Source organism: Streptomyces sp. SDr-06 (genome assembly GCF_003324565.1).
Lineage (GTDB): Bacteria > Actinomycetota > Actinomycetes > Streptomycetales > Streptomycetaceae > Streptomyces.
Genome location: NZ_QOLA01000011.1, coordinates 57,084 through 114,754 on the forward strand (window position 1 = coordinate 57,084; position 57,671 = coordinate 114,754).

A 57,671-nucleotide genomic window follows, 5' to 3' on the forward strand; every position below is an offset into this window, starting at 1 on the left:
GACCGCTACATCGACCTGCGCGCCATGGAAGCGACCCTCTGGCAGGCGGCCTGGCGCATCAGCACCGGCGCCCAGAGCGCCCTGCCCGTCGCCGCGGACGTGGCGGTCGCCAAGATCTGGGCCTCGGAAGGCGTGCGCCGCGTGGTCCAGACCGCCCAGCACCTGCACGGCGGCTTCGGCGCCGACACGGACTACGCGCTGCACCGCTACCACGCCTGGGCCAAACAGCTGGAACTCTCCCTCGGCCCGGCCGCCGCCCACGAGGAAGCCCTGGGCGACCTCCTCGCCGCCCACCCCCTCAGCCAGCCCGCGTAGGGGTGCGGCGGGGCTGGGGGCGCCGACGTACCGCCTTCCGAACGCTCGACGCGGGGGGATGCGACGTACCGCCTCGTGAACGCACGTCGCGGGGGGGCGCGACGCCCCGCCTCGCGAACGCTCGGCGCATGGGGCCCGTGCCGTGTGCGGGCTAGACGACCGTGCCCGGCGCGCCCTGGGCGTCGACGACCTTGCGTCCGGCGGCCTCCCACACCTGCATGCCGCCTTCGACGTTCACCGCGTCGATCCCCTGCTGCACCAGGTACTGGGTGACCTGCGCCGACCGGCCGCCGACCCGGCACATCACATACGCCCGACGCCCGTCCGCGACCGCCTCGGTCACCTCACCGAAGCGGGCCACGAACTCGCTCATCGGCACATGCAGCGCGCCTTCGGCATGCCCCGCCGCCCACTCGTCGTCCTCGCGGACATCGAGCACCAGGGCGTCGTCCGGCACCGCGGCGACGTCCACCGAGGGCAGCTGGGCGAAATTCATGGTCATGCCTTCTCTCGTACGAACCCGGCAGGTCCTCCGAACGCTACTGCACCAGCTTCGCGAGCTCCGCCTCACGACCGGCCACCTCGGTCAGCAGCTGCTCGGCGATCTCCTCAAGCAGCCGGTCCGGGTCGTCCGGCGCCATCCGCAGCATCGAACCGATCGCGCTGTCCTCCAGTTCCCGCGCCACCAGCGCCAGCAGCTCCTTGCGCCGGCTCAGCCACTCCAGACGCGCGTACAGCTCGTCGCTCTCGCTCGGCCGCACCTCCTCCGGCACCGGCCCCGCCGCCCACTCCTCGGCCAGCTCCCGCAGCGACGCCTCGTCGCCCCGCCCGTACGCCGCGTTGACCCGCGAGATGAACTCGTCCCGCCGCGCCCGCTCCGTCTCGTCCTGCGCCAGATCCGGGTGCGCCTTGCGCGCCAGCTCGCGGTACAGCCTGCGCACCTCCTCGCTCGGCCGGACCCGCTTCGGCGGCCGCACCGGCTGATCGGTGAGCATGGAGGCGGCCTCGGGGGAGAGGCCGTCGGAGTCCATCCAGTCGTGGAACAGCTCGTCGACCCCCGGCATGGGCATGACCGCCGCCCGCGCCTCCCGCGCCTTGCGCAGGTCCTCGGGATCACCGCTCTGTACGGCCCTGGCCTCCGCGATCTGCGCGTCCAGCTCATCGAGCCTGGCGTACATCGGGCCGAGTTTCTGATGGTGCAGCCGGGAGAAGTTCTCCACCTCGACCCGGAACGTCTCCACCGCGATCTCGAACTCGATCAGCGCCTGCTCGGCCACCCGAACCGCCCGATCGAGCCGCGCCTCGGGCCGCTCCTGCTCCGCCGTGCCCGGCGGGCCCCCCTGCCCGGCCTCAGCATCCGGCGCGGCACCCGTCCCGGCCTCCGCACTCAACGGCGTGCCCGGCTCGCCCCCCGAAGGCAGGGTGGTCAGCGGGTCCTCGTTCCGGGCAGTCGTACCGCCGGCAGCTTCGTCCGTCACCGGTCCAGCGTACGGGCGGGGCTGGGGGGCTGGGGGCCTCCCCTCCCCCCCAGCCCCCCACCCCCGCCCCACCCTCCCCCTCTACACCCCCAGCTCCGCCGCGATGCGGCCGTCGCGCACGGCGGCGGACAGGATCGCGTGGTCGGCCTCCATGCGGTCGGCGTACGTCACCGCGAAGGCGGCCACCGCCTCGTCGAGCTCTTCGTTCTTTCCGCAGTACCCGGCCATCAGGCGCGGGTCGACGCTGTGGGCATGGGCCCGGGCGAGCAGCGCGCCCGTCATGCGCCCGTAGTCGTCGAGCTGGCCGGGGGCGAGCGCGGCGGGGTCCACGCTGCCCTTGCGGTTCCTGAACTGCCGCACCTGGAACGGTCGTCCATCTACGGTCGTCCAGCCGAGCAGGATGTCGCTGACCACCTGCATCCGCTTCTGCCCGAGCACCACACGGCGTCCTTCGTGCCCGGGTTCTGGCGCCTTGAACCCGGCCTTGAGCAGGTGCGGCAGCAGCGCCGACGCTCTGGCCTCCTTGACCTGGAGCACGAGCGGCTCGCCCCGGTGGTCCAGGAGCAGCACCACGTACGACCGTGTTCCGACGCTTCCCGTGCCGACCACCCGGAAGGCCACGTCGTGGATCGCGTACCGGGCGAGCAGCGGCAGCCGGTCTTCGGACAGGGTGTGCAGGTACTGCTCCAGGGAGGCCGCCACGGCGGCGGCCTCGGCGTCGGTCACGCGGCGCAGCACCGGCAGCGCGTCGACGAAGCGTCGGCTGCCGTCCTCGCCCTGCTCGGTCGCCTTCGCGGCGAAGCGCGCGCTGGTGTTGTTGCGCGCCTTCTCCGAGACCCGCTCCAGGGTGCCGAGAAGATCGTGGGCGTCGGCGTGGGAGACGAGTGCTTCGTCGGCTATCGCGTTCCAGGCGTCGAGGACCGGCAGTTTCGCCAGCAGGCGCATGGTGCGGCGGTAGGCGCCGACCGCGTCGAACGCCGCTGCCCGGCAGGTGTGTTCGTCGGCGCCCGCCTCCCGTCCGGCCAGGACCAGCGAGGTGGCTAGCCGCTTCACGTCCCATTCCCAGGGTCCGGTGAGGGTCTCGTCGAAGTCGTTGAGGTCGATGACGAGGCTGCCGCGCGCGTCGCCGTACAGGCCGAAGTTGGCAGCGTGCGCGTCACCGCATATCTGCGCGGCGATGCCGGTGACGGGTGTGCCGACCAGGTCGTGTGCCATCAGTCCTGCGGACCCGCGCAGGAACGCGAAGGGGCCGGCGGCCATGCGGCCCACCCGTATCGGGGCGAGCTCGGGTACGCGGCCGATGTTGGATTCCTCCACCGCGCGGACGGCGTCCGGGCGGTCGGCGGTGAGCACCAGGGAGTCGTGCGAGGCGCGCGGGAGCCGGGCGCGCAGCGCCTTTCCCTGGGCCTTGGGTGACCCCGGGGCCCGGTTGGGTCCCGTTCCCGCTGTGTGCGGGCGGACGGCGAATCCGGGGACGTGGGGGATCCGTCCCCGCCCGTCCTCCGCTCCGGTCCGCTGTGCCGGAACCACCGTGTCGACCTCGCCCATGGCGTGCCGCCTCCCCCGTCTCGTGCGACGTCCTCGTCCAGCGCTCTCGTACGACGTCAAGAGCTCAACTGCCCCTGACGGTACAGGCGCTGGCGGAAAGCCGTCTCCCCCTGTGGATAACTCTGCGGCGGCTCTGAATCAGCAGGCCGGAACGGCTGCTGGGGGTGGGCGGTGTTTCACGTGAAACACCGCCGGCCGCCACCGGGACGGCGCGGACGGGCTCGCCCGCCACACCGGCCGGGCGTCCCTACAACCCCGCGTCCCGCGCCAGCAGTGCCGCCTGGACCCGGTTCTCGCAGTCCAGCTTCGCCAGGATTCTGCTGACGTAGGTCTTCACGGTGGCCTCGCTCATGTGGAGCCGCTTTCCGGCGTCCGCGTTCGAGAGTCCTTCGCCGAGCAGCGCCAGGACGTCCCGCTCGCGTTCGGACAGCACGCCGACCCGGCGCCGGGCTTCTTCGGCGCGGGCCGCGGCACGGCCCGTCGCGAGCTGGTCGACGACGTGCCGGGTGGCCGCGGGCGAGAGGTAGGCGTCACCGGCCGCGGCGGCGCGTACGGCACGGATCAGTTCGGCGGGTGCGGTGTCCTTGAGCAGGAATCCGGCGCCGCCGTGCTCCAGGGCGCGCAGGACGTTCTCCCGCTCCCCGAACGTCGTGAGGATGATCACTCGCGCGCCCGGTACGGTCCGGCGCAGCTCGGCCAGGGCGCTCAGCCCGTCCATCTCAGGCATCTGGATGTCGAGCAGCACGACGTCCACGGCGTGGGAGCGGGCGAGTTCGACGGCTTCGCGGCCGTTGGTGGCCTCCGCGACGACGTCGATTGCCGTGTCCGAGGTGAGGATCATGCGGATCCCGGCCCGGATGAGGGGTTCGTCGTCGGCGATCACGACCCTGATGCGTGGTCCCGTCACACCCAAGTCCTGTCCCGATCCTGTCCTGTGTGCCGTCGCACGGCCCCGGAGCGGGCCGGGGGCCCGCCGGTGTCGCCGCTAGCGCGCCACTTCGTACGACTTCTTCTCGATCAGCTTGCCGTCCTTGAAGCAGAACCGGAACACCGGCTCGGTCTCCAGGCTGTCGCCGGTCTCGGAGGACATCAGGACCAGGCACTGGGAGGCCTCTGGTGCGGCGGGGCCCTTTCCGGCGAGTCCGGAGGTCAGCACGGTGTCGCCGCTCGGCAGCGCGTCGCGGACCTCCGCCTCGGACGCTCCGACCTTGATCCTTTCGTACTGCGACGGGTCGATCATGCCCTTCTCGGCCGATCCGGCGAGGAAGAACAGTCCGACTCCGGCCGCGATGGCGAGCAGCACCAGCGCCCCCACGGCGATTCCGCATCCCAGCGCGACGCCCCCGGCCCTGTTCCTGCCGCTCATGCCCAGCTCCTTCTCCGCGATGTTCCAGTCCATGACCGGACCACCGTCGCCGAGGGGCGGGGCGGGTGACTGCTGCCGGAAGTCGTCGGGGGCGTCGACGAACGTCGCGGCTTCGGCGGCCCCGTACGGCAGGACGCCCGCCACCCGGAAGCCGCCGTCGTCGGTGGGGCCGGTGTGCACCATGCCGCCGACGAGCCGGGCCCGCTCGTGCAGTCCGGTGAGGCCCTGGCCTCCGCTGACCACTTCACCGGCTTGGTCCGCGGCAGTGCGGTCGACGACGCCGTTGACGACCTCGACGACGAACGAGTCGGGTTCGTAGCGCAGTTCCACGGTGATCGGGGCGCCCGGTGCGTGCTTGTAGGCGTTGGTCAGGGCTTCCTGGACGATCCGGTACGCCGCGTGATCGGCGGCGGCGGCCAGCGGCCGGGGTTCGCCGCCGGCCCGCAGTTCCACGGTGTTCCCGGCGGCCCGTGCGGCGGTCACGAGTTCCTGGATCCCGGCGGTGCCCCGGGCGGCGGGCTGGGCCGCGTCGGGCGCCCCGGGGGCTTCCACGCCGTCCCGCAGGATGCCGACGACCTCGCGCAGTTCGTGCATGGCGGCGACGGAGGCCTGTCGCAGCACGCCGACGGCCTCGCGCTGGCGACCGGTCAGTTCGGGGTCGACCTCCAGGGCGCCGGTGTGCACGGAGATGAGGGCGAGCTGGTGGCCGAGGCTGTCGTGCATGTCCTGGGCGATGCGCTGGCGCTCGCGCAGGCGGGCCTGGCCCGCGACCATGGCGCGTTCGCGGAGCAGCTGGGCGTTGTGTTCCTGCATGGCGCGCAGCAGGGTGCGCCGCTGCGACCAGTACCGGCTGGTGAGGCCGGGTACGACGGCTACGGCGAGGAAGAACAGGGTGCTGAAGACGCCCATGAGGACGGGCTGTGCGATGGGCCACAGCGTGATGACGCCGAGCACCTGGTAGATGACGAAGGCGGCCGTGAAGGCGGCCAGGGCCCGTCCCGCGCCGAGGATGTGGCGCCCCGCCGACCAGGCGGCGACCATCAGGAGCGGGGCGGCCTCGCCCGCCGTCATGGCCAGGGCCGCGGCGCCGAGCAGCACGCTCGCGGGCAGGGAGCGGCGCAGCAGGGACAGGGCGACGACGGCGACGGTGACGGCCGCGGCGCGCAGGGGCCCGCCGACGAGCAGCCCCGTGCCGCCCGTCATGAGGGCCAGGACGAACGCGAGCGCGGCCTCGCCGCCGACGCGGCGCCGCGACCAGGGTTCGGGCCCCTTCAGCAGGCGCCATCCGCTGCGGGCCCTCGATGACACATCCACGCCCGCACCCTAGGCAGTGCTCCCCCGGCCGGGCGGCTCTCTTTCGTCGTGCCTCGCCGCGACAAAAGTCGTGCGGCCCCCTGCCGGGTGCGCGGGCAGGGGTTTGCGCGGCGCGGGACGCGACATATGACACAGGGGAGGAGAACGCCCGGGAGAGCAGCTGGGGAAGGGACACGGCGTGGAGCAGCGCAGACGTGACGCGGGGCGTGCGGGTCCGTGCTGCGCGGGGAGTGTGGACCTACGAAGGAAGCCCCGCAGATCCGGGGATCTGCGGGGCTTCCGACTTGTGCGCGAGGGGGGATTTGAACCCCCACGTCCCGAAGGACACTGGCACCTGAAGCCAGCGCGTCTGCCGTTCCGCCACTCGCGCAAGAGTGGTGTGCTGGGCTCTCTCACTTTTCGGTGCGATTGCCTGGCGACGTCGAGAAGATTAGCACGCTGCGCAGGGTGGATTCACATCCGTTGTTTGGGGCGACCCTGGTGGGGAGGAGCAGATCAGGAAAGAGGCAACCCCCGGCGCCGTTACCCGCTCCTCCTGAGTGCACCCAGGGTGCGGGACACTGTCGGGATGCCACCTCTACGATCCGTACGAGAGGTGCGTGTGAGAGGTGACACTCGTCCACAGGGCACAGAAGGGGAACCAGCCGATTTCCCGACGCGTGGATACGATCAGTAAGCAGTACCAAGAGAGCGACCCAGAGCAGAACCGGCAGCAACACCAGGACGGCAACGACGGAGGAGGTGCCCCATGGGAGTCCTGAAGCGTTTCGAGCAGCGTCTCGAAGGCCTGGTCAACGGCACCTTCGCGAAGGTCTTCAAGTCCGAGGTCCAGCCGGTCGAGATCGCCGGCGCGCTCCAGCGTGAGTGCGACAACAACGCATCGATCTGGAACAGGGACCGCACGGTCGTCCCCAATGACTTCATCGTCGAGCTGAGCGCCCCGGACTTCGAGCGGCTCAGCCCGTACTCGGGCCAGCTCGGCGACGAGCTCTCCGGCCTGGTGCGCGACTACGCGAAGCAGCAGCGCTACACCTTCATGGGCCCGATCAAGGTGCACCTGGAGAAGGCCGAGGACCTCGACACCGGTCTGTACCGGGTGCGCAGCCGCACGCTCGCGTCCAGCACCGACCAGCAGGGCCAGGGACCCCAGGGCCCCGGCCCCGGTGCTCCGCAGCGCCCGGCACCCGCGGCCCCCCAGGGCGGCCGCGGTGGCTACGGCTATCCGCCGGCCGCGGCTCCGCCCATGCCCGCAGCGCCGCCTCCGGGCCGCCCCAACGGTTCGCCCGCCGACCGCCGTCCGGCGCCGGGGCCGATGCCGGGCGGGCACGGCCAGGTGCGACGCTGGATCGAGATCAATGGCACCCGCCACCAGATCTCCCGCCCGACGCTGGTCCTTGGCCGCAGCACCGATGCGGACGTGAGGATCGACGATCCCGGCGTTTCGCGCAGGCACTGTGAGATCCGGACCGGAACGCCCCCGACGATCCAGGATCTCGGGTCCACCAACGGGATCGTGGTGGACGGGCAGCACACCACCCGCGCTACGCTCCGCGACGGCTCGCGGATCGTCGTGGGCAGCACCACCATCGTTTACCGGCAAGCCGAAGGGTGAAGCGGGGGCAATGTCAGAGCTGACCCTCACGGTCATGCGGTTGGGTTTCCTCGCCGTACTGTGGCTGTTCGTCATCGTGGCCGTTCAGGTCATTCGCAGCGACCTGTTCGGCACGCGCGTCACCCAGCGCGGTTCGCGCCGGGGCAATGACGCGAACCGGCAGCAGCAGACCGGCCGCCAGGCCGCGGCCGCGGCCGCGCCGCCGCCCCAGCGCGGCCAGCAGCAGAGCGGCGGCGGGCGGCAGCGCCGCGGCGCCCCGACCAAGCTGGTCGTGTCCGAGGGCACCCTCACCGGCACCACGGTCGCGCTGCAGGGCCAGACCATCACGCTGGGCCGGGCGCACGATTCGACGATCGTCCTGGACGACGACTACGCGTCGAGCCGCCATGCCAGGATCTACCCGGACCGGGACGGCAATTGGATCGTCGAGGATCTCGGGTCCACCAACGGCACCTATCTGGACCGGACCCGGCTCACCACCCCGACCCCGATTCCGCTGGGCGCGCCGATCCGCATCGGCAAGACCGTCATCGAGCTGCGGAAGTAGTACGACAATGAGCGAGCGGAGCGAGCGAGCCGCGGCGGTCCTCAGGGACCGGGACGGGCTCCCGACCGGAGGGTGGGCAGTGTGGCTCGACATGACCGGCTGTACCCCGAGCCGACAGGCGAGGTGCGCATGAGTCTCTCCCTGCGTTTCGCCGCCGGATCGCACAAGGGCATGATCCGCGAGGGGAACGAGGACTCCGGTTACGCCGGTCCCCGTCTCCTCGCCATCGCCGACGGCATGGGCGGTCAGGCCGCCGGTGAGGTCGCCTCGTCCGAGGTGATCTCCACGCTGGTCACGCTCGACGACGACGTACCCGGCTCGGACATCCTCACCTCGCTGGGCACCGCCGTGCAGCGGGCCAACGACCAGCTGCGCATGATGGTCGAGGAGGACCCCCAGCTGGAGGGGATGGGCACCACGCTCACCGCTCTGCTGTGGACGGGTCAGCGCCTGGGCCTGGTGCATGTCGGCGACTCGCGCGCCTATCTGCTGCGCGACGGCGTCCTCACCCAGATCACCCAGGACCACACGTGGGTGCAGCGGCTGGTCGACGAGGGCCGCATCACCGAGGAAGAGGCCACCACCCACCCGCAGCGCTCGCTCCTGATGCGGGCGCTGGGCAGCGGTGACCACGTCGAGCCGGATCTGTCGATCCGCGAAGTGCGGGCCGGCGACCGGTACTTGATCTGCTCCGACGGCCTGTCGGGGGTGGTCTCCCACCAGACGATGGAGGAGACCCTCGCCAGCTATCAGGGTCCGCAGGAGACCGTGCAGGAGCTGATCCAGCTCGCGCTGCGCGGCGGCGGCCCCGACAACATCACGGTGATCATCGCCGATGTGCTCGACGTCGACGCCGGGGACACCCTGGCGGGGCAGCTCAACGACACCCCGGTGATCGTCGGCGCGGTCGCCGAGAACCAGCTCCAGCTGAATGACGGCGGCGCCATGCAGACGCCGGCGGGCCGCGCCTCCGGGCTCGGCCGTCCCGCTCCCTCGCCCCCGGGAGGCGGCTTCGGCCCGCCCGGCAGCGGTGAGGACGGCGGTTACGGCAATCCTCCCGAGGGCACCTTCGGCTCGTACACGGACGAGGACTTCGTGAAGCCGCGCCGGCGCGGCCGCGGCCGGTGGATCCGCAGGTCGATCTACATCGTGCTGGCCCTGGCGGTCGTCGGCGGCGGTCTGTACGGCGGCTACCGCTGGACGCAGACGCAGTACTTCATCGGCACCAACAACGACGGCACGCCGCACGTGGCGCTGTACCGGGGCATCAGCCAGGACCTGGCGTGGGTGAAGCTCTCCAAGGTGGAGACCGACTACCCGAAGATCGAACTCAAGTACCTCCCGCAGTACCAGCGCAACCAGATCGATTCGACGATCGCCGCGAGCAGCCTCGACAAGGCGCAGGCCAAGATCCAGGAGTTCGCGACGCAGGCGTCCGCCTGCCAGAAGGAGGAGGAGCGTCGCGCCGCGGAGAGCAACAACTCCGTGAAGCCCGGCACGGGCGCCACCAGCGCCCCGTCCAACAAGACCACCACCACCGCATCTCCCACACCCGGCCCCAGCCTCTCGGAGGACGAGCAGAAGCTGGTCTCGCAGTGCGGTAAGCAGTAGGCAGCCGTAGGGGGCCTTTCCACACCATGAGCGTTGTCACCAACACGACCACCATTGGCGCGATCGAAGCACCGAGCCGCCGCAACACCGAGCTGGCCCTGCTGATCTTCGCCGTGGCCATCCCGGTGTTCGCGTACGCCAACGTGGGGCTTGCCATGACCGGCAAGCTTCCCTCCGGCATGCTCGGATACGGTCTGGGCCTGGGCCTGATGGCGGGTGTGGCGCACTTGGTGGTGCGTAAGTTCGCCAAGTACGCCGATCCCCTGCTGCTGCCACTCGCGACGCTGCTCAACGGGCTCGGCCTGGTGCTGATCTGGCGGCTGGACCAGTCGCCGCGGCTGATCCAGCGGGCGAAGAGCGCATGGGGCAAGTTCTCCCCCGACGCTCCTCACCAGCTGCTGTTCACCGCGATCGGGGTGGCGCTGTTCATCGGTGTACTGCTGCTGCTCAGGGACCACCGCATCCTGCAGCGCTACACGTACATCTCGATGGCGGTGGCACTGTTCCTGCTGGTCATCCCGATGTTCTTCCCGGCCGTCAACGGCGCGAAGATCTGGATCTCGATCCCCGGCCTGGGCACCATCCAGCCCGGCGAGTTCGCGAAGATCATCATCGCGATCTTCTTCTCCGGCTACCTGATGGTGAAGCGCGACGCGCTCGCACTGGCCAGCCGGCGCTTCATGGGTCTCTACCTGCCGCGCGGCCGCGACCTCGGGCCGATCCTGGTCATCTGGGCGCTGTCGATCCTGATCCTCGTCTTCGAGACCGACCTCGGCACCTCGCTGCTGTTCTTCGGCCTGTTCGTCGTCATGCTGTACGTCGCCACCGAGCGCACCAGCTGGATCGTGTTCGGTCTGCTGATGTCGGCGGTCGGCGCGGTCGGTGTGGCCTCGTTCGAGCGCCACGTCCAGTCGCGTGTGAACGCCTGGCTGGACCCGTTCGCCTGCTACACGTCCGACAAGAGCGGTGCCTGTGAGCAGATCGGCCAGGCCATCATGTCGTTCGGCTCCGGCGGCACGCTGGGCACCGGGCTCGGCCAGGGCAACTCCGACCTCATCGGCTTCGCCGCCAACGCCGACTTCATCCTCTCCACCGTCGGTGAGGAGCTGGGCCTGGCCGGAATGATGGCGCTGCTGCTCCTGTACGGCCTGATCGTGGAGCGCGGTGTGCGCACCGCGCTCGCCGCCCGCGACCCGTTCGGCAAGCTCCTCGCGATCGGCCTGTCCGGCGCCTTCGCGCTCCAGGTGTTCGTCGTCGCCGGCGGTGTGATGGGCCTCATCCCGCTGACCGGTATGACGATGCCGTTCCTCGCCCAGGGCGGTTCCTCCGTCATCGCCAACTGGGCCCTGATCGGGATCCTGATCCGGATCAGCGACACCGCGCGCCGTCCCGCACCGGCCCCCGCCCCGTCCCCCGACGCCGAGATGACCCAGGTGGTCCGACCGTGAACAAGCCCCTGCGCCGGATCGCGATCTTCTGCGGTCTGCTCATCCTGTCGCTGATGATCCGCGACAACTGGCTGCAGTACGTGCGGGCCGACGAGCTGAACACGAACGAGCACAACCGCCGCGTCCAGATCGAGCGCTTCGCCCATGAGCGCGGCAACATCATCACGGCCGACGGCCAGACGATCACCGGCTCGACGGAGACGACCGGCAACGACTTCAAGTACAAGCGGGTCTGGAAGGACGGCCCCATGTGGTCGCCGGTCACCGGGTACGACTCGCAGGCGTTCGGCGCCACCCAGCTGGAGAACCTGGAGGACGGCATCCTCTCCGGCACCGACAACCGGCTCTTCTTCGACCGGACCATGTCGATGTTCACCGGGGACAAGAAGAAGGGTGGCAATGTCATCACCACCCTGAACAGCAAGGCCCAGAAGGCCGCCTTCGAAGGGCTGGGCGACAAGAAGGGCGCCGTCGCCGCCATCGACCCGCGCACCGGTGCGATCCTGGCGCTCGCCTCCACGCCGTCCTACGACCCGTCCACGTTCGCGGGCAACAGCAAGAAGGACTCCGAGGCCTACAACGCCCTGCAGAAGAAGGCCGACCCGAACGACCCGATGCTGAACCGGGCCCTGCGCCAGACGTACCCGCCGGGCTCCACCTTCAAGGTGGTCACCGCCGCGGCCGCTCTGGAGAACGGCCTGTACTCAGGGATCGACGACCCGACGAAGTCGCCGGTGCCGTACATCCTGCCGGACACCGCCCACCAACCGCTGAACAACGAAGGCAACATCCCCTGTGAGAACGCCACGCTGAAGGTGGCGCTCCAGTACTCCTGCAACACCGTCTTCGGCAAGATCAGCGCCGACCTGGGCAACGACAAGATGAAGGCCGAGGCCGAGAAGTTCGGCTTCAACAAGGAAATCTTCAACCCGGTCCGCACGGACGCCAGCGTCTTCCCCAAGGACAACCGTCCGCAGAACGCCATGGCGGGCATCGGACAGGCCTCCAACCGCGCCACCCCGCTCCAGATGGCCATGGTCGCCGCCGCCGTCGCCAATGACGGCAAGCTGATGAAGCCGTACATGGTCGACCAGCTCCAGACTCCGAACGTGGATGTGCTCTCCAAGACCCAGCCGGAGCAGATGAGCCAGCCCATGTCGGCCGCCACGGCGCAGAAGGTCCAGAAGATGATGGAGTTCGTGGTCACCGACGGCACCGGCAAGGCGGGGCAGATCGACGGGGTCACCGTCGGCGGCAAGACCGGTACCGCCCAGCACGGCGTCGACAACAGCGGCAACCCCTACGCCTGGTTCATCTCCTACGCCAAGAGCGGCGACGGTTCGCCGGTCGCGGTCGCCGTGGTGATCGAAGGCTCCGACACGACCCGTGACGACATCGCGGGCGGCAAGCTGGCGGCCCCCATCGCGAAGAACGTGATGAAGGCGGTGCTCGACAGCAAGAAGTGACCCGGGCCGTTTCACGTGAAACATCGCTCGTTTCACGTGAAACATCACACGCGCCCTGTACCGGTCCGGTATCAGGTGGCGGTCGCGGGCTGATCGGCTTGCGGTGCCCGGTAGCGTATGCGCGAACAGCACACCGCCGGACCACCCATGGGTACGGTCGGGACAGACGGAGAGGGCTGGATTAGCTATGGAAGAGCCGCGTCGCCTCGGCGGCCGGTACGAGCTGGGCCAGGTGCTCGGCCGTGGTGGCATGGCGGAGGTCTACCTCGCGCACGACACCCGGCTCGGCCGCACCGTCGCCGTGAAGACGCTGCGGGCCGACCTCGCCCGCGACCCGTCCTTCCAGGCCCGGTTCCGCCGTGAGGCCCAGTCGGCCGCCTCGCTCAACCACCCGGCGATCGTCGCTGTCTACGACACCGGCGAGGACTACGTCGACAACGTCTCCATCCCGTACATCGTGATGGAGTACGTCGACGGGTCGACCCTGCGGGAGCTGCTGCACTCCGGGCGCAAGCTGCTGCCCGAGCGCACCCTGGAAATGACCATCGGCATCCTCCAGGCCCTCGAGTACTCGCACCGCAACGGAATCGTCCACCGCGACATCAAGCCGGCGAACGTCATGCTGACGCGCACCGGCCAGGTCAAGGTCATGGACTTCGGCATCGCCCGCGCCATGGGCGACTCCGGCATGACGATGACGCAGACCGCCGCCGTGATCGGCACCGCCCAGTACCTCTCCCCGGAGCAGGCCAAGGGCGAGCAGGTCGACGCGCGCAGCGACCTGTACTCGACGGGCTGCCTGCTGTACGAGCTGCTCACCGTGCGGCCCCCCTTCGTCGGGGACTCCCCGGTCGCCGTGGCCTACCAGCACGTGCGCGAGGAGCCCCAGCCTCCCTCGAACTTCGACGCCGAGATCACGCCCGAGATGGACGCCATCGTCCTCAAGGCACTGGTCAAGGACCCGGACTACCGCTACCAGTCGGCGGACGAGATGCGCGCCGACATCGAGGCCTACCTCGACGGCCAGCCCGTCGCCGCGACCGCCGCCCTGGGCGCGGTCGGCTACGGCAATGGGTACGACGGCTACAACAACGGCTACGGCAACGACCAGCCGACGACCGCGCTGCGCCAGGCCGACCCGGGTGCGGGCCAGACCTCCATGCTGCCCCCGGTCAATCCGGACGACGGTGGCTACGGCTACGACGACCGACCGGCCCGGCGCCGTCAGAAGAAGTCGCACACCTCGACGGTCCTGCTGATCCTGGCGGGCGTTCTGGTGCTGGTCGGCGCGATCCTGATCGGCAAGTCCGTCTTCAGCGGCGGCGCCGACAGCACCACGGTGGGCGTTCCCAACCTCGTGGGCAGCAGTCAGGGCGACGCGGAGAAGATGGCGACGAACGCCGGCGTCAAGATGGCCGTGTCCAAGAACGAGCCGTGCGCGGACCAGCCCAAGGGCAACATCTGCAGCCAGAGCCCGGCCAGCGGCAACATGAAGAAGGGCGAGACCGTCTCGGTCACCGTCTCCACGGGCGCCCCCAAGATCGAGGTTCCGGACGTCACGCAGAAGGACAAGGACAGCGCGACGCAGCTGCTCCAGAGCAAGGGCTTCCAGGTGAAGACCAAGGAGGCCGAGTCCAGCTCGACGCCGGGCACGGTCGACGCCCAGGACCCGCAGGGCGGTTCCCAGGCGGAGAAGAACTCGACGGTCACGCTCACGATCGCCAAGAAGCAGACGACCAAGCTGCCCGACGTGACGGGTTCGGACTACAACGCCGCGGTACAGCAGCTCAGCACTCTCGGCTTCACGAACGTGTCCCGTCAGGACGTCGACTCCGCCGACAAGCCGCTCAACCAGGTCGTCTCGATGACCCCGAGCGGCAACACCAACCAGTCCAAGGACGTCCAGATCGTCCTCAAGGTCTCCAAGGGCCAGCAGCAGACCCCGAACCCGCCGCCCGGCCAGGTGGCGATCCCGCAGGGTCTGATCGGCCAGACGGTCAAGAAGGCGGAGCAGGCACTGAACGACGCGGGCTTCAGCAACATCCAGTTCGCGCCGGGCAGTTCGGACGACGAGAAGGCGCGCGTCACGTTCGTCACCCCGGGTCCGGGCACCATGGCCGACCCGAACCAGCCGGTCACGCTGGCCACCATCGGCGGCGGCGGGGGCAACAACTTCCCGTTCGGCTGACGGGCCGGCGGGCCGCCGAGCCCGCCAGGCCCCCGCACAGCACCGAGCCCCGGCTCCCACACAGGGAGCCGGGGCTCAGTCGCGTACGGGCAACTGCGGCGATCAGCCGCGCAGTTCGGCCGGCGGGGTGCGCCTGGTGTCGACCTTCTCGGTGCGCACCAGCTCGCCCCACACGATGTAGCGGTACTTCGAGGTGTAGACCGGGGTGCAGGTCGTCAGGGTGATGTACTGGCCGGGCTTCTTGGCGCCGGACTCCTTCGGGACCGGCTGCAACACGTCGACGTTGTACTTCGACGTCTCGGTCAGCTCCGCGAACACCTTGTAGACGTACCAGGTGTCCTTGGTCTCGAAGACCACCGGATCGCCGGTCTTCACCTTGTCGATGTTGTGGAACTTGGCGCCGTGGCCGTCCCGGTGGGCGGCGAGCGTGAAGTTGCCGTTCTTGCCCGCGCCGGGCAGCGTCGCCTTGACCGGGTCCGTGTAGTAGCCGGCCACACCGCCGTTGAGGACGTCGGTGTCGGTGCCCTCCTTGACGAGCACCTCGCCGTTCTTCATCGAGGGCACGTGCAGGAAGCCGATGCCGCCCTTGGTGTCGAGCGCGCCGGGCCCGGTGGAGGCCGCCCAGTCCCGCCGCACGCTGTCGCCCTGTGCGGACGCCTCGCGGTCGGCCATGACGTTCGTCCACCACAGGGAATAGACGACGAACAGGCCGAGCACCAGGCCAGCGGTGATGAGGAGTTCGCCGAATACGCTGATGACGCCGGCGACGGCTCCGCGGCCGCGCCGGACCGGAGCAGGTCCGGGCGTGCCGGTCCGCTCCTCGTGGTCGGTTCCTGTAGCCACCGCACCCGCCCCTGCTGTCCGTTCGGTCATTCCACGAGCGCGTCGGGCTTGCCCTTGCTGCGCGGTCGGTCGTCGACCATCTTGCCCCACACGATCAGCCGGTAGGTACTCGTGAATTCAGGTGTGCACGTCGTCAGCGTCAGATAGCGGCCGGGCTTGGTGAATCCGGATCCGGCGGGGATCGGCTTGAGCACCGCGACGTTCGCGGGCGAGGTCTGCGGCAGCTCGCTGGTGATCTCGTACGTGTAGTACGCGTCCTGCGTCTCGACGACGACCTTGTCGCCCGCCTTCAGCCGGTTGATGTACCGGAAGGGCTCGCCGTGGGTGTTGCGGTGGGCGGCGACCGCGAAGTTACCGGTCGCGTCGGAGGGCATCGCCGTCTTCAGGGCGCCCTCGTCGTAGTGCCCGATCATGCCCTTGTCGAGGACCTTCGCCTTGCTGGTGCCCTGCGCGATCGGGGCGACGACGTCCAGCTTGGGGATGTGCATGATGGCGAAGCCCTGGCCCGGCGCGAACGTGCCCGGCTTGCGGCCGTCCGCCCAGTCCTGCGCGATCTTCTTGGCCGCGCTGCCCGCCTCCTGGTGGGCGCGGACGTTCGTCCACCACAGCTGGTACGTCACGAACAGGAGCATCACCACGCCCAGCGTGATGAACGCTTCGCCCAGGACCCGGCTGGCGATCACCGCGGCGCTGTCCTTGCGCGCCTTCGCGGCCCGCCGCGCCTCGGCCCGGGTCAGCGGCCGCCCCTCCACCGCGGGGGCCGGAGCCGCGCGCCGCTTGCCCTTGGCTGCCCTGCGCCGCTCGGCCCGCCCTCCGGTGGCCGGGGGGATCGTGGAGGTCGGCAGGGCCACGGTCTCGCTGCCCGTGCCAAAGGCCGGTCCAAGGGGCGGCTCCGGTATCGCCCCGCCGCCGTGCAGCGGACCGGCGAGCGGGATCGTCGGGCCGCCGGGCAGGGTCTCGGCGCCGGGTATCGGCTCCGGGCCGGGTATGCCGGGTGCGGCGGGCGGGATCGGGGCGACGGGCTGCCCGGTCGGCTCCTGCGCGGGGTACCAGGCCTGCTCATGGGTCGCGGGGCCCTGCGCGTACCACTCCTGAGGCGCCGTCATGGGCTCGGCCAACGCCTCGGATACGGGCTCCTGTGCGGGGGCTGAGGCGTCGGGTGCCAGGTTGTCGGCCCGGAACCAGGGCGACCCGTGCCCCCCGGGTGGCAGGGGGTCCGTCAGCGGGTCGTACTCGTGCTCCGGACGCACCGAGGTCACGCCGTGGCCTTGCCCACCACCGGCGCGAGCCCCGTCGACCGCTCGACGGCCCCCGCGTCCCCGCAGTCCACCAGCCAGTTGGCCAGCATGCGGTGGCCGTGCTCGGTCAGGACCGACTCGGGGTGGAACTGGACGCCCTCGACCGGCAGTTCACGGTGGCGCAGCCCCATGATGATGCCGTCCTCGGTGCGGGCGGTGACGTCGAGCTCGCCCGGCAGGGTCGCGGGCTCGGCGGCCAGCGAGTGGTAGCGGGTCGCCGTGAAAGGAGAGGGGAGCCCCGCGAAGACGCCTGTGCCCTGGTGCAGCACCGGCGACGTCTTGCCGTGCAGCAGTTCGGGGGCCCGGCCCACGACACCGCCGTACGCGACCATCATCGACTGCATACCGAGACAGACGCCGAAGACGGGGACGCCGGTTGCGGCGCAGTGGCGCACCATGTCGACGCAGACGCCCGCCTGTTCGGGGGCGCCGGGGCCGGGGGAGAGCAGGACGCCGTCGAAGCCGTCCTGGGCGTGGTCGAGGGACACCTCGTCGTTGCGGACGACCTCGCACTCGGCGCCCAGCTGGTACAGGTACTGGACCAGGTTGAAGACGAAGCTGTCGTAGTTGTCGACCACGAGGATGCGCGCGCTCACCGGCCTGCCGCCCCCATCCCCTGGTCCACGGTCACGTCGTTGAACGGGAGCAGCGGCTCCGCCCACGGGAAGACGTACTGGAAGAGGACGTAGACGATCACGAGGACCATCGCGAGCGAGATCAACGCCCGCAGCCACGCGTTGCCCGGCAGATGCCGCCAGATCCAGCCGTACATGCGGTCCCCGCTGTCCCTTCCGACGATCGTTACGGCACCAGACTAAGGGGCCCGGCTGTGGTGTGGGGTCAGCCGTCCAAAGCTGTGGGTCTGCCCTGGGCCACCGCCAGCGTGGAGTCGAGGTGCGCCCAGGCGATCAGCCGGTGGCTGCTGCCCCACTCCGGGTCGCAGGTGGTGAGGGTCAGATAGCGGCCCGGTGAGCGGAACGGCGACTTGGCGGGGACGGCGTCGATGACGCCGACGTCGCTCGGCACGGTCCGGTAGGGCCTGTTGTCGATGCGGTAGGTGTACCAGGTGGTGTCGTCGCGCAGGACGACCGCGTCGCCGGGCCGCAGTTCGGGGAAGTCCTTGAACGGGTCGCCGTAGGTGCGCCGGTGGCCGGCGACCGAGAAGTTGCCCTGCTGGCCCAGGCGCGCGGTGTTCGCGTAGTGGCCGAGGCCCTTCTGGAGGTCGGCGACGGCGGTGCCCTCCAGGACGGGTCGGTGCCAGTCCCGGCCGAGCCGGGGGATGTACATGACGGCGAAGGAGCGGCCTTCGGCGTACGCGGCGGGCGCGGGCGGTCCTGCGGCCCGCTGCGGGGCGGCCGGGCGGGGCGGCGGGTTCTGGGCCCACTGCTCCTGGAGGCCGGTGATCTGGTCGCTCGCCGCGTGGTCGGCCTGCACGCCGGTCCAGTACAGGAGGTATACGACGAACAGGACGATCAGGGTGCCGACGGTGAGGCAGAGTTCGCTGAAGGTCCTCACGACGATCCGCACGGACATCGGCGATGCCCCCTCTTGCGCCGCTACTGCACCGGTTTCGCGTAGTGGAGATCCACTGTGCCCGAGTACGCGGCGAGAGTCATCGTCTTGTGCTCGTCGACTTTCCAGCCGAGCCCGTAGGCCTTCACGTACAGCTGGTAGTTCTGGATCGCCTTGGAGGCGTTGAGCGCCCCGCGCAGCTTCCCGGTGTCCCCGACCGCCGTGATCTTGTACGGGGGCGAGTAGACGCGGCCCTGGAGGATCAGGGTGTTGCCGACGCAGCGGACGGCGCTGGTGGCGATCAGGCGCTGGTCCATGACCTGGATGCCCTGGGCGCCGCCCTGCCACAGCGCGTTGACCACGGCCTGCAGGTCCTGCTGGTGGATGACGAGGTCGTTGGCCTGCGGGGCGGGGTAGCCGGGGGCGGCGGTGGCGTTGGGCGGGGCGTCGTTGAGGGTGACGGTCAGCGCCCTGCCGGAGACGGGAGCGGTGCCCGAGGCGTCCTTGAGGCCGTTGAGGAGCTGGTCCTGGGCCTTGGTGGAGCCGTCGTCGCGCTGGGCGAGCGCGTCCACGTCGCTGCGTACGGCCGCGGTCGTGTCGCCGAGTTCCTTGTTCTTGCGGTCGCGCTGGCTGATGAGGTCCGACAGCTTCAGGAGGGAGGCGTCGGTGCGGATGTTGGTGCCCTTGGCCGTGTTGAAGCTGGTGACGAAGATGAGGCCGGCCAGCGCGAACACGGCGGCGGACAGCAGCCGCACGGGGCGGGCCCGCAGGCGGCGCCGGGGCGGTTCGGGGACCCCGTCGGGGGAGTCGGCAGAATTGCTCAACGTACCCTTATCTCCTTCGGCGCCACGGAAGCACTACGCTAACGGACGCTTGGGGGAGGCTTCCCCCGCAGCCCCGTCCCCCGGCGCCGCCACAGTTCCCTGCGCGGTCACGCAGCGCATCGACAGGAGAGTTCCTCGTGCCGAAGTCACGTATCCGCAAGAAGGCCGATTTCACGCCGCCGCCCGCCAAGCAGGCGACCGCCATCAAACTGGGCAGCCGCGGCTGGGTCGCCCCGGTGATGCTGGCGTTCTTCCTCATCGGGCTCGCCTGGATCGTCCTCTTCTATGTGACCGAGGGCGATATGCCGCTCAAGGCGCTCGGAAACTGGAACATCGTCGTCGGCTTCGGCTTCATCGCGGGCGGCTTCGGCGTGTCCACGCAGTGGAAGTAGCGCTCCGCACGGAGGGGTGAGGAGCGGCGAAAGCAAGCTCTGCCCCTAGTTATCCACAGCGCTATCCACGGGGAGTGGATAACTCAGACGATCTGTGGATAACTTCCGGGAAGTTGACGCCGGTGTGACTGGTTCCGCCGGGCACCCCGTCCCATGCGCCCCTTGCCCCGCCTGGAAACCACCAGGTCAGGGGCGAGGGGCGCAGGCGTTCCCCACCCGGTGCACAAGACCGTGCACCCACTGTGGACAACTCTGGGGAAAGCTCGTACCCACCGTGGCCGGACCGGCCCCGTCAGGTGAGCTGGGCGGTACGGATCAGCACGAGGGCGACCGAGACGGCGAGCACCAGGACACAGCTGCCCCACTGCGCCAGGGCCCGACGCTGGGCGGGGGCGTGGACCATGCCGACGCCGACCAGGACACCCGCGGCCAGGCCGCCCACATGGGCCTGCCAGGCGATGCCCGACCACGTGAACGTGATGATCAGGTTGACCACGAGCAGCCCGATGACCGGCCGCATGTCGTACTTCATCCGCCGCATCAGCACCGCCATGGCGCCGAACAGGCCGAAGATCGCGCCGGACGCGCCGAGCGAGGGTTCGTTGGGTGCGGCCAGCAGATACGTCAGTGCGCCGCCCGCCAGACCCGACACGAAGTACAGCGCCAGATAGCGGGCCCGGCCCAGCGCCGCCTCCAAGGGCCCGCCGAGCCACCACAGGCTGAGCATGTTGAACGCGATGTGGGCATAGCCGCCGTGCAGGAACATCGAGGTCAGCAGGCGGTACCACTGCCCCTCGGCGACGCCCTGCACGCCGTCGAAGCCCTGCACCGGCCACCCGCCCAGCAGGTAGAACGCGCCGGTGAACCGGAACCCGACGACCTCCTGCACCAGGAACGCGGCCAGGTTGATCCCGATGAGGATCTTGGTGAGCAGCTGCGGGTCGCCGGCCGGCAGCGCCCCGCCCGCCACCGTCCGCGGCCGGTTGGCCGTCGGGGCGTGGCCGGTACCGGAGCCGGAGCGCACGCACTCGGGGCACTGGAAGCCGACGGACGCGCTGATCATGCAGCTGGGGCAGATCGGGCGCTCGCAGCGGGTGCAGCTGATGCCGGTCCCCACGCCGGGGTGCCGGTAGCAGCTGGGCAGGCTCGACTGCCGCGCCTCGTCCTGGTCCTGGTTCATCGGGCTCCCTCGTCCTCGTGCAGCAGCTCCGCCCCGCTCGTCATACGGACGAGCGGGGCGGAATGGTTCCCTGCGGAGCCGGAGTTCAGCCTTCGCGGCTCTCCACGACGACCGACTCGATGACTACGTCGTCGACCGGGCGGTCGGTGCGCGGGTTGGTCTTGGCGGCCGCGATGGCGTCCACGACCTTGCGGCCGGCGTCCGTCGAGACCTCGCCGAAGATGGTGTGCTTGCGGGTCAGCCACGCGGTGGGCGACACGGTGATGAAGAACTGCGAGCCGTTGGTGGCCGGACCGGCGTTGGCCATGGCCAGCAGGTACGGCTTGTCGAAGGCGAGCTCCGGGTGGAACTCGTCGGCGAACTCGTAGCCCGGGCCGCCGGTGCCGTTGCCCAGCGGGTCACCGCCCTGGATCATGAAACCGCTGATGACGCGGTGGAAGACGGTGCCGTCGTACAGCGGGGCGGTGGTCTTCTCGCCGGTGGCCGGGTTCGTCCACTCGCGCTCGCCCTTGGCGAGTTCCACGAAGTTCTTGACCGTCTTGGGTGCGTGGTTCGGCAGGAGCCGAATTTCGATGTCGCCCTGATTGGTCTTCAGGGTGGCGTAAAGCTGCTCGGCCACGATCTGCCTTCCTTGGTGGTCTGCACGGACGCCCCACGATCCTCGCACGGACCGCCCGCGAGGACGGGAAAGTGCCCGGTTACCGACAGATACCCGCTAAACGGTGCCGTACTGGCCGCAACCGTGGCATCGTCGTCGACGAGTTCCCTCCCGCACTGCGCCCTCATCCGCTTCAAAGACGCGATGCCCACCCGGATGCCTTTCCGCACATGCCGGGTACCCGCAGGACAGGCATGATTTCGAGATGGGTGGAAAGGCGACATACCGAACCGCCACCAAGGAGGAGGATCACGTGACCCGCATGGAGAGCGTGCGCGCCGCAACCGGAACGGCGAAGGAGAGCGTGCTGCACGCCGCGGAAGTGGTGGCGCCCTACGCCGACTCGGCCAGGCAGCAGGCCGCGCAGTATGCCCAGCACTATGCGCAGGAAGCGCGCGTACGCGTCGCGCCCAAGGTGTCGAAGGCCGCGGCCCAGGCCCGCACCCAGGCCCGCCAGCAGTACGACGCCCATGTCGCGCCGCGCGTCCCGTCGAGGATGGACGAGGTCGCCCACCAGGCGGCCGAGCGCTCGCGCCGGGCCGCCCGGCAGGCCGCCGACTACGCCGCCCCGCGCGTGGAGCAGGCGGTCGCCGCCGCCCAGCCCCTGCGCGAGGAGGCCGTGGCCCGTTCGGCGGCGGCCCTCGCGGCGCTGCGCGGCCAGGTGACGACGAAGGAGATCGAGAAGCTCGCGCGCAAGCACCGGCGCCGGGCCCGGGCGGCCCGCGCCGGCAAGGGCTTCCTGGTGGTCGGCATCCTCGCGGGCGGCGCCTTCGCCGCGTGGCGCTGGTGGGACAAGCAGGCCAACCCGGACTGGCTGGTCGAGCCCCCGGAGCCGACCGAGGTCGCGGACCGGCCCCCGCTCGCCTCGGTGGACGGCAGCTCCACCGACGTCCTGGACCCCGAGGTCCAGGCCAAGCAGGCCGCGGCGGAAGCGGCGGAACACGACGAGCGGAGCTGACCGGCCGGGGCCGCGACGAGCGGACCTGACGAGCGGCGGAACACGACGAGAAGCGCCCGGCGCCCTGCCTCCCAGGGTGCCGGGCGCTTCTCGTCGTGCGGGAGGGCCGCGGGCCGGACGCCCGCCAAGAGAACAAAAGAGGCTCCCTGACCATCGTTCTTGCAGGTCAGGGAGCCTCTTGCGATGTGGAGCCTAGGAGATTCGAACTCCTGACATCTGCCTTGCAAAGGCAGCGCTCTACCAACTGAGCTAAGGCCCCGGACGGGGTGTCGCGGGACCAGAGTACCGGGTGGAACCGGGGATCTCGCAAAAGGATTGGGACTCCCGGTGAACGACCACTCTCCGTAAGATGCTCGTCGAGGTTCGCACCCGTGAAGCGGCCTCAATGGGGAAGCGATGGGGAGACGCGCAATGGACGCAGCACAGCAGGAAGCGACCGCCAGAGCCAAGGAGCTTCAGCGGAGCTGGTACGGGGAGCCGTTGGGGGCGCTCTTTCGCCGGCTCATAGACGACCTCGGGCTCAACCAGGCCCGGCTCGCCGCTGTTCTGGGGCTCTCGGCGCCCATGCTGTCGCAGCTGATGAGCGGACAGCGGGCCAAGATCGGCAATCCGGCCGTGGTGCAGCGCGTCCAGGCGCTCCAGGACCTCGCGGGACAGGTCGCCGACGGCAGTGTGAGCGCCGTGGAGGCCACCGACCGGATGGAAGAGATCAAGAAGTCGCAGGGAGGCTCGGTGCTGACCAACACCGGGCAGACCACGTCCAGTTCGGGCGCGCCGACGGTGCGGCGCGTGGTGCGTGAGATCCAGTCGCTGCTGCGTTCCGTGGCGGCCGCGGGGGACATCATCGCCGCCGCCGACACCCTCGCCCCCGCCCACCCCGAACTGGCAGAGTTCCTCCGGGTGTACGGCGCCGGGCGCACCGCCGAGGCGGTCTCGCACTACGAGTCGCACCAGAGCTGACAACGGTCCGATCGATCCTGGGGAGCGTCGGGTGGGCGAGGTCTTCGCCGGTCGGTACGAGCTGGTCGATCCGGTCGGGCGGGGCGGGGCCGGAGCCGTCTGGCGCGCCTGGGACCGGCGCCGCCGCCGCTATGTGGCGGCGAAGGTGCTGCAGCAGAGCGACGCCCACACCCTCCTGCGGTTCGTCCGCGAGCAGGCCCTCAGGATCGACCACCCGCACGTCCTCGCGCCCGCCAGCTGGGCCGCCGACGACGACCAGGTCCTGTTCACCATGGACCTGGTGTGCGGCGGCTCGCTGGCCCATCTCATCGGCGACTACGGGCCGTTGCCGCATCGCTTCGTGTGCACGCTGCTCGACCAGCTCCTCGCCGGTCTCGCCGCCGTCCACGCGGAGGGCGTCGTCCACCGCGACATCAAACCGGCCAACATCCTGCTGGAGGCCACCGGAAGCGGCCGCCCGCATCTGCGCCTGTCGGACTTCGGCATCGCGATGCGCAAGGGCGAGCCGCGCCTCACCGAGACCAACTACGTGGTGGGGACGCCCGGTTACTTCGCCCCCGAGCAGATGATGGGCGCCGAACCCGACTTCGCCGCCGACCTGTTCGCCGTCGGCCTGGTCGCGCTGTACCTCCTGGAGGGCAGCAAGCCGGACGCTCGGGCCCTCGTCGAGCACTTCGCCGCCCACGGCACTCCCAGCACCCCTCAGGGCATTCCTGAGCCCCTCTGGCAGGTCCTCGCGGGATTGCTCCAGCCCCAGCCGCAGAACCGGTTCCGCACGGCCACCGGCGCGCGCAAGGCGCTGGCGTCGGCGGTGGAGCTGCTGCCCGAGCAGGACCCGGACGAGGAGCCCGTCGAGGTCTTCGACCAGATCGGCCCGCTGCCCCCCGGCTTCGCCGCAGACGGCCCCGAACGCCCCACGCCCACGCCGTCCCCCGCTGCGGAGAGGGAGGGCGGACCCGCGCCGGAGGCGTACGAGAACACGGGACGGTCCCTGGCCCAACAGAGCGGGCCGAACCACCCGTTGGCGCCCGGTACGGCGATGCCCGGCCGGGCGCCCTCCGGCCACGGGCCCGTCACGGGGCGCCTTCCCACGGCCCCGCCCCAGCCGCCCACCCCTCCCACGCAGGCACCGGCAGCCGCCTACCTGCCGCCGCAGTACGAGCGGACCCCGCCGACCCCCGCGACGACCCCGTACACGGCGCCGTACCCCTCTGCGCCCGGCGCTCCCCAAGTTCCCGTCCACGGGGCCCCGTTCGCGCCCCCTTCGCCCCGGCCGTCGCGACCGGGGCCGCCCGCCAAGGTCGCGGTGCCGGTGCTCCTGGTGGCCCTGGTGTGCTTCGCCGTCGGCATCTGGGCGCTGACCCAGGCCTGAGCCTCCGGCTACCAGGCGTTCGGCGGCCCGAAGCCCTGCGGCCCCGGGGCGGCGGCCGCCCGTCGACGCGCCACCAGCGTCCACACCCCGAGCCCGGCCACGAGCACCGTGCCCGTGCCGATCCCGAGGGCCGCGAGGAGTTTCATCGAGCTGTCGCCGGCAGAAGAGCCGCCCGCGCCGAAATCGGGCGCCCGGCCCGCGTACTCCGGACCGGACCGGGCCGCACCCCGCACGGTCAGCCCCAGCGTCAGGTCGTACGGCTCGTCCCCGAAGGTCTGGCCGACCTCGGGGCTGAGGGAGACGGCCAGGTAGTAGGGCCCGCTGACCCGCATCGCCGAGACCTCGTCGGTGGTCGAGTACCGGTTCTCATACGCGACCGGCGCGACGGGGTCGAGCGCGGCCTCTCTCTGCTTGCCCTCGTACGGCGCCGACGCCCCGGAGACGAACCCCCGGGCGGGGTTGTAGAGCTGGAGGGAGAGCGCGGTCCCGACGTAGCCGTCCTTTGCGGCCGGGAGACTGCCCAAACCTCCCCGGGCAAAGAGCTGCTGGCCCCAGTCGAGCGGCACCCGGTAGAAGAGGGTCTCGCCCGGCCGGATCGTGTCGCTCCACCGCCCGTCGGCCAGTGCGGGCGCGTCGTGGAAGCCGGTGCCGCCATGGGCACCGCGCGCGGTCCCGGTCGGCGGCGGGGGTGACGCGGAGGGCCAGCCGGAGGGCGCCGTGCTCGGCCCGGAGCCGTTCCGGGTCGGCTCGGTCGTATAGCGCAGGTCGAGACCCCAGTCCGAGCGCGTGGAGGTGGGATCGCTCTCGCGCTCGACCACCATGGAGTAGGTGCCGGGCTTCTGACAGGTCGACAGGCTTCTGCGCACACCCCGGTAGGCGTACGCGGCGATGGGGTGCGGGTACTGCGCCGAGCCGATCGAACGCCGCTGGGAGTCGCAGTCGTCGCCGTCCGCGTTCTGGAGCGACACCTTGAGGGAGTCGCCGTAGGCGAGCTTCGCGCCCGTCGGTCCGGGCAAAGCGACGGCCGAGGCGTAGGCGTCGTTCTCGCCGTCCAGAACCAGCCGGAAATAGAGCTTGCCCCCGGGCCTGATCACCGACCTATAGGCGGCGCCCGCCTTGAGGACCGGCCCGTCGGCGCTCGTCGCGCCGCCCGACACGTCCTGGACGCCCTCGGGAAACCGGTACGCGGGCGGCTGCCCGGCCGCCTGCACCGGCCCCGGCGCCGCCAGGAGCGCACCGAGTGCGGCCACGGCCGCCCCGATCCTTCGTACCCTCGCCCCGGACCCGCTCCGCCTCGGCCTCACGTCGCCCCGCCCCACCTTTGCCCTCGCAAGTCAGCTCTTCACTCACGTGAACTCAACTGTGCCCGGGACAGGCCCGGGGACAGCACGAAGCCCCGGCCACCACAGTGGCCGGGGCTTCGCAACCGGGTCTTTCGGTCTCACACACCCGAACCTGCGGGCACGGAGTCGGTCGCCTCCGTCCACAGATCCTGCTCGGCGCGATCCGCCTGGATCTGGCGGTACACGAGGAGCCCGCCGATGGCGGCCAGTGCGACCAGGAGAAGCTTCTTCACCGCGCGACCTCGTCTTTCCTTGACGTAAGGGACCTCTGCCGCCCGACTATACACACCGATCGATATCAATCGGTGATGCTCCATCCGTGTGTAGTTCATCGGAAGATCCGCCGATACGGTGCGTCGCTCCTCGCCATGAGCAGGCCCCCCGCACATCATCGGATACAACGCAATTCGGGCAAGCCAACAGCACGCACTGCTCACGGAAGAAGCGAGGACGTCATGGCAACCAGCAAGCTCACGACCTGGTGGACCGCACTCATCGGGGCGCTCGTCGCCCTCCTCGCCTTCCTCGGGCTGGCCGGCCCGGCGACCGCCGCCACGGCCTCCGTACCGCAGCACGACGCGACGTACAACCGGAGCGAACCGGCCACCTCCGTTGCACCGACCGTGCACTGGGCCCTGCCCGCCGCGTCCGCCCTGCCACCCACCATGAAGCAGCGCATCCGCGCCGAGGCCCACGGCTCCTCGCCCTCCTCCCGCCACCGCGCCGACACTCCTGACACGGCCGACAACCAGGCCGGCGGCGACAACACCGCCGACGAGCCCGAGGACCCGGACGGGGCCGACACCCCGTCTCCCTGACCCACCCCGCTCCGCCCGAGCTGCGAGCCCGGCAACTCCCCCGAGTTGCCGGGCTCTTCGGTGTCCCCGGCCGCCCGAACCCGGCCCTTCAGGGCGTTCAGGCGCGGGCCGGACGGAAGTGCGGGATCGCGACGACATCGGCGGGCAGGACGGCCGGGTAGGGGTGGCGCACCAGGTCGTGCGGTTCCCGCGCGCGAGCGGAAGCCGTCGGCCACCGCGTCCCGCTCGTCGACCCGCCGCGCGAGCACCTCGCTGACGACGCCCGGCAGCGCCACGTCACAGGGGCGGCGTGTTCATGCACGGCGCCCCGGGACCCCGCGAACGCCGAAGACCCCCGGGCTTTCGCCTCGGGGGTCTTCGTCACTGTGGGGCTAACAGGATTTGAACCTGTGGCCTCATCCTTATCAGGGATGCGCTCTAACCAACTGAGCTATAGCCCCGCCGCGCTTTTCGGGATGTCCCGCGCGCTGACCTCTGAAGATTAGCGCACGGGACGGCCAGTCCCAAAATCGATGGCCGAGCGGCCGTGAACTGCGGCTACTCGTCCTCGGCCAGCGTGAGCTCGATGCCGCCCACGAAACCGGCCGAGAGGTTGTAGATGAAGGCGCCGAGCGTCGCCAGCGCGGTGGCGAGCACCACGTCGATCACCGCGATGACCGAGGTGAAGAGCAGCACCCGCGGCAGCGACAGGAAGGACTGGAGGTCGAAGCCGTTGGACTCGTTGGAGCCGGTGGCCTCGCTGATCGTGCCGCCGACCGTGGAGAAGACGCCCATGGCGTCCATGACCATCCACAGCACCGCGGCCGCGACCACCGTGCAGATGCCGAGTGCGATGGACAGCAGGAAGCTGACCTTCATGACCGACCACGGGTCGGCCTTGGAGACCCGCAGCCGTGCCTTGCGCGTCCGGGGCGTCGTACGCGCCCCGGTGCGCGGCTTGCGCACGCCCTCGCCGCTGCGCTGCGGCGCGGGATAAGCCTGCGGCGGGTGATAGGGCTGCTGACCGCCGGGCGCCGTCTTCTCGCGCTCGCCGGGCAGTGCCCCGCCCTCGTACTCCGTGCGGGCCTGTGGCCCCCGGGTGTCCGTCACCGTTACCCCCTGGGAGTCCGCGGCAGGGCCACGGGCACCGTTCGCTCCGGAAGCGGCCGCTCCGGCGCCCGTGGCTCCACTCACGCTTTACTCCTCGTGCTCCCCGGCCGAGGGCTGGGCGCCCTCGGCAGCAGCCTCGGCAGTAGCGACCTCGGCGTCGTCGGCCCCGTCGACCTCTTCGGCCTCGCTGCCCGCCTCGGCGTTACGGGCGATACCGACCACGGCATCGCGCTTGCCCAGGTTGATCAGTTGGACGCCCATGGTGTCACGGCCCGTCTCCCTGACCTCGTTGACTCGCGTACGAATCACACCGCCGCCGAGCGTGATGGCGAGGATCTCGTCCGTCTCCTCGACCACCAGCGCGCCGACCAGCGAGCCCCGGTCCTCCACGATCTTGGCTGCCTTGATGCCGAGGCCGCCGCGACCCTGGACGCGGTACTCGTCGACGGGGGTGCGCTTCGCGTACCCGCCATCGGTTGCGGTGAACACGAACGTACCGGGCCGGACGACATTCATCGAGAGCAGTTCGTCTCCCTCGCGGAAACTCATGCCCTTGACACCGGAGGTGGCGCGGCCCATCGGACGCAGCGCGTCGTCGGTCGCCGTGAAGCGGATGGACTGGGCCTTCTTGCTGACGAGCAGCAGATCGTCCTCGGCCGACACCAGCTCCGCACCGATCAGTTCGTCGTCGCCGCCGTCCGCGGTCTCGCGCAGATTGATGGCGATGACACCACCCGAACGGGGCGAGTCGTAATCCTTCAGCGGCGTCTTCTTCACCAGACCGGCCTTGGTGGCCAGGATCAGATAGGGCGCCGCGTCGTAGTCGCGGATCGCGAGGATCTGGGCGATCTTCTCGTCCGGCTGGAACGCGAGCAGGTTGGCGACGTGCTGGCCGCGCGCGTCGCGCCCCGCGTCCGGCAGCTCGTACGCCTTGGCCCGGTAGACGCGGCCCTTGTTGGTGAAGAACAGCAGCCAGTGGTGCGTGGTGGAGACGAAGAAGTGGTCGACGATGTCGTCCTGCTTCAGCTTGGTGCCCCGTACGCCCTTGCCGCCGCGCTTCTGCGAGCGGTAGTCCTCGGTCTTCGTGCGCTTGACGTAGCCACCGTTGGTGATGGTGACGACGATGTCCTCTTCGGCGATCAGGTCCTCGATGGACATGTCGCCGTCGAACGGCACCAGGGCCGAGCGCCGGTCGTCGCCGAACTTGTCGACGATCGCCGCCAGTTCCTCGCTGACGATCATGCGCTGCTTCTCGGGCGAGGCGAGGATCGCGTTGTACTCGTTGATCTTCGCCTGGAGCTCGTCGTGCTCGGCGACGATCTTCTGGCGCTCCAGGGCGGCGAGCCGGCGCAGCTGCATCTCGAGGATGGCGTTGGCCTGGATCTCGTCGATGGAGAGCAGGCCCATCAGGCCCTCGCGCGCGACCTCGACCGTTTCACTGCGCCGGATCAGCGCGATGACCTCGTCGATCGCGTCGAGCGCCTTGAGCAGGCCGCGCAGGATGTGGGCCCGCTCCTCGGCCTTGCGCAGCCGGAACTTCGTCCGCCGGACGATGACCTCGATCTGGTGCGTCACCCAGTGGCGGATGAACGCGTCGATGGAGAGCGTGCGCGGCACGCCGTCGACCAGCGCCAGCATGTTGGCGCCGAAGTTGGTCTGCAGGTCGGTGTGCTTGTACAGGTTGTTCAGGACGACCTTGGCGACCGCGTCCCGCTTCAGGACGATCACCAGGCGCTGGCCGGTGCGCGAGGACGTCTCGTCCCGCACGTCCGCGATGCCGCCGACCTTGCCGTCCTTGACCAGGTCGGCGATCTTCTGCGCGAGGTTGTCCGGGTTGACCTGGTAGGGCAGCTCGGTGACCACCAGGCACTGGCGGTTCTGGATCTCCTCGACCGCGACGACCGCGCGCATCGTGATGGAGCCGCGCCCGGTGCGGTACGCCTCCTCGATGCCCTTGCGGCCCACGACCAGCGCGCCGGTCGGGAAGTCGGGGCCCTTGATGCGCTCGATCAGCGCGTCCAGGAGCTCCTCGTGCGAGGCCTCCGGGTTCGCCAGGTACCACTGGGCACCCTCGGCGACCTCGCGCAGGTTGTGCGGCGGGATGTTGGTGGCCATGCCGACCGCGATGCCGGCCGAGCCGTTGACCAGCAGGTTCGGGAAGCGCGCCGGGAGGACCGTCGGCTCCTGGTTGCGGCCGTCGTAGTTGTCCTGGAAGTCGACGGTCTCCTCGTCGATGTCCCGGACCATCTCCATGGCCAGCGGCATCAGCTTGCACTCGGTGTACCGCATCGCGGCGGCCGGGTCGTTGCCCGGCGAGCCGAAGTTGCCGTTCGAGTCGACGAGCGGCATGCGCATCGACCAGTGCTGGGCGAGGCGCACCAGGGCGTCGTAGATCGAGGAGTCGCCGTGCGGGTGGTACGTACCCATGACGTCACCGACGACGCGGGCGCACTTGTAGAAGCCCTTCTCGGGCCGGTACCCGCCGTCGTACATGGCGTACAGGACGCGGCGGTGGACGGGCTTCAGGCCGTCCCGCACGTCCGGCAGCGCACGCGAGACGATGACGGACATCGCGTAGTCAAGGTAGGAGCGCTGCATCTCCGTCTCGAGCCCGACGGGCTCGATGCGCAGGGCGGGCTCTTCCTCGGTGGGTTCAGTGGTCGCGGGAGTGTTCTCGTCGGCCATTGCTGGTTCTCAAGTCCTTTCGAAGCGGTCAGCGGGAGACCGACTCAGATGTCGAGGAAGCGGACGTCCTTGGCGTTGCGCTGGATGAACGAGCGCCGCGCCTCGACGTCCTCGCCCATCAGCACCGAGAACAGGTCGTCGGCCTGGGCCGCGTCGTCCAGCGTGACCTGGCCGAGCACGCGGTGGTCGACGTCCATGGTGGTGACGCGCAGTTCCTCGGCGTTCATCTCGCCCAGACCCTTGAAGCGCTGGATCGAGTCCTCGCGGATCCGCTTGCCGTTCTGCTTGCCGAGCTCCACGAGCGCGTCGCGCTCCCGGTCGGAGTACGCGTACTCGAAGTCGTCCCGGCCCCACTTGATCTTGTAGAGCGGCGGACGCGACAGGTACACGTGCCCGGCCTCGACCAGCGGCCGCATGAAGCGGAACAGGAAGGTCAGCAGCAGGGTGTTGATGTGCTGGCCGTCGACGTCGGCGTCCGCCATCAGGATGATCTTGTGATAGCGGAGCTTCTCGATGTCGAAGTCCTCGTGGACCCCGGTGCCGAACGCCGAGATCAGCGCCTGGACCTCGGTGTTCTGAAGGATCTTGTCGATCCGCGCCTTCTCGACGTTCAGGATCTTGCCTCGGATGGGCAGGATCGCCTGGTACATCGGGTTGCGGCCGGACTTCGCCGAACCACCGGCGGAGTCACCCTCGACGATGAAGATCTCGCACTTGGTGGGGTCGTTGGACTGGCAGTCCGAGAGCTTGCCGGGAAGCGACGCCGACTCGAGCAGCCCCTTGCGGCGGGTCAGGTCACGCGCCTTGCGGGCGGCGACGCGGGCCGTCTGCGCCTGGATGGACTTGCGGATGATGTCCGCGGCCTCGACGGGGTTGCGGTCGAACCAGTCGGTGAGGTGCTCGTGCACCACCTTCTGGACGAACGTCTTCGCCTCGGTGTTGCCCAGCTTGGTCTTGGTCTGGCCCTCGAACTGCGGCTCGCCCAGCTTGACGGAGATGATCGCCGTCAGACCCTCGCGGATGTCCTCGCCCGAGAGGTTGTCGTCCTTCTCGCGCAGCAGCTTCTTGTCCCGGGCGTACCGGTTGACCAGGCCCGTGAGCGCGGCGCGGAATCCCTCCTCATGCGTACCCCCCTCATGCGTGTGGATGGTGTTCGCAAAGGAGTAAACGCCCTCGCTGTACTGGGAGTTCCACTGCATCGCGATCTCGGCCGAGAGGAGTCGCTCCTTGTCCTCGGCCTCGATGTCGATCACGGTCGGGTGGATCAGGTCGCCCTTGCGCGAGTTGAGGTACTTCACGAAGTCGACGATGCCGCCCTCGTAGAAGTACTTCACCGTGAGCGGCTGCTGGTCCTCCGCCTCGTCCGCGTTGTCCGCGCCCGAGACCGCCTTCGCCGACGCGCGCTCGTCGGTGAGCGTCAGGGTCAGGCCCTTGTTGAGGAAGGCCATCTCCTGGAAGCGCCGCGACAGCGTCTCGAAGGAGTACTCGGTGGTCTCGAAGATGTCGCCGTCGGCCCAGAAGGTGACCGATGTGCCGGTCTCGTCGGTGGCCTCGTGCTGGGCGAGCGGCGCCGTCGGCACGCCCGCCTTGTAGTCCTGCGTCCAGCGGTGGCCGTCGGTCTTGACCTCGACGGCGACCTTCGTCGACAGGGCGTTCACCACGGAGACGCCCACACCGTGCAGACCACCGGAGACGGCGTACCCGCCCCCGCCGAACTTGCCGCCGGCGTGGAGCACGGTCAGCACGACCTCGACGGCCGGCTTCCCCTCGGAGGGGATGATGCCCACGGGGATGCCGCGTCCGTTGTCGACTACGCGCACGCCGCCGTCGGCCAGGATCGTCACGTCGATCGTGTCCGCGTGCCCGGCCAGCGCCTCGTCGACCGAGTTGTCGACGACCTCGTACACGAGGTGATGCAGACCACGCTCACCGGTCGAGCCGATGTACATGCCGGGTCGCTTGCGGACCGCGTCCAGACCTTCGAGGACGGTAATCGCGCTGGCGTCGTACGAGGCGGTGACCTCGCCGTTCTCGCCGACGGCAGTGGACGGGGTGTTCTCGTTGGGGTTGCCGGAATCGGCCACGAAGCGCCCTTTCTGGCACAGCACAGCCTTCCCCTGTACAGGCAGGAGCGGCTGCGTCGTTCAGCGATGGTCAGCGTCGGGCGTCGCCCCGGGGGGCAGGCGTCCGATCGCCTCTTTCGGTGGGTCCCGCGAGGACGGCGGGATTATTGACCAGTCTACCGGTAGCGCCGACATGAATGGGGGTTTGCCGGTACCTGAGTCCTCATGTGCCGCCCTGAGCGGGCGCCGACCGACTCCCCATATTCGGGGAGGGGCCCCAAGAGCCTCACACGGGCTTTCAGCGCTTCGGCCTGTCAACCTCCGACTACCGTGAGGGACGCCCCATGTCCCCCAGCAGGTTCCTGGCCCCTCCCGCACCCCGTTTCCGCACGTCACAGGGGGTGCGGCAGAGCAGCGTGGGAGAGGCGCGGGCGCCCTTGTCCGCACGAGGGGGAGGGCGCGACCGTCTGCCCGAGGAGGAGTGGCGGCGGGGCGCGGCCGCCCGCCGCACGCCGGGGCCGCGCCGGACAGGCTCAGCCGTAGGTGTCGCCGGGCCCGGTGCTCCCGGGCGCGCGCAGCCTGCCGTAGCGCTGCGGGGGGCCGCTCGGCCCGTAGACCTTGATCAGCCGGACCGTGCCGTGGCCCAGGTCCGCGTTGATGCGCGCCACCAGCTGGGGGGCGAGCAGCCGCAGCTGGGTCGCCCAGGACGTCGAGTCGCAGCGCACCACCAGGATTCCCTCGTCCGCGTCGTGCGGACCGGGCACCGTGTGGTTGGCGAGCTCCTCGCCGACGATCTCGGGCCAGCGGCCCAGCACCCCGGCCACCGCGGCCGGCGTCTCCCAGCCCTGCTCGTTGATCAGCCGGTTGATCGCCGCGCCCAGCGGCAGGGGGTCGCGGCCGTCCGCGCGGGCGCCGGAGCGCAGCCCGCCCCGCCGGGCCTGCTTCTTCTGCTGCGCGGCCTCGCCCCGCGCCTTGGCCTGCTCCTTGGCGAGCCGCAGCGCGACCCGCGCGAGGTCCGCCCCGGAGGACTCGGGCACCTTGGGCTGCTCGGCCGGCCCGGACGCCTCGCTCATACCCGCGCCACCTCGCCCGCCGCGACCTCGTACCGGGCGCCCGCGAGGATGCCCGGCACGTCGTCGTCCACGGCGGCGGTCACCAGGACCTGCTCGCCCGGAGCCACCAGTTCCGCGAGGCGCTCGCGCCGCTTGGCGTCCAGCTCGGCGAACACGTCGTCGAGCACGAGCACGGGCTCGTTGCCCTCGGCGCGCAGCAGGTCGTACGAGGCGATGCGCAGCGCGAGCGCGTACGACCAGGACTCGCCGTGGCTCGCGTATCCCTTGGCGGGGAGCTCGCCCAGGCGCAGCAGCAGGTCGTCGCGGTGCGGCCCCGCCAGCGTCACCCCGCGCTCGATCTCCTGCTTGCGGACGTCCGCGAAGGCCGCGATGAGCTGGCCGTACAGCTCCTCGCGGGTGTGTCCGGAGCCGGGCGCCGACGGCTTGTACTCAAGGGCCAACGGGCCGCCGCCCGGGGCGAGTTGCTCGTACGCCTTGTCCGCGAGCGGCTGGAGGGCGGCGATCAGGTCGAGGCGCTGGGCGAGCAGCTCGGCACCGGCCTGGGCCAGGTGCTGGTCCCACACGTCGAGCGTGGACAGGTCCATGCCGCGGCCGCCGTGCCGGCGCGCCATCGCGGCGGACTTCAGCAGGGTGTTGCGCTGCTTGAGGACCCGGTCGTAGTCGGACCGCACGGCCGCCATCCGGGGCGAGCGCGCGGTGATCAGCTCGTCGAGGAACCGGCGCCGCTCACCGGGGTCGCCCTTGACCAGCGCCAGATCCTCCGGCGCGAACAGGACGGTGCGCACGATCCCCAGCACGTCGCGGGGTCTGACCTGCGAGGACCTGTTGATCCGGGCCCGGTTGGCGCGGCCCGGGTTGAGCTCGAGCTCGATCAGCTGGGAGCGCTCGCCCTGGGTGACGGCGGCGCGGATGACGGCCCGCTCGGCGCCCATGCGCACCAGCGGAGCGTCCGAGGAGACGCGGTGGCTGCCGAGCGAGGCGAGGTAGCCGACCGCCTCGACGAGGTTGGTCTTGCCCTGCCCGTTCGCCCCCACGAAAGCGGTGACGCCCGGGTCGAGCGGGACCTCGACCCGGGCGTACGAGCGGAAGTCGGCCAGCGAGAGATGCGTGACGTGCATGGTGGCGCCGACCTCCCCCGGCTTGCCTACTGCTCTGTACGGCTACTTGGACTCGACCGCGTGGCCGCCGAACTGGTTGCGCAGCGCGGCGATCATCTTCATCTGCGGGGAGTCGTCCTGGCGGGACGCGAAGCGGGCGAACAGCGACGCGGTGATCGCGGGCAGCGGCACGGCGTTGTCGATGGCCGCCTCCACCGTCCACCGGCCCTCGCCGGAGTCCTGCGCGAAGCCCTTGAGCTTGTCGAGGTGCTCGTCGTCGTCCAGGGCGTTGACCGCGAGGTCGAGCAGCCAGGAACGGATGACCGTGCCCTCCTGCCAGCTGCGGAACACCTCGCGGACGTCGGTGACCGAGTCGACCTTCTCCAGCAGCTCCCAGCCCTCGGCGTAGGCCTGCATCATGGCGTACTCGATGCCGTTGTGGACCATCTTCGAGAAGTGGCCGGCGCCGACCTTGCCCGCGTGCACCGCGCCGAAGTCGCCCTCGGGCTTCAGCGCGTCGAAGACCGGCTGCACCTTCGCGATGTTCTCGGCGTCGCCGCCGTACATCAGGGCGTAGCCGTTCTCCAGGCCCCAGACACCGCCGGAGACGCCGCAGTCGACGAAGCCGATGCCCTTGATGCCCAGCTCGACGGCGTGCTTCTCGTCGTCGGTCCAGCGCGAGTTGCCGCCGTCCACGACGATGTCGCCGGGCGACAGGAGCTCGGCGAGCTCGTCGATCGTGGACTGCGTCGCGGCGCCGGCCGGAACCATCACCCACACCACGCGCGGGCCCTTGAGACTGTCCACAAGCTCCTTGAGGCTGTGGACATCGGCGACGTCCGGGTTGCGGTCGTAACCGATGACGGTGTGGCCTGCGCGGCGGATGCGCTCGCGCATGTTGCCGCCCATCTTGCCGAGGCCGACGAGACCGAGCTCCATCACAGAATCCTTTGACGTTGTGGCGTTCGTACCCGCGTCCGAGCCTACGCCGGGAGCCTGGTACACACCTGCGGGGTCAGCCGCTCAGACGTACGCCCCGGGAAGCCCCGGGGCGTACGGAATTCAGACCACTCAGCCGGACAGGCGCACCGGCATGATCAGGTACTTGTACGCGTCGTCCGCCTCGGCGTCCAGCGCGGGCTTGCCGCTCAGCAGGGCCGGCTTGGTCGAGGTGGTGAAGGCGAGCTGGGCGACCGGCGAGTCGATGGCGCTCAGGCCGTCGAGCAGGAAGGTCGGGTTGAAGGCGATCGAGATGTCGTCGCCCTCCAGGTTGGCGTCGACCCTTTCCACAGCCTGTGCGTCGTCGCTCGAACCGGCCTCCAGGATGAGGACGCCCTGCTCGAAGCTGAGCCGCACCGGGGTGTTGCGCTCGGCCACCAGAGACACACGCTTGACGGCCTCGACGAACGGGGCGGTCTCGATCACCGCGACCGAGTTGAACTCGGTGGGGAAAAGAGTGCGGTACTTCGGCAGGTCGCCCTCGAGGAGGCGTGTGGTCGTGCGACGGCCCGCGCCCTCGAAACCGATCAGGCCCTCACCCGCACCGGAGCCGGACAGCGCCAGGGTGACCGTGTCGCCGCTCGTGAGCGCCTTGGCGGTGTCCAGGAGCGTCTTGGCGGGCACCAGGGCGACGGCGGAGGCCTCCGGGTTCTCCGGCTTCCACAGGAACTCGCGGACCGCGAAGCGGTAGCGGTCGGTAGAGGCCAGCGTGACGGTGTCGCCCTCGATCTCGATGCGCACACCGGTCAGGACGGGCAGCGTGTCGTCACGGCCGGCCGCGATGGCCACCTGGGCGGCGGCGGAGGCGAAGACCTCACCGGGAACGGTGCCCGTGGCGGTCGGCATCTGCGGCAGCGCCGGGTACTCCTCCACCGGGAGGGTGTGGAGGGTGAAGCGGGAGGAGCCGCAGACCACGGTCGCCCGTACACCGTCTGTGGAAATCTCCACCGGCCGGTTGGGCAGGGCACGGCAGATGTCGGCGAGCAGGCGGCCGGAGACGAGCACCGTGCCGTCCTCGTCGATCTCGGCGTCCACCGAGACCCGTGCCGAGACCTCGTAGTCGAAGCTGGAGAAGCTGAGCGCGCCGTCCTCCGCCTTCAGAAGAAGGCCCGCGAGTACGGGCGCGGGCGGACGGGCCGGGAGGCTGCGGGCCACCCAGGCCACCGCCTCCGCGAGTACATCGCGCTCCACCCGGATCTTCACCGGAACCGCCTCCTGCTGTTGCTGGCTCGCCCTGCTGGCTTTCGTCGTCGGCTGTATCGCCGGGGACCAGTCTGACGTACGCCGCTGACAGTCGGTGCGCGTCGGGGTCAAGTCGCGTCGAGCGGCGTCGGGAGCTCCGGCGGCCAGTTGTGCACAGGCCCCACTTCCAAACGGATTCCGAGCTAACTCTGAGTGGGAGTAGTAGTAGGGCCTGTGGAAACCGTGGATAACCCTGTTTGCGCAGGTCACACCCGCTTTTTTGTCCACCGCCCCTGTGGGTGGAGCCGGTGGACAACTCACGGTTTCTGTGGACGCCCGAAAGTTCTGCACATCCAATGCACAGGACAGGGGTACTTCTCCCCAACGCTGTCCCCAGCTTTACCCAGGTTCCCCACAGGCCAACCCGTCCCCTTCGTGTGACGCCTTTCACTCGGTCCGGTGACCGCGGGTGTTTCGTTGCCGAACAGTGGACAGGGGTGTGGAGAAGCTGGGGACAACCGGCCCGGGCCTGTGGGCCGCCGGTGGACAACTGAACCCACAGGCTGTGGACAGAGAATTCGTCCACAAGCTGTGGAGCGGCGATGCCCACAAATCCACAGGGGCTTGACCTGGGGTGATGGAGTATCAGCCGCCGTGCCTGTGGAAGCAATCTGGACAACTTCGCAGTCCCCAGGGTGTGGACGGAAGAAAGCCCCCCGATCTGTGGAGAACCGCCTCTGACCAGCCGGTATTCGAACATCGGCGGCGCCGCCGGACTCGCACACACGCTTCCCTCGCCCTCGTACGCACGTATTCCGGAGCACCTCCGGGCCCCGCGGAGGCGTCCTGGAGGCGTCCCCGGCGCCCCGGAGCGGGGCCGTCCGGGCCGTGGAGAACGGCTCGGGAACGCCGAAGGGCGCCCGGGGGAAGAGTCCTCCCCGGGCGCCCTTCGGCGCGTCAGCGCGTGTGGCGTCAGCCGTTCTTGATGCGGTTGGTGAGCTCGGTGACCTGGTTGTAGATGGAACGCCGCTCCGCCATCAGCGCGCGGATCTTGCGGTCGGCATGCATCACGGTCGTGTGGTCGCGGCCGCCGAACTGCGCGCCGATCTTGGGCAGCGAGAGGTCGGTGAGCTCCCGGCACAGGTACATGGCGATCTGGCGGGCCGTCACCAGGACCCGGCTGCGCGAGGATCCGCAGAGGTCCTCCACCGTCAGGCCGAAGTAGTCGGCGGTCGCCGCCATGATGGCGCTCGCGGTGATCTCGGGCGCCGAGTCCTCGCCGCCGGGGATCAGGTCCTTGAGCACGATCTCGGTGAGCCCCAGGTCCACCGGCTGCCGGTTCAGCGAGGCGAACGCCGTCACCCGGATCAGCGCGCCCTCCAGCTCGCGGATGTTGCGGGAGATCCGGGACGCGATGAACTCGAGCACCTCCGGCGGGGCGTTGAGCTGCTCCTGCACCGCCTTCTTGCGCAGGATCGCGATGCGCGTCTCCAGCTCGGGCGGCTGCACATCGGTGGTCAGGCCCCACTCGAAGCGGTTCCGCAGCCGGTCCTCCAGGGTCATCAGCTGCTTGGGCGGCCGGTCCGAGGACAGCACGATCTGCTTGTTGGCGTTGTGGAGCGTGTTGAAGGTGTGGAAGAACTCCTCCTGCGTCGACTCCTTGCTCGCCAGGAACTGGATGTCGTCGACCAGGAGGATGTCGACATCGCGGTAGCGCTTGCGGAAGGTGTCGCCCTTGCCGTCGCGGATCGAGTTGATGAACTCGTTGGTGAACTCCTCGGAGCTCACGTACCGGACCCGGGTGCCGGGATACAGGCTGCGGGCGTAGTGCCCGATCGCGTGCAGCAGATGGGTCTTGCCGAGGCCCGACTCCCCATAGATGAAGAGGGGGTTGTACGCCTTCGCCGGCGCCTCGGCGACCGCGACGGCCGCGGCGTGCGCGAAGCGGTTCGACGAACCGATGACGAAGGTGTCGAAGAGGTACTTCGGGTTCAGGCGCGCGTGCGGCTCGCCGGGGCCGCCCTGCGCGGGCGCCCCGCCGGACGGCGAGGGCGCGAGGTGGCCGGAGCCGCCGCGCTGCGGGGGCTGCGCGTCCGGCAGCTCACGCCGCTCGGGCCGCTGCTGCTCGTAGGGCTGCGCCTTGGACTGGTCGTAGGAGGGGCGGCCCTGCTCGTACTGGCCCCGGTCCTGCTCGTACTGGCCGCGCTCGGGCAGCTGCGGGCGGTAGTCGTGCTGGGGCTGCTGCGGGCGGGCGCCGCCGTAGGGCTCGCGCCACTGCTCGCCGGAGGAGTCGCGGTCCTGGAAGCCGCCCAGGCGGGGCTGCTGCCAGAGCTCTTCCTGGGCGCGCGGCCAGGCGCCGGGCTCGGGGCGCTGCTGGTACTCGCCGGGGTAGGCGGGGCGCACGGTGGGCAGGCCGTCGTCGGCGGGTCGGCCGTAGGGGTCGTCCTGGTAGCGCGGCGGCTGCTGCGGTTGCTGGGAGGGCTGCTGCGGCGCGGGCGGGGCGGGCTCGCCCACCGAGTCGTCCACGGTGATCGCGATCCGGATGGTGCGGCCGCACTCCCGGCTGAGGGTCTCGCTGATCAACGGGGCGAGGCGGCCCTCAAGGACCCGCTTGCCCCACTCGTTCGGCACGGCGAGCAGCGCCGTGTCGGCCACCAGTGCGAGCGGCTGGCAGCGCTCGATCCACTGCTTGTCCTTGGGCTCGATGCCCTGCTGCCCCTCTCCGAGGAGATGCTCCAGCACTCGTGGCCACACTGCGGCAAGATCGGCAGGTACGTCAGCCACAGGGCACGCTCTCTCGCAGGTCCCACGAATGTGTGGTTCTCGGGACGGGGTGGGATGGCACAGACAGACACGGAAGGACAGATGGGGAAAAGATTCGGAGTTCCGTCACGGTAGTCGGGCCCACTGACGTGGTTCAAGTTGTTGTCCACAGCCTGTGCATACCGGCCCCCGGTGAGACGCCGGTTTGACCGGATGGCGTAGCCGCGCGTACCGTAACCAGGTCGAGTTGTCGATGGCTGCTGCCGCCTGCCTCCGATGGGCAAAGATCACGATCTGTGATCGTGAAGCGGTGCACACGGGCGTATACGCGAGCTACTCGTGGGCGCACGGTGACAGCCAGGCGATGTCCCGCCGCCAACGAATCATTTCTGGAGCCCCCGAGTGAGCAAGCGCACCTTCCAGCCGAACAACCGTCGCCGCGCCAAGACCCACGGCTTCCGCCTGCGGATGCGTACCCGTGCCGGCCGCGCGATTCTCGCGAACCGCCGTGGCAAGGGTCGCGCCAGCCTGTCCGCGTAACAGCTAACAGGTCATGACGTGCTGCCTACCGAGAATCGGCTGAGGCGGCGCGAGGACTTCGCGACCGCGGTACGACGAGGGCGCCGGGCCGGCCGCCCGCTCCTCGTCGTCCATCTACGCAGCGGTACAACGGACCCGCATGCGCCTGGGGAGAGCGCTCCCCCGACGCGTGCGGGTTTCGTTGTCAGCAAGGCCGTCGGCGTGGCTGTCGTCCGCAACCTGGTGAAGCGCAGGCTCCGCCATCTCATGCGCGAACGGCTGCCTCAGTTGCCCGCCGGTAGCCTGGTGGTCGTACGGGCATTGCCCGGTGCGGGCGATGCAGACCATGCACAGCTGGCCCGAGACCTGGACGCCGCCCTCGCGCGGCTGCTGGGAGGGGGCGCGCGATGAAGTACCCGCTGCTGGCCCTGATCAAGCTGTACCAGTGGACGATCAGCCCACTCCTCGGGCCCGTCTGCAGGTATTACCCGTCGTGTTCCCACTATGGATATACGGCGATCGACCGGCACGGTGCCGTCAAAGGCACAGCCCTGACCGCCTGGCGCATTCTGCGGTGCAACCCGTGGTCGCCCGGCGGCGTGGACTACGTACCGGAGCGCAAGCGACCTCGATGGCACGAGGCGCTGCGCGCTGCCTGGCGAGGTGACAAGGGCGGGCAGTCCGCCGCTGAGACCGAGACAAGCCCGGCCGCAGAGACCCCGCCCAATGCTCAAGGAGCCTGATTAGTGGACACGATTGCCAGTCTGTTCAGCTTCATCACCTGGCCTGTTTCCTGGGTCATCGTCCAGTTCCACAAGCTGTACGGCGCGATCTTCGGGCCGGACACGGGCTGGGCCTGGGGCCTTTCGATCGTGTCCCTCGTGGTGCTGATCCGTATCTGCCTGATCCCGCTCTTCGTGAAGCAGATCAAGTCGACGCGGAACATGCAGGCGCTCCAGCCGAAGATGAAGGCGATCCAGGAGCGCTACAAGAGCGACAAGCAGCGTCAGTCCGAAGAGATGATGAAGCTGTACAAGGAGACGGGCACCAACCCACTCTCCTCGTGCCTTCCGATCCTCGCTCAGTCGCCGTTCTTCTTCGCGCTGTACCACGTGCTCGCAGGCATCGCCAACGGCAAGACCATCGGCGTCATCAACCAGCCGCTGCTCGAGAGCGCCCAGAAGGCCCACATCTTCGGTGCCCCGCTGGCCGCGAAGTTCATGGACAGCGCCTCCAAGGTCGAGGGCCTCGGCGCCTCGCTGACCGACGTCCGGGTCATCACCGCGATCATGATCGTGCTGATGTCCGCCTCGCAGTTCTTCACTCAGCGCCAGCTGATGACGAAGAACGTGGACCTCACGGTCAAGACGCCGTTCATGCAGCAGCAGAAGATGCTGATGTACGTCTTCCCCGTCATGTTCGCCGTGATGGGCATCAACTTCCCCGTCGGTGTCCTCGTCTACTGGCTGACCACCAACGTGTGGACCATGGGCCAGCAGATGTACGTCATCAACCAGAACCCGACGCCGGGTTCCAAGGCGCAGGCGCACTACCTGGACCGCCTGGTCAAGAGCGTCACGCAGCACGGTGAGGTGCAGGGCAAGCGGCGCCGCGCCGTCGTCCAGGCGATCGTGGCCAAGGGCCCGGACCGCAACGACAACGAGCGCAAGTTCATCACCGGGCTCGCCAAGCAGGGCTTCGCGGCCCAGGCCGACGGCTCCGTGGTGAAGAGCGACGCCGCGGCCGCCGAGGCCGAGGGCACGGCTCCCAGGCGCCAGCAGCCCAAGCGGCAGACGAAGGCGCAGCGGCAGGCCGGTGCGGCCCAGCAGGATGACGCGGCCGCGAAGACCTCGCTGTCGAAGGACTCCGGGGACGCCGCGGACGAGGTGTCCGAGGACAAGAAGCCGGAACCGCAGGACGCGAAGCCCCAGCAGGACGCCAAGCCGAAGCAGGGCAAGCCCACCGCCGGCCAGGCACGAGCCAAGTCGGGTCAGCGCAAGGGTCAGCAGCGGCCCAAGCACCCGTCCAAGAAGTAAGAAGGAGTCCATCCGTGACGGAAGGCACCACCTCCCCGGCCGCTGAGGGCGTCGACACCCTCTCCCGCCTGGAGCAGGAAGGGGAGATCGCCGCCGATTACCTCGAGGGCCTGCTCGACATCGCCGACCTCGACGGCGACATCGACATGGACGTCGAGGCGGACCGGGCCGCGGTCTCGATCATCAGCGACAGCAACAGCCGCGATCTCCAGAAGCTCGTCGGCCGGGACGGCGAGGTGCTGGAGGCGCTCCAGGAGCTCACGCGCCTCGCCGTGCACCGCGAGACCGGTGACCGCAGCAGGCTCATGCTGGACATCGGCGGCTACCGGGCCAAGAAGCGCACGGAGCTCGCCGAGCTGGGTGCCAAGGCGGCCGACGAGGTGAAGAGCACCGGTGCTCCGGTGAAGCTGGACCCGATGACGCCGTTCGAGCGCAAGGTCGTGCACGACGCCGTCGCGGCCGCGGGCCTGCGCAGCGAGTCGGAGGGCGAGGAGCCGCAGCGCTTCGTCGTCGTGCTGCCCGCCTGAGCGGTCATCGCATACTCGGCCCCGTCTGTTCGCAGGCGGGGCCGATCTTTGTCAGCCTGATAGTCAGCCACAGTGCGGTAACGCGTAGGTAGGGAAGGACGGTCCCCGTGACGGAGGCAGAGGCAGCAGCGGAGCTTCCCCCGGCGCCGGAAGAGGCGCGGGCGGTTTTCGGCGAGTTCTTCCCGGAGGCCGTGCGGTATGCGGAGCTGCTCGCGGATGCGGGGGTCAAGCGAGGTCTGATCGGGCCGCGTGAGGTGCCGCGTCTGTGGGAGCGGCACCTGCTCAACTGCGCGGTGCTCTCCGAGGTCGTGCCCGAGGGCGTCACGGTCTGCGACGTCGGCTCGGGTGCCGGGCTGCCCGGTATTCCGCTGGCGCTGGTGCGCCCGGACCTGAAGATCACTCTGCTTGAGCCGCTGCTGCGGCGTACCAATTTCCTCCAGGAGGCCGTGGAGCTCCTGGGCCTCGACCATGTGACCGTGGTGCGTGGCCGGGCCGAGGAGATGCTGGGCAAGTTCGCGCCGGTCCACGTGGTGACGGCGCGCGCGGTGGCGCCGCTGGACCGCCTGGCCGGCTGGGGTGTTCCGCTGCTGCGTCCCTACGGAGAGATGCTGGCGCTCAAGGGCGACACGGCCGAGGAGGAGATCCTGGGCGCGCGCGCCGCGCTGAGCAAGCTCGGCGTGGTGGAGACGACGGTGCTGCACGTGGGCGAGGGCGTGGTGGACCCGCTCTCCACCGTCGTACGGGTCGAGGTGGGCGAGAGCCCCGGCGGTGTGCGCTTCGCCGCGAAGCGCGCCAAGGCCGCCAGGACGAGCCGCACCCGCCGTCGCCGCTGAGCCCGGGCCCCTCGCTGGGGCCTTCTGTGGACGAATGCTCCATAGAAGGCGGCATACGTACGCATTTCGGAGTGTCGTAACGGACTCCGGGGAGCACGGATGCATCGTGTTTCACGTGAAACGTCGCTCACTGCTGCATGGAATCATCAGCCGCGGCCGTGCGGCTTCCTCGCCGCGCGACCGCAGGCCCTTCGCGGGGGGCCCAGAGTCCCCCGTGGGGGCCACGGAGTTGTCCACAGAGGTGGATTCGTCCACAGAAGACCGGGCCTCGCTGGTTCACTACCCCGAAGACATGGGAGGCTCTGTTCATTGCGAGCCTGAAGTCGAGGAGAGTGAATCCTTGCGGTCCGACGCCAACATCGCGGGACCGATGACCGATCCGGTCCCCGGTCCCCGAACCGAATCGGCGGGGGAGGATGTTTCACGTGAAACACCGCCCCCGATGGACGACACCCCCATCGGTCGTGCTGCCCAGCTGGCGGTGGAAGCTCTCGGCCGTGCCGGCGAGGGTCTGCCCCGGCCGGAGCAGACCCGAATCATGGTCGTTGCCAACCAGAAGGGCGGCGTGGGGAAGACCACCACCACGGTCAACCTCGCCGCTTCCCTCGCGCTGCACGGCGCACGGGTCCTGGTCGTCGACCTCGATCCGCAGGGCAACGCCTCGACGGCACTGGGTATCGACCACCACGCCGAAGTCCCTTCGATCTATGACGTCCTCGTCGAGAGCAGACCGCTCTCCGAGGTGGTGCAGCCCGTCCCGGACGTCGAGGGCCTCTTCTGCGCCCCGGCCACGATCGATCTCGCCGGTGCGGAGATCGAACTCGTGTCGCTGGTGGCCCGCGAGAGCCGACTGCAGCGCGCCATCCAGGCGTACGAGCAGCCCCTGGACTACATCCTCATCGACTGCCCGCCGTCGTTGGGTCTGCTGACGGTCAACGCGCTGGTCGCGGGGGCCGAGGTCCTGATCCCGATCCAGTGCGAGTACTACGCGCTGGAGGGCCTGGGCCAGCTCCTGAGGAACGTCGATCTCGTACGCGGCCACCTCAACCCGGCGCTGCACGTGTCGACGATCCTGCTCACCATGTACGACGGCAGGACGCGGCTCGCCTCGCAGGTGGCCGACGAGGTGCGCAGCCACTTCGGCAAGGAGGTGCTGCGGACGAGCATTCCGCGCTCGGTCCGCATCTCCGAGGCGCCGAGCTACGGGCAGACGGTCCTCACCTACGACCCGGGCTCCAGCGGTTCGCTCTCGTATCTCGAAGCTGCCCGCGAGATCGCGCTGCGCGGTGTCGGAGTGCAGTACGACCCCACGCACGCGCATGTGGTCAGCCAGAACAACCAGCACAGCATGTCGGAGGGCATCCAGTGAGTGAGCGACGCAGAGGATTGGGGCGTGGGCTCGGTGCGCTGATCCCATCCGCCGCACAGGAGAAGCCGGGTTCCTCGGCCGGGACGGCTTCCACGTCCCCGTCGTCGGTACCGGTACTGACCGCCGAGCGGGGCGTGGCGGCGGCGAAGGTGACGACGCTGCCGACGGCTCCCGTTTCACGTGAAACGGTCCCGGCGCCCGAGCCGGAGGCCGTACCGGAGCAGACCACCCCGACCGGCGCGTTCTTCGCCGAGCTGCCGCTCGACTCGATCACGCCCAACCCGCGGCAGCCCCGCGAGGTGTTCGACGAGGACGCGCTGTCCGAACTGGTCACCTCCATCAAGGAAGTTGGCCTTCTCCAGCCCGTCGTCGTCCGGCAGACCGGCCCCGAGCGCTACGAGCTCATCATGGGTGAGCGGCGCTGGCGTTCCTGCCGCGAGGCCGGACTCGAGCGGATCCCGGCGATCGTCCGGGAGACGGACGACGAGAAGCTCCTGCTCGACGCCCTCCTGGAAAACCTCCACCGGGCCCAGCTGAACCCGCTGGAAGAGGCCGCCGCCTACGACCAGTTGCTCAGGGACTTCAAGTGCACCCATGACCAGCTGGCGGACCGCATCGGCCGCTCGCGGCCGCAGGTCTCCAACACGCTGCGTCTGCTGCGCCTTTCGCCTCCCGTGCAGCGCAGGGTCGCCGCCGGTGTCCTCTCGGCGGGTCACGCCCGGGCGCTGCTCTCGGTGGAGGACACCGCGGAGCAGGACCGACTCGCGCACCGCATCGTGGCCGAGGGGCTGTCGGTGCGGGCGGTCGAGGAGATCGTCAGCCTGATGTCCTCGGAGCCCCAATCCGCCCCCAAGGCCAAGGGGCCCAGGGCGGGAGCGCGGCTGTCCCCCGCGCTGTCCGAACTGGCGACGCGGCTCTCCGACCGCTTCGAGACGAGGGTGAAGGTCGACCTCGGTCAGAAGAAGGGAAAGATCGTCGTCGAGTTCGCCTCGATAGACGATCTGGAGAGGATTCTCGGCACCCTCGCCCCGGGCGAGGGACGGGTCCTGGAGAAGGGCCTTGCGGAGGACGCCTCGGAGGACGGCGACAGCTGAGCCTGTTGAGTGCCGTGTGAGGGCGGGTCGATCCGGTGCCTACCGGAACACGGCCCGCCCTTTGCTCATGGACGGTATCCCCTGCCGTGAGGGGCTGGATACGATGCGTTCTGGTATGGCACATCCACCTTGATCCATCCTCTAGGGAGGGCGGGGGCCATGCGAACGGTGAGCCGCACTCAACTGGTGACGGCGGGGCTCGGTCTCGGGGCGGTCGGCGGGTTCGTCGGCAGTCTGATCCGGGAGTGGAGCGCGCTGTCGGCCGCGCAGGGTGCGGCAGGCGAGGGAAGTGAGGAACAGCCTCCATGGGGCGTCGGCTCGTACCGCTCACGCTGGACAACCTTCCGGACCTCCCCAAGCGCTGCCGCGGCTGTGTCTTCTGGGAACTCGACCCGGTCAGCGGAGAGGCCGCGGTAAAGGCCGGAAGGCCGGAACTGGAGAAAGAGGCCTGGATCTCGGGGGTGCTCCTGGAGTGGGGCTCCTGCGGCCGGGTCGTCTACGTCGACGACATCCCGGTCGGCTACGTGCTCTACGCGCCCCCGGCGTATGTGCCCCGCTCCACCGCCTTTCCCACCAGCCCGGTCGCTCCGGACGCCGTACAGCTGATGACCGGCTGGATCATGCCGGGCTATCAGGGCCAGGGGCTGGGGAGAGTGCTGGTCCAGACGGTCGCCAAGGATCTGCTGCGCCGCGGCTTCAAGGCCATCGAGGCGTTCGGGGACGCCCGTTGGAACGAGCCCGCGTGTGTGCTGCCGGCCGATCACCTGCTGGCGGTCGGCTTCAAGACGGTACGGCCCCACGCGCGGTATCCGCGGCTGCGTCTGGAACTGCGGACGACGCTGTCCTGGAAGGAAGACGTCGAGATGGCCCTCGACCGCCTGCTCGGCGCGGTCCAGAAAGAACCTGCCCTCAGGCCGCTGTAGCAGGGTGTCTTCATGCGAAACGGGCCCGCCCCTCAGGGGACGGGCCCGTTTCACGTGAAACGACGAGCGCGCGCCGACTTACTTCTCGCCGATGAAGACGTCGAGGTCACGCAGGAGCGCGGCCTTGGGCTTGGCGCCGACGATCGTCTTGGCGACCTCGCCGCCCTGGTAGACGTTGAGCGTCGGGATCGACATGACGCCGTACCGGGCCGCGGTCGACGGGTTCTCGTCGATGTTGAGCTTGACGATCTCGATCTGGTCGCCGTGCTCCGCGGCGATGGCCTCGAGCGACGGGGCGATCTGGCGGCACGGGCCGCACCACTCGGCCCAGAAGTCCACGAGGACGGGCTTGTCGCTCTTGAGGACGACCTCGTCGAAGTCGGCGTCGGTCACGTGCTTCAGGGTGCCGGCCACGGCAGTCTCCTAAGGGGTGTAGGGGGAGGGAAAGAAGTGGGGGCGGGTCAGACGCTGGCGGCGGCCTTCTCGCTGTCGGCGAGGGCGGCCAGGAAGCGCTCGGCGTCGAGGGCGGCGGAGCAGCCCGTACCGGCGGCCGTGATGGCCTGCCGGTAGGTGTGGTCGACGACGTCGCCGGCGCCGAAGACACCCGTCAGGTTGGTGCGGGTCGAGGGGGCCTCGACCTTCAGATAACCCTCGTCGTCCAGGTCGAGCTGACCCTTGAAGAGCTCGGTGCGCGGGTCGTGGCCCACGGCGATGAACAGACCCGTGACCGGCAGCTCCGAGGTGGCGCCGGTCTTGGTGTTCCGCAGTGTCAGACCGGAGAGCTTCTGGTCACCGTGGATCTCGGCGACCTCGCTGTCCCAGGCGAACTTGATCTTCTCGTCGGAGAAGGCACGCTCCTGCATCGCCTTCGAGGCGCGCAGGCTGTCCCGGCGGTGGACGATCGTGACCGACTTGGCGAAGCGCGAGAGGAAGGTCGCCTCCTCCATCGCGGTGTCGCCGCCGCCGACCACGGCGATGTCCTGGTCCTTGAAGAAGAAGCCGTCACACGTGGCGCACCAGGAGACACCGCGGCCGGACAGCTTGTCCTCGTTGGGCAGGCCCAGCTTGCGGTGCTGCGAACCGGTGGTGACGATGACGGCCTTGGCGCGGTGAACGGTGCCCGCGGTGTCCGTGACGGTCTTGATGTCGCCGGTCAGGTCGACGGCGACGATGTCGTCCGGTACCAGCTCGGCGCCGAAGCGCTCGGCCTGGCCTCGCATGTTGTCCATGAGCTCCGGGCCCATGATGCCGTCCTGGAAGCCCGGGAAGTTCTCCACTTCGGTGGTGTTCATCAGCGCACCGCCGGCGGTGACGGCGCCCTCGAACACCAGCGGCTTCAGCGACGCACGTGCGGTGTACAGCGCGGCTGTGTATCCGGCCGGCCCCGAGCCAATGATGATCACGTTACGGACGTCGCTCACGGGTTTCTTCCTCGTCTCTGCGGACTGCCTACTGCCTGTCGGGGCCCCGGTCCAGGACTCTCACCCCACCCAACGGATCCTACGGGGGATGCATTCCCGAGCCGGACCGGCGGCGCGGAGACCCGGCCGGCCGCGAGCTCTCAGCGACGCGGATAGGAGTGCGTCAGGAGCAGCTTCCCCGCGGCGGGGGAACCGGAGCTCTCGCAGCCCGCTTCGACGATGTACGCGTCCACGTTCGCGGGATTCTCCTGGTCGGGGAGCACGACGAGATACACCTTGGCCCCGTTGTACGTGCCCTGCTCGGCCGCGAGCGGCGCTTGCGTGGGCCGACCCGTGCCCGCTTGGACGCAGGGCGGGACGCTGACGGCTGAGCGCAGGCTGTCCGAGGACTGCTCGTCGTTGGGCACGTTCTTGGTTGACGGGGCGATCTTCGCCGAGGGGGCGGTCTCAGCGATGTGGGGTCCGGGCGGGGACGTCAGCAGCGTGTGCACCCGTCCCTCGAGGGTGCCCGAGGAGTACACGGTGCCACCCGGGCTCGGTGTGGCGGACGTGGTGTGGTCGCCGCTGGCGGACGACGTGGGCGACGGGCTGTTCTGCGCGAAGAAGATTCCCGCGCCGACGGCTGCGGCACCGAGCACCGCGCCGAGCACGGCCACGCGGCGGCGGCGTGTCCTGGCGGCGCGGCCGGGTCCCGTCGCGGCCCGGCTGTGCCCGGCCGGGCGGTCGGCGGCCGACAGACCGGAGCCCGTGGCGACCTGCTCGGGCTCGGGGGCGGGTCCCCTTGTCGAAGCAGGTGTTTCACGTGAAACATGCGCGGTTTCACGCGCGGCGTCGTCGCCGGGAGCCGTGGCGTTCAGCAGTGCTTCGGCGGCGAGTGCCGCGTCGATACGCCCCGCGACATCGGCGGGCATGCGCTGGGGGCCGGGCAGGGTGCCGAGCAGATCCCGGATTTCCTCCAGGGAGGCCCGTACGTCGGCGCAGAGCGCGCAGTCCTCCAGGTGCTGGCGGATGTCCGCGGTGCGGGACGGCGGGAGAACGCCCTCGGTGAGTTCGGAGATCTCCGAGACGTCCGGGTGTTGTGTCGTTCCGGTCGTGGATGTCACGCGTTCCCACCTCCGCCCTTCACAGCAGCCGAATCGCTCGGTCCTGCGTCGTTTGTGCCCGTCGCAGGTGGGACGGATGTCCCCGGCGTCCGGTTCCTTCCCCCGCCGGACTCCTCGCTACCCTCCGCATCAGCGCGCAGATGAGTGAGCAGAGGCAACAGTCGTGCTCGCCCCCGGGCACAGCGGCTCTTCACCGTGCCGGTGGGCACGTCGAGCATGCGGGCGGCCTCCGCCACGGGGTAGCCCTGCATGTCGACGAGGACGAGTGCGGCCCGCTGGTCCGGTGGAAGGGTGCCCAGCGCTTCGATGAGCTGGCGGTGGAGGTCCTGCCGCTCGGCAGGGGCCTCGGCCGACTCGTGCGGCTCGATGAGCTGCTCCAGGCGCTCGGTGTCGTCGACCGGAGACGTCTTGCGGGAGGCCGCCTTGCGGGCCCGGTCGAGGCAGGCGTTCACCGTGATGCGGTGGAGCCACGTGGTGACGGCCGACTGGCCGCGGAAGGTGTGGGCGGCCCGGTAGGCGGAGACGAGGGCGTCCTGGACGGCGTCAGCGGCCTCCTCGCGATCGCCCAGCGTGCGCAGCGCCACCGCCCAGAGCCGGTCGCGGTGACGCCGCACGATCTCACCGAAGGCGTCGGGGTCGCCGTCGACATGGCGGGCCAGGAGATCCTGATCGCCGAGGTCGCGCCATGTGGCCTCGTCCAACGGTGAGCCTCCCCCTGCCGTCCGGTCAGCCGGCGAACTTCACGTCGGTGATGGCCTGCTTGAAGCCCGCGCTGCTGTAGTCGTCCTGAGGCGAGTCCGGCATCGCCGTCATCCAGAGCAGCACGTACTGCGACTTGACCGGGGTGCTCGCCTTCAGATCGGCCTTGGTACCACTGGTCTTGACCGTGGCGATCTTCTTCATCGACTTGACCGGGGTCGACGGGGAGAGCGAGTCGGCCGCGTACAGCGTGATCGTGGTGTGATCTCCGCCGTAGCGCAACAGTATCGACGCGCTCGAGATGTCCTGGGGCGAGCCGAGGTCGTAGACGATACCGACGCCGGCCTTCACCGACGGCGCCAGGTCGGGGCCGTCGTTGAAGCGCCGGGTGCGCCAATAGGTCGACCTGTCGCCGTCGTAGGTGTTCTTCACATCCGCGGCGTTCTGCGGTGACCCGTCCGGCGCGTACTCCTGCGCATCCTGGATCTTGATCGGCACGGGAGCCTTCGGCTTGTCCCCGTCGTTGCCGTGGTCCGTGGTCTGCGTGTTCCCGGTCTCGTTGGACCCGCCCTTGTCGCGGTGGAGCAGGGCGTCGGCCAGCTGCCAGCTGCCCAGGCCCAGCGCGGCGATCAGGAGCGCCGAGACGGTCCACTTGAGCGCCTTGCCGGTGCGGCCCTGGAGCGCTGGGGGCGGGGGCGCCACGGGCTGGGTGACGGAGGGACCGGGGCCGACGGCCGGGCGGCCGTACGTCCCCTGTTGGTAGGTGGTCCGCTGGTACTCGGGCGGCGCCGTGAAGGCGGGCTCCGGCGGGCGGATGCGCGGCATCTCCCCGACGGCCTTGACCAGCTCGTCCGGGGTGGTGCAGGGCGGCTCCTGGCGGGACGCGGTGGCCCCGTCGTTGACGAGGGCTCGCATGGCGAGTTCGGACAGGCCCCGGTGGACGCCCGCCCGTACCTGGTCGGGAGCGATCAGGCCGACGCCCTTGGGCAGCCCGTGCAGACCGTAGGCGTCGCTCTCGTAGGGCCAGCGCTGGGTCAGCACGGCGTACAGCAGCGCGCCAATGGCCTCGGTGTCGGTGCGCTGCGGGGTGTCGGAGCTGATGCCGCGCAGCGCGGCGGCGACGGCGAGGCCACGGATGCGGTACTGCCCCGTCGAGGTCCGCAGGACCGCGCTCGGGGTGAGCCTGAGGTGGGCCAGTCCCTCGCGGTGGGCGGCGGCCATGGCCTGGGAGACCTGCGTGACCATCTGGTACGCGTCGTGCGCCTCCAGCGGGCCGAGCGCCAGCAGGGCCGTGAGCTCGGTGGCGTCCGGGAGCCACTCGTGGACGACGTAGACGAGGTCGTTCTCCTCGACGGCGTCCAGGACCTGCACGAAGCGCGGGTCGCCGAGCAGCGCGGAGGAGCGAGCGGCCGCCAGGACGGAGCGGGCCCGGGGATGGTCGGCGGGCAGCAGGTGGACGCCCACGGCCCGGCGGAGCTTCTCGTCGACCGCACGCCAGCTGCTGAAACCGTCCAGACGGGTGACGCACTCCTCGAGGCGGTAGCGTCTGGCCAGCTTGTGGCCGCTGTGCAGTTCGGGCGTCGCGATGGACGGCTCGGTGGCCTTGCGCTCGCCTCCGGCGCCGTTCGTGCTCTGCTCCGCCGTGTCGATGGACTCCGTCACCCCGTCGGTCGTCGCCTTGTCCGCCTTGGCGGTCAGCGGGTTGTCGCCGCTGTTGTCGGCCACGTCGACGGCAGCCGTGCTACGTTCCGCCACCGTCGCTCCTGCCTCCCCATCCGTTGCGTGCTGTAGGCCAGCCATGCAAAGTCATGCCAATTGTGCCCACAGTCCGGCACTATGCACGACACGCGGTGGCCGACGATGGTTGTGCGCGGGCTCCGGCCTCAGCGGCCGAGCCGCCCACGCACCATGCCGACCATGGCGTTCAGCTCTTCGATGCGCATGCGCTTGGCCGCGACGAAGAAGACTCCCAGCAGGACGCCACCGCCGACGACCAGTGCCACGACCGATCCTCCGGCGCCCTCGCCCAGGAACTTCAGCAGACCGAAGCCCACCGCGCCACCGGCCACGGCGGCCGGCACGGCGGCGAGGCAGAGGCGGGCGTACGTACGAAGGACGTGCGGGCCGTCCAGGTCGCCACCCAGCCGGTTGCGCAGCCGCCGCCAGGCCACCCCGACGCCCACGGCGTAGGCCAGGCCGTACGCGGCGGCCATGCCCACGACCGCCCATCGGGCGGGCAGGACTACGTAGCAGACGGCCGAGACCGCCGCGTTGACGGCGGCCACGATGACCGTGTTGTAGAAGGGCGTGCGCGTGTCCTCGTACGCGTAGAAGCCGCGCAGGACGACGTACTGCACGGAGTACGGGATCAGACCGAGGGCGAACGCCATCAGGATGAAGCCCATGGACTGGGCGGCCTGGACGCCGCTGGAGGCGTACAGCAGGGTGCACATGGGGACGCCGAGCGCGAGGAACGCGAAGGCGACCGGCACGATCGCGACCGCCGAGTTCCGCAGACCCTGCGAGATGTCGTCCCGGACGGCGCCGGGGTCGTTGTCGTGCGCGGCACGGGAGATGCGCGGCAGCAGCGCCGCCATGACCGAGACGGTGATGATGGCCTGCGGCATGCCCCAGATCAGCTGGGCGTTCGAGTAGGCGAGGAAGCCGGCGCCGGAGCGCCCCGACTCCTTGCCCGCCGCCGTGGCGAGCCGGGTGACGACGATGACTCCGGCCTGGTTGGCGAGCACGAACATGACGGTCCACTTGGCGAGCTTGACCGTCTTGCCGAGCCCGTGGCCCTTCCAGTCGAAGCGCGGCCGGAAGCGGAAGCCGGTCTCCCGGAGGTAGGGAAGCATCGCCAGGGCCTGTACGACCAGGCCGAGCAGGGTGCCGATGCCGAGCAGCCGGACGCCCTCGTGCGGGATCGTCTGGACCCCCATGTGGGACTCGGCGGAGGTGCCGTAGACCCAGATGAACAGCCCGAACGTGCAGATCATCACGATGTTGTTGAGGACCGGCGTCCACATCATCGCGCCGAACTTGCCGCGGGCGTTGAGGATCTGGCCCATCACCACGTGCACACCCATGAAGAAGATCGTGGGCAGGCAGTAGCGGGCGAACGTGACGGCGACGCTGTTGGCGGCCGCGTCGTTGCCGATGGTCGGCGACATCAGCTGGATCAGCAGCGGGGCGCCGAGCACGGCGAGGGTGACGATGGTGCCGAGCGCGACCATGACGAGCGTAAGGAGGCGGTTGGCGTAGGCCTCGCCGCCGTCCTCGTCGTCCTTCATGGAACGCACCAGCTGGGGCACGAACACGGAGTTCAGGCCGCCGCCGACGGTGAGGATGTAGATCATCGTCGGCAGGGTCAGCGCGATGGTGAACGTGTCACCGAGCAGGGCGGCACCCAGCGCGGCGGTGATCACCAGGCTGCGTACGAAGCCGGTGAGCCGGGACACCAGGGTGCCCGCGGCCATCACGGCGCTGGACTTCATCAGGCTGGAGGCGCGCCCGGCCGGCTTCGGGGCGGGCGCGGGGGCCGGCTCCGGCGCGGCGGGCGCCGGGGGCTGGCCCGCCTGCTGCTGGTCCCGGTAGAGGTGGGCGAACGCGTCCTGCTCGGGCAGTTCCTCACCCGCCTGGGTGACCAGGTCGTCAAGGCCCACGAACTGCGTGGTCCGCGCGTCGTCGCCGTACGGCAGGTGCCGCGAGGGCCCTTCGGGCTCGGGCGGCGGGGTCTGCGCCCAGATGCGCGGGTCGGGCGCGTACTGCTGGGCGGCGGGCTGCTGGTAGAGCGGCGGCTGCTCGGCGTAGGTGCCCGGGGGCGGCGGGGGGTGCGCGGCGCGGTCGTACAGCGCCTCCGTCACCGGGTCCTGGGCGGACAGGTCCTGCGACCGGTACGGGTCGTAGGCGTAGGCCTCCTGGACGTACGGGTCAGGCGCGGCCTGCGGCGGCGGGACCTGCCCGGGCTGGGCGGGTGCCGGGGGCATGCCCCCGGAGGGCGCGGCACCGCTGCCAGCGCCCTGCCCACGGTCACCGTCGTACGGCGCGTTCATGGTGTACCCCACCTCATCGTCCCCGGCCGACCGGCCACGACATAGCTCAATGGTCCACTTTCTCACCCGGGCCGGGTGCGGCCCCGCTTTCCGGACCGGTGTCCGGTGTCGGGTCACTCGGCTGCCCGGGATCGGCGTCCGCCGAACCGTTCGACCGGCCGGGGCCGTCGTTTCCGTCGGACTCCTCGCGAGCCATGGCGCGCTTGCGGTGGGTGTACATCCTGATGCCGGCGAGCACCAGCAGGAGGACGCCGCCGGCGATGACCAGCATCACCGTCGGAGTGATCTCGGAGACCTGGACGGTGAACTCCATCGGTTCACCGTAAGGGGTCCCGTCCTCCGTGTAGAGCCGGGCGGTCACCGGGACGGGGCCGTTGGCGTTGGCGATGGCGGTGAACTTCACCGACTGGCTGCGGTCGCCGTCCACCTTGACCGGCTGTTCGCCGATCGCGTCGCCGTCCTCGCCCAGCTGGAGGCGGGTGGGACTCTTCGGCTGGAGTCTCAGCACCAGGTGGTCGACGCCCTGCACCAGCTTGTTCTGCACGGTGACGGCGATCGTCGCGCTGCGCCCCGACATGGTCGCCGTCGACTTCTGAATCAGGTGGACCTGGTCGGCCAGGCCGTTCAGGTAGAGCTGCACTCCGGACCGGTAGTTCTGGGCGCCGCCCGAGTCGCCGCGCCAGGACGTCGACATCTCCCGGTTGATCGCGTTGCCGAAGGGCGTGACGACCCGGTCGGGCGCGGACAGGATGACCTTGAACCTGTCCAGGGTGCCCTGGGTGTTCTTCATGTCCTGGAAGGCGTCGAGTGGCAGCTCCTGCTGACGCAGGGCGTCCGGATACGCACCCGTGCCGGGCACCTTCGTGTTGGCGAGCGGGTCGGGCTTGGCCGTGGCCGCCGCGGACAGGTCGAGGGGCTGGGTCCAGCGCTGCGGGTCCAGCGCGTGCAACGCGGCGGCCATCGTCTGCGCCTGGCTGACGGACGGCATCCGCTGGGGGGCGACGACGATGCTGCGCTGCTTGGTGCTGTCCTGAAGCGTGACCGCGAGGGTCTGCGCGAGGAACTCCTGCGCGGCCAGGGTCGAGGTGTCCGCCATGGACATGTCCCCCTGGAAGGCCGTGGAGAGCCGGGCGTCGGCCACGATCGCGTTGGCGCCGACGCCGATCGGTCTCGTCGCCGTGGGCGCGTACGCGAGGGCGCTGTCCCGCAGGCTGTCACTGCGCGCGATCACGTTGTGTGCTCCGGCCGAGGTGGCCACGTCGATGATCGACGGGTCGACGGCGCCGTCCACGGGCCAGGAGTAGTCCACGGACGGTGTCACGTGCAGGATCGTGTCGATGGTCTTCTGCGCGACCTCGGTGGCGCTCTGCAGGTGGCCCAGCGAGCCCGGAACGTCCCGGCCGTGGTGGGCGAGCGAGGCCAGGTCGGGGTCGGCGAACGGGAGCGAGACGACCTTCTCGCCCTGGACGGCGGCCTCCAGCGAGCTCAGCCAGGCCTTGGCGGCATCCTGGCTGGTGCCGGTGACCAGGTTGTCGCCGACCTTGATCTTGTAGTTGCGGGTCATCGCATCGACGGTGGCGAGCAGATCCGGGTCGATCACCCAGGTCACGGGCAGTTGCTTGCCCAGCGAGACCATCTGCTCCAGCCGCCCGCCGGGGCCGATGTCCCGCGCCAGCGAGTCGTCGGCGAAGACGGGCGTCTGCTGGGAGTCCGAGCCCGTCTGGGCCGTGAGGTGGGACGAGGAGATCAGCGGCCACAGGAAGGTGAGCTGGCTCTTCTTGCCCTCGGTGGCCTCGGGCTGCCACGGCAGGAAGGTGCGCTGGATACCGAGCACCTGGTCGTACGGCTGGTTCGCGGTCTGACCCGAAAGGGACACGCCCAGCGGGTACACGCCGTCCTCGCCGAGGCCCAGCTTGGAGACCGGCACGGACAGCGTGAAGTCCTGGCTGACGCCCGCGCCCAGCTTGGCGAAATTGACCGTGGGGCCGTCCCCGACCTCCGCCGCGTCTATACCCGGCGAGTATCCCGTGCGGCCGGCCGTCTCCTCGATCGCGCTGCGCCCGGACAGCTTCGTTCCCACCCGGAGCCCCACATGGGCGCCGGTGACGGCCTGCTTGCCCTTGTTGGTCACCGTGCCGGAGATCGTCAGCGTGTCGCTCTTGACGGGCGCCTTGGGAGCCACCGAGTCGAGTGACACCTGGACGCTCTGGCCGCCCACCGCGTCCTCGGCCGCGTGCGCCGCCGGGGCGGCCGTGGCGGACAGCAGGCCCGCGAACAAGGGAGCGCCGACGAGCAGCGCCGCTGTGCGGCGCAGCCACCGGCTGGCAGGTGAGGGAGTCATCCCCTGGAAATCTGCCGCCTCGGCCACGCGCTCGCCCGTCCCTCGCTGTCGTCGCTGTCGGTTGCTGCGTCCACGCATGGTAACGATGCGGACTGCGGCGAAGTGCCGCGGACTGCTCCACATGATCGGAAGAGTGCCGTACCGACGGGAGCGCGGGCGTACCGGGGCCGGTGACAAACGATGACGTCCCGGTCGGCTGGGCCACGTACCCTTTTCTGTTGTGCCGAACGCCAACGAAGACAATCCCAGTGCACTGAGCCAGGTGCAGCGCCGCGCGGTGAGCGAACTGCTGCGGGTGTCCCCAGTCGCGGACGACCTCGCCATCCGATTCGAGGAGGCGGGATTCTCGCTCGCCCTCGTGGGCGGCTCGGTCCGGGACGCGCTGCTCGGGCGGCTCGGCAACGATCTGGACTTCACGACCGACGCCCGGCCCGAGGACGTGCTGAAGATCGTGCGGCCCTGGGCGGACGCGGTCTGGGAGGTCGGGATCGCCTTCGGGACGGTCGGCTGCCAGAAGGACGGCTACCAGATCGAGGTCACGACGTACCGCTCCGAGGCGTACGACCGGACCTCGCGCAAGCCCGAGGTGTCCTACGGCGACTCCATCGAGGAAGACCTCGTGCGTCGCGACTTCACCGTCAACGCGATGGCGGTGGCCCTGCCCCAGAAGGAGTTCGTCGACCCCTACGGCGGCCTCGAAGACCTCGCAGCGCGGGTGCTCCGCACGCCCGGGACGCCGGAGGAGTCCTTCT

52 protein-coding genes and 3 tRNA genes (2 of these 55 cut by a window edge) are annotated in these 57,671 nt (G+C 70.0%); 22 read left to right on the top strand and 33 right to left on the bottom strand.

The features are described from left to right. Nucleotides 1-315 carry the 3' portion of an acyl-CoA dehydrogenase family protein gene (locus DT019_RS22140; RefSeq protein WP_114038627.1) on the top strand. 828 nt of this gene lie to the left of the window's left edge, so 315 of the gene's 1,143 nt are visible here — the last part of the coding sequence; the start codon falls outside the window, past its left edge; its stop codon occupies nt 313-315. A 151-nt stretch (nt 316-466) separates the two neighbouring features. Here the strand turns inward: DT019_RS22140 and DT019_RS22145 are convergent, their stop codons facing one another. The 6 genes from DT019_RS22145 to DT019_RS22170 form a co-directional block, all read right to left on the bottom strand. After that, a complete protein-coding gene (locus DT019_RS22145; RefSeq protein ID WP_114038783.1) occupies nt 467-811 on the bottom strand; it encodes a rhodanese-like domain-containing protein in 345 nt (114 codons plus the stop codon). A gap of 43 nt (nt 812-854) precedes the next feature. Then, nucleotides 855-1,793, bottom strand: coding sequence for a J domain-containing protein (locus tag DT019_RS22150; protein ID WP_114038628.1), 939 nt, complete (start codon nt 1,791-1,793; stop codon nt 855-857). 81 nt (nt 1,794-1,874) lie between these two features. Next, entirely contained in the window at nt 1,875-3,341 is a 1,467-nt protein-coding gene (locus DT019_RS22155; protein WP_114038629.1) for a DUF2252 domain-containing protein, read from the bottom strand. Nucleotides 3,342-3,588: 247 nt separating this feature from the next. Beyond that, nucleotides 3,589-4,248: a response regulator transcription factor gene (locus DT019_RS22160; protein WP_114038630.1), complete on the bottom strand. Its 660-nt coding sequence runs from the start codon at nt 4,246-4,248 to the stop codon at nt 3,589-3,591. Between the two features lie 78 nt (nt 4,249-4,326). Continuing rightward, the gene (locus DT019_RS22165) at nt 4,327-6,021 is read right to left on the bottom strand and encodes a sensor histidine kinase (RefSeq protein WP_223279708.1); all 1,695 of its coding nucleotides are present in this window, start codon (nt 6,019-6,021) and stop codon (nt 4,327-4,329) included. Nucleotides 6,022-6,308: 287 nt separating this feature from the next. Then, nucleotides 6,309-6,391 (bottom strand) — tRNA-Leu (locus DT019_RS22170). 378 nt (nt 6,392-6,769) lie between these two features. Here DT019_RS22170 and DT019_RS22175 point away from each other — a divergent pair. From DT019_RS22175 to pknB, 6 genes are all read left to right on the top strand, one after another. Then, nucleotides 6,770-7,633, top strand: coding sequence for an FhaA domain-containing protein (locus DT019_RS22175; RefSeq protein WP_114038631.1), 864 nt, complete (start codon nt 6,770-6,772; stop codon nt 7,631-7,633). Between the two features lie 10 nt (nt 7,634-7,643). Then, the gene (locus DT019_RS22180) at nt 7,644-8,180 is read left to right on the top strand and encodes an FHA domain-containing protein (protein ID WP_114038632.1); all 537 of its coding nucleotides are present in this window, start codon (nt 7,644-7,646) and stop codon (nt 8,178-8,180) included. 129 nt (nt 8,181-8,309) lie between these two features. Next, nucleotides 8,310-9,791: a Stp1/IreP family PP2C-type Ser/Thr phosphatase gene (locus tag DT019_RS22185; RefSeq protein WP_223279709.1), complete on the top strand. Its 1,482-nt coding sequence runs from the start codon at nt 8,310-8,312 to the stop codon at nt 9,789-9,791. A gap of 26 nt (nt 9,792-9,817) precedes the next feature. Continuing rightward, complete coding sequence (locus DT019_RS22190) at nt 9,818-11,239, top strand: FtsW/RodA/SpoVE family cell cycle protein (protein WP_114038634.1); 1,422 nt, start codon at nt 9,818-9,820, stop codon at nt 11,237-11,239. After that, a complete protein-coding gene (locus DT019_RS22195) occupies nt 11,236-12,705 on the top strand; it encodes a penicillin-binding transpeptidase domain-containing protein (protein ID WP_114038635.1) in 1,470 nt (489 codons plus the stop codon). The genes DT019_RS22190 and DT019_RS22195 overlap by 4 nt, the downstream gene beginning before the upstream one ends. A gap of 187 nt (nt 12,706-12,892) precedes the next feature. Further along, nucleotides 12,893-14,893 (top strand): Stk1 family PASTA domain-containing Ser/Thr kinase, encoded by a 2,001-nt coding sequence (pknB, locus tag DT019_RS22200; RefSeq protein WP_114038636.1) that lies wholly within the window; start codon nt 12,893-12,895, stop codon nt 14,891-14,893. 102 nt (nt 14,894-14,995) lie between these two features. On the opposite strand, the gene DT019_RS22205 is transcribed toward pknB, so the two are convergent. From DT019_RS22205 to DT019_RS22230, 6 genes are all read right to left on the bottom strand, one after another. After that, on the bottom strand, nt 14,996-15,766 hold the full coding sequence (locus DT019_RS22205; protein WP_114038637.1) for a class E sortase: 771 nt from the start codon (nt 15,764-15,766) through the stop codon (nt 14,996-14,998). Then, nucleotides 15,763-16,995 (bottom strand): class E sortase, encoded by a 1,233-nt coding sequence (locus DT019_RS22210; RefSeq protein ID WP_223279711.1) that lies wholly within the window; start codon nt 16,993-16,995, stop codon nt 15,763-15,765. The genes DT019_RS22205 and DT019_RS22210 overlap by 4 nt, the downstream gene beginning before the upstream one ends. Beyond that, entirely contained in the window at nt 16,992-17,630 is a 639-nt protein-coding gene (locus DT019_RS22215; RefSeq protein ID WP_114038639.1) for an aminodeoxychorismate/anthranilate synthase component II, read from the bottom strand. Before DT019_RS22215 ends, DT019_RS22210 begins: the two co-directional genes overlap by 4 nt. Then, nucleotides 17,627-17,806, bottom strand: coding sequence for a hypothetical protein (locus DT019_RS22220; RefSeq protein WP_114038640.1), 180 nt, complete (start codon nt 17,804-17,806; stop codon nt 17,627-17,629). The genes DT019_RS22215 and DT019_RS22220 overlap by 4 nt, the downstream gene beginning before the upstream one ends. A 68-nt stretch (nt 17,807-17,874) precedes the next feature. Further along, entirely contained in the window at nt 17,875-18,567 is a 693-nt protein-coding gene (locus tag DT019_RS22225) for a class E sortase (RefSeq protein WP_114038641.1), read from the bottom strand. Nucleotides 18,568-18,590: 23 nt separating this feature from the next. After that, nucleotides 18,591-19,370 (bottom strand): DUF881 domain-containing protein, encoded by a 780-nt coding sequence (locus DT019_RS22230; protein WP_189389822.1) that lies wholly within the window; start codon nt 19,368-19,370, stop codon nt 18,591-18,593. A 137-nt stretch (nt 19,371-19,507) separates the two neighbouring features. Here DT019_RS22230 and crgA point away from each other — a divergent pair, with 137 nt between their 5' ends. Continuing rightward, nucleotides 19,508-19,762 carry a cell division protein CrgA gene (crgA, locus tag DT019_RS22235; RefSeq protein WP_100575579.1) on the top strand — a complete coding sequence of 85 codons (255 nt, stop codon included), beginning with the start codon at nt 19,508-19,510 and terminating at the stop codon, nt 19,760-19,762. Nucleotides 19,763-20,054: 292 nt separating this feature from the next. Here crgA and DT019_RS22240 read toward each other — a convergent pair whose 3' ends face one another. After that, nucleotides 20,055-20,942: a rhomboid family intramembrane serine protease gene (locus DT019_RS22240; RefSeq protein ID WP_114038642.1), complete on the bottom strand. Its 888-nt coding sequence runs from the start codon at nt 20,940-20,942 to the stop codon at nt 20,055-20,057. 85 nt (nt 20,943-21,027) lie between these two features. After that, nucleotides 21,028-21,561, bottom strand: coding sequence for a peptidylprolyl isomerase (locus DT019_RS22245; protein WP_114038643.1), 534 nt, complete (start codon nt 21,559-21,561; stop codon nt 21,028-21,030). A gap of 292 nt (nt 21,562-21,853) precedes the next feature. On the opposite strand from DT019_RS22245, the gene DT019_RS22250 reads away from it, so the two are divergent. Beyond that, on the top strand, nt 21,854-22,558 hold the full coding sequence (locus DT019_RS22250) for a DUF5324 family protein (protein WP_388972320.1): 705 nt from the start codon (nt 21,854-21,856) through the stop codon (nt 22,556-22,558). Between the two features lie 186 nt (nt 22,559-22,744). Here the strand turns inward: DT019_RS22250 and DT019_RS22255 are convergent. Then, nucleotides 22,745-22,817, bottom strand: a tRNA-Ala gene (locus DT019_RS22255). A 152-nt stretch (nt 22,818-22,969) separates the two neighbouring features. On the opposite strand from DT019_RS22255, the gene DT019_RS22260 reads away from it, so the two are divergent. Further along, nucleotides 22,970-23,518, top strand: a complete 549-nt coding sequence (locus DT019_RS22260) for a helix-turn-helix domain-containing protein (RefSeq protein WP_114038645.1) — start codon at nt 22,970-22,972, stop codon at nt 23,516-23,518. Nucleotides 23,519-23,549: 31 nt separating this feature from the next. Further along, nucleotides 23,550-24,890 carry a serine/threonine-protein kinase gene (locus DT019_RS22265; protein ID WP_114038646.1) on the top strand — a complete coding sequence of 447 codons (1,341 nt, stop codon included), beginning with the start codon at nt 23,550-23,552 and terminating at the stop codon, nt 24,888-24,890. An 8-nt stretch (nt 24,891-24,898) separates the two neighbouring features. Here DT019_RS22265 and DT019_RS22270 read toward each other — a convergent pair whose 3' ends face one another. Together DT019_RS22270 and DT019_RS40355 are read right to left on the bottom strand one after the other, a co-directional pair. Continuing rightward, nucleotides 24,899-26,140, bottom strand: a complete 1,242-nt coding sequence (locus DT019_RS22270; protein ID WP_114038647.1) for a hypothetical protein — start codon at nt 26,138-26,140, stop codon at nt 24,899-24,901. Nucleotides 26,141-26,331: 191 nt separating this feature from the next. After that, nucleotides 26,332-26,466, bottom strand: a complete 135-nt coding sequence (locus tag DT019_RS40355) for a DLW-39 family protein (protein WP_003958712.1) — start codon at nt 26,464-26,466, stop codon at nt 26,332-26,334. A 222-nt stretch (nt 26,467-26,688) separates the two neighbouring features. On the opposite strand from DT019_RS40355, the gene DT019_RS22280 reads away from it, so the two are divergent. Further along, nucleotides 26,689-27,051, top strand: coding sequence for a DUF6344 domain-containing protein (locus DT019_RS22280; protein WP_114038648.1), 363 nt, complete (start codon nt 26,689-26,691; stop codon nt 27,049-27,051). Between the two features lie 366 nt (nt 27,052-27,417). On the opposite strand, the gene DT019_RS22285 is transcribed toward DT019_RS22280, so the two are convergent. From DT019_RS22285 to dnaA, 9 genes are all read right to left on the bottom strand, one after another. Next, nucleotides 27,418-27,491, bottom strand: a tRNA-Ile gene (locus tag DT019_RS22285). Between the two features lie 97 nt (nt 27,492-27,588). Next, entirely contained in the window at nt 27,589-28,140 is a 552-nt protein-coding gene (locus DT019_RS22290; RefSeq protein ID WP_317617790.1) for a DUF3566 domain-containing protein, read from the bottom strand. Between the two features lie 87 nt (nt 28,141-28,227). Continuing rightward, entirely contained in the window at nt 28,228-30,825 is a 2,598-nt protein-coding gene (gene gyrA / locus DT019_RS22295) for a DNA gyrase subunit A (RefSeq protein WP_114038650.1), read from the bottom strand. 44 nt (nt 30,826-30,869) lie between these two features. Further along, entirely contained in the window at nt 30,870-32,933 is a 2,064-nt protein-coding gene (gene gyrB, locus DT019_RS22300; protein ID WP_114038651.1) for a DNA topoisomerase (ATP-hydrolyzing) subunit B, read from the bottom strand. Nucleotides 32,934-33,421: 488 nt separating this feature from the next. Beyond that, nucleotides 33,422-33,961 carry a DUF721 domain-containing protein gene (locus DT019_RS22305; protein WP_114038652.1) on the bottom strand — a complete coding sequence of 180 codons (540 nt, stop codon included), beginning with the start codon at nt 33,959-33,961 and terminating at the stop codon, nt 33,422-33,424. Continuing rightward, nucleotides 33,958-35,079 (bottom strand): DNA replication/repair protein RecF, encoded by a 1,122-nt coding sequence (recF, locus tag DT019_RS22310; RefSeq protein WP_114038653.1) that lies wholly within the window; start codon nt 35,077-35,079, stop codon nt 33,958-33,960. The genes DT019_RS22305 and recF overlap by 4 nt, the downstream gene beginning before the upstream one ends. A 42-nt stretch (nt 35,080-35,121) precedes the next feature. After that, nucleotides 35,122-35,997, bottom strand: coding sequence for a phosphogluconate dehydrogenase (NAD(+)-dependent, decarboxylating) (gene gnd, locus DT019_RS22315; protein ID WP_114038654.1), 876 nt, complete (start codon nt 35,995-35,997; stop codon nt 35,122-35,124). A 132-nt stretch (nt 35,998-36,129) separates the two neighbouring features. Then, on the bottom strand, nt 36,130-37,260 hold the full coding sequence (gene dnaN, locus DT019_RS22320; protein ID WP_114038655.1) for a DNA polymerase III subunit beta: 1,131 nt from the start codon (nt 37,258-37,260) through the stop codon (nt 36,130-36,132). A 951-nt stretch (nt 37,261-38,211) separates the two neighbouring features. Further along, nucleotides 38,212-40,023 carry a chromosomal replication initiator protein DnaA gene (gene dnaA, locus DT019_RS22330; protein WP_114038656.1) on the bottom strand — a complete coding sequence of 604 codons (1,812 nt, stop codon included), beginning with the start codon at nt 40,021-40,023 and terminating at the stop codon, nt 38,212-38,214. Between the two features lie 381 nt (nt 40,024-40,404). Here dnaA and rpmH point away from each other — a divergent pair, with 381 nt between their 5' ends. From rpmH to DT019_RS22375, 9 genes are all read left to right on the top strand, one after another. Then, complete coding sequence (gene rpmH / locus DT019_RS22335; RefSeq protein WP_006381191.1) at nt 40,405-40,542, top strand: 50S ribosomal protein L34; 138 nt, start codon at nt 40,405-40,407, stop codon at nt 40,540-40,542. A gap of 18 nt (nt 40,543-40,560) precedes the next feature. After that, a complete protein-coding gene (gene rnpA / locus DT019_RS22340; protein ID WP_078966183.1) occupies nt 40,561-40,932 on the top strand; it encodes a ribonuclease P protein component in 372 nt (123 codons plus the stop codon). Continuing rightward, nucleotides 40,929-41,264 carry a membrane protein insertion efficiency factor YidD gene (gene yidD / locus DT019_RS22345; protein ID WP_078966182.1) on the top strand — a complete coding sequence of 112 codons (336 nt, stop codon included), beginning with the start codon at nt 40,929-40,931 and terminating at the stop codon, nt 41,262-41,264. The genes rnpA and yidD overlap by 4 nt, the downstream gene beginning before the upstream one ends. Nucleotides 41,265-41,267: 3 nt before the next feature. Then, entirely contained in the window at nt 41,268-42,557 is a 1,290-nt protein-coding gene (gene yidC, locus DT019_RS22350; RefSeq protein ID WP_114038657.1) for a membrane protein insertase YidC, read from the top strand. 14 nt (nt 42,558-42,571) lie between these two features. Continuing rightward, entirely contained in the window at nt 42,572-43,084 is a 513-nt protein-coding gene (locus DT019_RS22355; RefSeq protein ID WP_114038658.1) for a protein jag, read from the top strand. Between the two features lie 107 nt (nt 43,085-43,191). Beyond that, nucleotides 43,192-43,917, top strand: coding sequence for a 16S rRNA (guanine(527)-N(7))-methyltransferase RsmG (rsmG, locus tag DT019_RS22360; RefSeq protein ID WP_114038659.1), 726 nt, complete (start codon nt 43,192-43,194; stop codon nt 43,915-43,917). A gap of 292 nt (nt 43,918-44,209) precedes the next feature. After that, nucleotides 44,210-45,286 (top strand): ParA family protein, encoded by a 1,077-nt coding sequence (locus DT019_RS22365; protein WP_114038660.1) that lies wholly within the window; start codon nt 44,210-44,212, stop codon nt 45,284-45,286. Continuing rightward, the gene (locus DT019_RS22370) at nt 45,283-46,380 is read left to right on the top strand and encodes a ParB/RepB/Spo0J family partition protein (protein ID WP_114038661.1); all 1,098 of its coding nucleotides are present in this window, start codon (nt 45,283-45,285) and stop codon (nt 46,378-46,380) included. Before DT019_RS22365 ends, DT019_RS22370 begins: the two co-directional genes overlap by 4 nt. 305 nt (nt 46,381-46,685) lie before the next feature. Then, complete coding sequence (locus DT019_RS22375) at nt 46,686-47,303, top strand: GNAT family N-acetyltransferase (RefSeq protein ID WP_114038662.1); 618 nt, start codon at nt 46,686-46,688, stop codon at nt 47,301-47,303. A 78-nt stretch (nt 47,304-47,381) separates the two neighbouring features. On the opposite strand, the gene trxA is transcribed toward DT019_RS22375, so the two are convergent. The 7 genes from trxA to DT019_RS22410 all read right to left on the bottom strand — a co-directional run bounded on the left by trxA (nt 47,382) and on the right by DT019_RS22410 (nt 56,946). Then, a complete protein-coding gene (gene trxA, locus DT019_RS22380; protein ID WP_114038663.1) occupies nt 47,382-47,717 on the bottom strand; it encodes a thioredoxin in 336 nt (111 codons plus the stop codon). 47 nt (nt 47,718-47,764) lie between these two features. Then, nucleotides 47,765-48,724 carry a thioredoxin-disulfide reductase gene (trxB, locus tag DT019_RS22385; RefSeq protein WP_114038664.1) on the bottom strand — a complete coding sequence of 320 codons (960 nt, stop codon included), beginning with the start codon at nt 48,722-48,724 and terminating at the stop codon, nt 47,765-47,767. 140 nt (nt 48,725-48,864) lie between these two features. After that, complete coding sequence (locus DT019_RS22390) at nt 48,865-49,827, bottom strand: anti-sigma factor family protein (protein WP_114038665.1); 963 nt, start codon at nt 49,825-49,827, stop codon at nt 48,865-48,867. Further along, nucleotides 49,824-50,528 (bottom strand): RNA polymerase sigma factor SigM, encoded by a 705-nt coding sequence (gene sigM, locus DT019_RS22395; protein WP_114038666.1) that lies wholly within the window; start codon nt 50,526-50,528, stop codon nt 49,824-49,826. The genes DT019_RS22390 and sigM overlap by 4 nt, the downstream gene beginning before the upstream one ends. Nucleotides 50,529-50,553: 25 nt before the next feature. After that, complete coding sequence (locus tag DT019_RS22400) at nt 50,554-52,281, bottom strand: protein kinase family protein (protein WP_114038667.1); 1,728 nt, start codon at nt 52,279-52,281, stop codon at nt 50,554-50,556. A gap of 128 nt (nt 52,282-52,409) precedes the next feature. Continuing rightward, nucleotides 52,410-54,578 (bottom strand): murein biosynthesis integral membrane protein MurJ, encoded by a 2,169-nt coding sequence (murJ, locus tag DT019_RS22405; protein WP_114038668.1) that lies wholly within the window; start codon nt 54,576-54,578, stop codon nt 52,410-52,412. A 46-nt stretch (nt 54,579-54,624) separates the two neighbouring features. Then, nucleotides 54,625-56,946 (bottom strand): DUF6049 family protein, encoded by a 2,322-nt coding sequence (locus DT019_RS22410; RefSeq protein ID WP_114038669.1) that lies wholly within the window; start codon nt 56,944-56,946, stop codon nt 54,625-54,627. Between the two features lie 193 nt (nt 56,947-57,139). On the opposite strand from DT019_RS22410, the gene DT019_RS22415 reads away from it, so the two are divergent. Next, nucleotides 57,140-57,671, top strand: the start of a protein-coding gene (locus DT019_RS22415) for a CCA tRNA nucleotidyltransferase (protein ID WP_114038670.1). The gene runs 911 nt beyond the window's last position; 532 of the gene's 1,443 nt are visible here — the first part of the coding sequence; the start codon lies at nt 57,140-57,142; its stop codon lies beyond the right edge, outside the window.

What these genes read in the sequence shown, in the direction of transcription:
- DT019_RS22145 (WP_114038783.1), bottom strand. Translation starts at nt 811, where the DNA reads ATGAATTTCGCCCAGCTGCCCTCGGTGGACGTCGCCGCGGTGCCGGAC.
- DT019_RS22155 (WP_114038629.1), bottom strand. Translation starts at nt 3,341, where the DNA reads ATGGGCGAGGTCGACACGGTGGTTCCGGCACAGCGGACCGGAGCGGAG.
- DT019_RS22175 (WP_114038631.1), top strand. Translation starts at nt 6,770, where the DNA reads ATGGGAGTCCTGAAGCGTTTCGAGCAGCGTCTCGAAGGCCTGGTCAAC.
- DT019_RS22180 (WP_114038632.1), top strand. Translation starts at nt 7,644, where the DNA reads ATGTCAGAGCTGACCCTCACGGTCATGCGGTTGGGTTTCCTCGCCGTA.
- DT019_RS22185 (WP_223279709.1), top strand. Translation starts at nt 8,310, where the DNA reads ATGAGTCTCTCCCTGCGTTTCGCCGCCGGATCGCACAAGGGCATGATC.
- DT019_RS22190 (WP_114038634.1), top strand. Translation starts at nt 9,818, where the DNA reads ATGAGCGTTGTCACCAACACGACCACCATTGGCGCGATCGAAGCACCG.
- pknB (WP_114038636.1), top strand. Translation starts at nt 12,893, where the DNA reads ATGGAAGAGCCGCGTCGCCTCGGCGGCCGGTACGAGCTGGGCCAGGTG.
- DT019_RS22205 (WP_114038637.1), bottom strand. Translation starts at nt 15,766, where the DNA reads ATGACCGAACGGACAGCAGGGGCGGGTGCGGTGGCTACAGGAACCGAC.
- DT019_RS22220 (WP_114038640.1), bottom strand. Translation starts at nt 17,806, where the DNA reads ATGTACGGCTGGATCTGGCGGCATCTGCCGGGCAACGCGTGGCTGCGG.
- DT019_RS22225 (WP_114038641.1), bottom strand. Translation starts at nt 18,567, where the DNA reads ATGTCCGTGCGGATCGTCGTGAGGACCTTCAGCGAACTCTGCCTCACC.
- DT019_RS22240 (WP_114038642.1), bottom strand. Translation starts at nt 20,942, where the DNA reads ATGAACCAGGACCAGGACGAGGCGCGGCAGTCGAGCCTGCCCAGCTGC.
- DT019_RS22260 (WP_114038645.1), top strand. Translation starts at nt 22,970, where the DNA reads ATGGACGCAGCACAGCAGGAAGCGACCGCCAGAGCCAAGGAGCTTCAG.
- DT019_RS22280 (WP_114038648.1), top strand. Translation starts at nt 26,689, where the DNA reads ATGGCAACCAGCAAGCTCACGACCTGGTGGACCGCACTCATCGGGGCG.
- gyrA (WP_114038650.1), bottom strand. Translation starts at nt 30,825, where the DNA reads ATGGCCGACGAGAACACTCCCGCGACCACTGAACCCACCGAGGAAGAG.
- DT019_RS22305 (WP_114038652.1), bottom strand. Translation starts at nt 33,961, where the DNA reads ATGAGCGAGGCGTCCGGGCCGGCCGAGCAGCCCAAGGTGCCCGAGTCC.
- recF (WP_114038653.1), bottom strand. Translation starts at nt 35,079, where the DNA reads ATGCACGTCACGCATCTCTCGCTGGCCGACTTCCGCTCGTACGCCCGG.
- gnd (WP_114038654.1), bottom strand. Translation starts at nt 35,997, where the DNA reads ATGGAGCTCGGTCTCGTCGGCCTCGGCAAGATGGGCGGCAACATGCGC.
- yidD (WP_078966182.1), top strand. Translation starts at nt 40,929, where the DNA reads ATGAAGTACCCGCTGCTGGCCCTGATCAAGCTGTACCAGTGGACGATC.
- DT019_RS22365 (WP_114038660.1), top strand. Translation starts at nt 44,210, where the DNA reads ATGGGAGGCTCTGTTCATTGCGAGCCTGAAGTCGAGGAGAGTGAATCC.
- DT019_RS22375 (WP_114038662.1), top strand. Translation starts at nt 46,686, where the DNA reads ATGGGGCGTCGGCTCGTACCGCTCACGCTGGACAACCTTCCGGACCTC.
- murJ (WP_114038668.1), bottom strand. Translation starts at nt 54,578, where the DNA reads ATGAACGCGCCGTACGACGGTGACCGTGGGCAGGGCGCTGGCAGCGGT.